42 protein-coding genes, 2 tRNA genes and 1 pseudogene (2 of these 45 running past the window's edge) are annotated in these 57671 nt (G+C 65.2%); 18 read left to right on the top strand and 27 right to left on the bottom strand.

Features of this window, described 5'->3' with window-relative positions; translation table 11 throughout:
- The 6 genes from QCE63_RS09555 to QCE63_RS09530 form a co-directional block, all read right to left on the bottom strand.
- On the bottom strand, positions 1-882 hold the 5' portion of the coding sequence (locus QCE63_RS09555; protein WP_309832506.1) for a DUF1571 domain-containing protein. Its footprint begins 36 nt before the window's first position; the window shows 882 of its 918 coding nt (coding positions 1-882); the start codon lies at positions 880-882; its stop codon lies off the left edge, out of view.
- Positions 883-897: 15 nt separating this feature from the next.
- Positions 898-2643 (bottom strand): AMP-binding protein, encoded by a 1746-nt coding sequence (locus tag QCE63_RS09550; protein WP_309832505.1) that lies wholly within the window; start codon positions 2641-2643, stop codon positions 898-900.
- A gap of 75 nt (positions 2644-2718) precedes the next feature.
- Entirely contained in the window at positions 2719-4014 is a 1296-nt protein-coding gene (locus QCE63_RS09545; RefSeq protein WP_309832504.1) for an acetyl-CoA C-acetyltransferase, read from the bottom strand.
- Positions 4011-4910 carry a MaoC/PaaZ C-terminal domain-containing protein gene (locus tag QCE63_RS09540; protein WP_309832502.1) on the bottom strand — a complete coding sequence of 300 codons (900 nt, stop codon included), beginning with the start codon at positions 4908-4910 and terminating at the stop codon, positions 4011-4013. The genes QCE63_RS09545 and QCE63_RS09540 overlap by 4 nt, the downstream gene beginning before the upstream one ends.
- A 14-nt stretch (positions 4911-4924) precedes the next feature.
- The gene (locus QCE63_RS09535) at positions 4925-6373 is read right to left on the bottom strand and encodes a 3-oxoacyl-ACP reductase (protein WP_309832501.1); all 1449 of its coding nucleotides are present in this window, start codon (positions 6371-6373) and stop codon (positions 4925-4927) included.
- 66 nt (positions 6374-6439) lie between these two features.
- Complete coding sequence (locus QCE63_RS09530) at positions 6440-8944, bottom strand: acyl-CoA dehydrogenase (RefSeq protein WP_309832500.1); 2505 nt, start codon at positions 8942-8944, stop codon at positions 6440-6442.
- 511 nt (positions 8945-9455) lie between these two features.
- Here QCE63_RS09530 and QCE63_RS09525 point away from each other — a divergent pair.
- Positions 9456-9794: a hypothetical protein gene (locus QCE63_RS09525; RefSeq protein WP_309832499.1), complete on the top strand. Its 339-nt coding sequence runs from the start codon at positions 9456-9458 to the stop codon at positions 9792-9794.
- A gap of 114 nt (positions 9795-9908) precedes the next feature.
- On the opposite strand, the gene QCE63_RS09520 is transcribed toward QCE63_RS09525, so the two are convergent.
- From QCE63_RS09520 to QCE63_RS09490, 7 genes are all read right to left on the bottom strand, one after another.
- Positions 9909-11129: an MFS transporter gene (locus QCE63_RS09520; protein WP_309832498.1), complete on the bottom strand. Its 1221-nt coding sequence runs from the start codon at positions 11127-11129 to the stop codon at positions 9909-9911.
- Positions 11130-11455: 326 nt separating this feature from the next.
- Entirely contained in the window at positions 11456-13906 is a 2451-nt protein-coding gene (locus tag QCE63_RS09515) for a DUF6351 family protein (protein WP_309832497.1), read from the bottom strand.
- A 17-nt stretch (positions 13907-13923) separates the two neighbouring features.
- Positions 13924-14754: an OmpW family outer membrane protein gene (locus tag QCE63_RS09510; protein WP_309832496.1), complete on the bottom strand. Its 831-nt coding sequence runs from the start codon at positions 14752-14754 to the stop codon at positions 13924-13926.
- A 19-nt stretch (positions 14755-14773) separates the two neighbouring features.
- Positions 14774-16015, bottom strand: a complete 1242-nt coding sequence (locus QCE63_RS09505; RefSeq protein WP_309832495.1) for a DUF2957 domain-containing protein — start codon at positions 16013-16015, stop codon at positions 14774-14776.
- 42 nt (positions 16016-16057) lie between these two features.
- On the bottom strand, positions 16058-17989 hold the full coding sequence (locus tag QCE63_RS09500) for a DUF2957 domain-containing protein (RefSeq protein ID WP_309832494.1): 1932 nt from the start codon (positions 17987-17989) through the stop codon (positions 16058-16060).
- Between the two features lie 548 nt (positions 17990-18537).
- Positions 18538-18624 (bottom strand) — tRNA-Leu (locus tag QCE63_RS09495).
- Positions 18625-18792: 168 nt separating this feature from the next.
- Positions 18793-18879 (bottom strand) — tRNA-Leu (locus QCE63_RS09490).
- Positions 18880-19179: 300 nt separating this feature from the next.
- Between QCE63_RS09490 and rnr the strand changes: the two genes are divergently transcribed.
- The 6 genes from rnr to rpiA all read left to right on the top strand — a co-directional run bounded on the left by rnr (position 19180) and on the right by rpiA (position 25758).
- A complete protein-coding gene (gene rnr / locus QCE63_RS09485; protein WP_309833754.1) occupies positions 19180-21651 on the top strand; it encodes a ribonuclease R in 2472 nt (823 codons plus the stop codon).
- A 131-nt stretch (positions 21652-21782) separates the two neighbouring features.
- The gene (gene rlmB, locus QCE63_RS09480; protein WP_309832492.1) at positions 21783-22526 is read left to right on the top strand and encodes a 23S rRNA (guanosine(2251)-2'-O)-methyltransferase RlmB; all 744 of its coding nucleotides are present in this window, start codon (positions 21783-21785) and stop codon (positions 22524-22526) included.
- Between the two features lie 12 nt (positions 22527-22538).
- Entirely contained in the window at positions 22539-23756 is a 1218-nt protein-coding gene (locus QCE63_RS09475) for an HNH endonuclease signature motif containing protein (protein ID WP_309832491.1), read from the top strand.
- The gene (locus QCE63_RS09470; protein ID WP_309832490.1) at positions 23753-24595 is read left to right on the top strand and encodes an N-acetylmuramoyl-L-alanine amidase; all 843 of its coding nucleotides are present in this window, start codon (positions 23753-23755) and stop codon (positions 24593-24595) included. The genes QCE63_RS09475 and QCE63_RS09470 overlap by 4 nt, the downstream gene beginning before the upstream one ends.
- Positions 24596-24608: 13 nt before the next feature.
- Positions 24609-25004 (top strand): SirB2 family protein, encoded by a 396-nt coding sequence (locus QCE63_RS09465; protein WP_309832488.1) that lies wholly within the window; start codon positions 24609-24611, stop codon positions 25002-25004.
- 64 nt (positions 25005-25068) lie between these two features.
- Positions 25069-25758, top strand: a complete 690-nt coding sequence (gene rpiA / locus QCE63_RS09460; protein WP_309832486.1) for a ribose-5-phosphate isomerase RpiA — start codon at positions 25069-25071, stop codon at positions 25756-25758.
- A gap of 74 nt (positions 25759-25832) precedes the next feature.
- On the opposite strand, the gene QCE63_RS09455 is transcribed toward rpiA, so the two are convergent.
- From QCE63_RS09455 to QCE63_RS09445, 3 genes are all read right to left on the bottom strand, one after another.
- Complete coding sequence (locus QCE63_RS09455; RefSeq protein WP_309832484.1) at positions 25833-27248, bottom strand: undecaprenyl-phosphate glucose phosphotransferase; 1416 nt, start codon at positions 27246-27248, stop codon at positions 25833-25835.
- Between the two features lie 31 nt (positions 27249-27279).
- Positions 27280-28026, bottom strand: coding sequence for a Crp/Fnr family transcriptional regulator (locus tag QCE63_RS09450; protein WP_309832483.1), 747 nt, complete (start codon positions 28024-28026; stop codon positions 27280-27282).
- A gap of 1000 nt (positions 28027-29026) precedes the next feature.
- On the bottom strand, positions 29027-30052 hold the full coding sequence (locus tag QCE63_RS09445; protein ID WP_309832481.1) for a DUF1839 family protein: 1026 nt from the start codon (positions 30050-30052) through the stop codon (positions 29027-29029).
- Positions 30053-30425: 373 nt separating this feature from the next.
- On the opposite strand from QCE63_RS09445, the gene QCE63_RS09440 reads away from it, so the two are divergent.
- The 4 genes from QCE63_RS09440 to QCE63_RS09425 all read left to right on the top strand — a co-directional run bounded on the left by QCE63_RS09440 (position 30426) and on the right by QCE63_RS09425 (position 34805).
- A complete protein-coding gene (locus QCE63_RS09440) occupies positions 30426-30962 on the top strand; it encodes a GNAT family N-acetyltransferase (RefSeq protein WP_309832479.1) in 537 nt (178 codons plus the stop codon).
- A 259-nt stretch (positions 30963-31221) separates the two neighbouring features.
- The gene (locus QCE63_RS09435) at positions 31222-32373 is read left to right on the top strand and encodes a glycosyltransferase family 4 protein (RefSeq protein ID WP_309832478.1); all 1152 of its coding nucleotides are present in this window, start codon (positions 31222-31224) and stop codon (positions 32371-32373) included.
- Between the two features lie 508 nt (positions 32374-32881).
- Positions 32882-33643 carry an FCD domain-containing protein gene (locus tag QCE63_RS09430; protein ID WP_309832476.1) on the top strand — a complete coding sequence of 254 codons (762 nt, stop codon included), beginning with the start codon at positions 32882-32884 and terminating at the stop codon, positions 33641-33643.
- Positions 33644-33806: 163 nt separating this feature from the next.
- A complete protein-coding gene (locus tag QCE63_RS09425) occupies positions 33807-34805 on the top strand; it encodes a Gfo/Idh/MocA family protein (protein WP_404990095.1) in 999 nt (332 codons plus the stop codon).
- Positions 34806-34832: 27 nt separating this feature from the next.
- Here the strand turns inward: QCE63_RS09425 and QCE63_RS09420 are convergent, their stop codons facing one another.
- The 6 genes from QCE63_RS09420 to QCE63_RS09395 form a co-directional block, all read right to left on the bottom strand.
- Positions 34833-35492, bottom strand: a complete 660-nt coding sequence (locus QCE63_RS09420) for an amino acid ABC transporter permease (protein WP_309832473.1) — start codon at positions 35490-35492, stop codon at positions 34833-34835.
- 170 nt (positions 35493-35662) lie between these two features.
- Complete coding sequence (locus QCE63_RS09415) at positions 35663-36463, bottom strand: cystine ABC transporter substrate-binding protein (protein WP_309832472.1); 801 nt, start codon at positions 36461-36463, stop codon at positions 35663-35665.
- A gap of 125 nt (positions 36464-36588) precedes the next feature.
- Positions 36589-37611 carry a quinone-dependent dihydroorotate dehydrogenase gene (locus QCE63_RS09410; protein ID WP_309832470.1) on the bottom strand — a complete coding sequence of 341 codons (1023 nt, stop codon included), beginning with the start codon at positions 37609-37611 and terminating at the stop codon, positions 36589-36591.
- 88 nt (positions 37612-37699) lie between these two features.
- Positions 37700-38527, bottom strand: coding sequence for an arginyltransferase (locus QCE63_RS09405; protein ID WP_309832468.1), 828 nt, complete (start codon positions 38525-38527; stop codon positions 37700-37702).
- 147 nt (positions 38528-38674) lie between these two features.
- A complete protein-coding gene (gene aat, locus QCE63_RS09400; protein ID WP_309832467.1) occupies positions 38675-39406 on the bottom strand; it encodes a leucyl/phenylalanyl-tRNA--protein transferase in 732 nt (243 codons plus the stop codon).
- Between the two features lie 50 nt (positions 39407-39456).
- On the bottom strand, positions 39457-40002 hold the full coding sequence (locus QCE63_RS09395; protein ID WP_309832465.1) for an NUDIX hydrolase: 546 nt from the start codon (positions 40000-40002) through the stop codon (positions 39457-39459).
- Between the two features lie 283 nt (positions 40003-40285).
- Between QCE63_RS09395 and glp the strand changes: the two genes are divergently transcribed.
- The 3 genes from glp to moaE are packed head-to-tail and all read left to right on the top strand — an operon-like array spanning position 40286 to position 42283.
- Complete coding sequence (glp, locus tag QCE63_RS09390) at positions 40286-41533, top strand: gephyrin-like molybdotransferase Glp (protein ID WP_404990119.1); 1248 nt, start codon at positions 40286-40288, stop codon at positions 41531-41533.
- Between the two features lie 14 nt (positions 41534-41547).
- Positions 41548-41805: a molybdopterin converting factor subunit 1 gene (gene moaD, locus QCE63_RS09385; RefSeq protein ID WP_309808528.1), complete on the top strand. Its 258-nt coding sequence runs from the start codon at positions 41548-41550 to the stop codon at positions 41803-41805.
- A gap of 1 nt (position 41806) precedes the next feature.
- On the top strand, positions 41807-42283 hold the full coding sequence (gene moaE, locus QCE63_RS09380; protein ID WP_404990094.1) for a molybdopterin synthase catalytic subunit MoaE: 477 nt from the start codon (positions 41807-41809) through the stop codon (positions 42281-42283).
- A gap of 15 nt (positions 42284-42298) precedes the next feature.
- Here the strand turns inward: moaE and QCE63_RS09375 are convergent, their stop codons facing one another.
- The gene (locus QCE63_RS09375) at positions 42299-42844 is read right to left on the bottom strand and encodes a group III truncated hemoglobin (RefSeq protein ID WP_309832462.1); all 546 of its coding nucleotides are present in this window, start codon (positions 42842-42844) and stop codon (positions 42299-42301) included.
- Positions 42845-43182: 338 nt separating this feature from the next.
- Between QCE63_RS09375 and QCE63_RS09370 the strand changes: the two genes are divergently transcribed.
- The 4 genes and pseudogenes from QCE63_RS09370 (at position 43183) to QCE63_RS09355 (ending at position 48296) form a co-directional block, all read left to right on the top strand.
- Entirely contained in the window at positions 43183-43689 is a 507-nt protein-coding gene (locus tag QCE63_RS09370; RefSeq protein WP_309832460.1) for an Rrf2 family transcriptional regulator, read from the top strand.
- Positions 43690-43830: 141 nt separating this feature from the next.
- Positions 43831-46428, top strand: a complete 2598-nt coding sequence (gene clpB / locus QCE63_RS09365) for an ATP-dependent chaperone ClpB (protein ID WP_309832459.1) — start codon at positions 43831-43833, stop codon at positions 46426-46428.
- A 215-nt stretch (positions 46429-46643) separates the two neighbouring features.
- Positions 46644-46948, top strand: a pseudogene (locus tag QCE63_RS09360) (helix-turn-helix domain-containing protein).
- Entirely contained in the window at positions 46938-48296 is a 1359-nt protein-coding gene (locus QCE63_RS09355) for a HipA domain-containing protein (protein ID WP_309832458.1), read from the top strand. Before QCE63_RS09360 ends, QCE63_RS09355 begins: the two are co-directional and overlap by 11 nt.
- 34 nt (positions 48297-48330) lie before the next feature.
- On the opposite strand, the gene QCE63_RS09350 is transcribed toward QCE63_RS09355, so the two are convergent.
- The 4 genes from QCE63_RS09350 to QCE63_RS09335 all read right to left on the bottom strand — a co-directional run.
- Positions 48331-48798: a YidB family protein gene (locus tag QCE63_RS09350; protein WP_309832457.1), complete on the bottom strand. Its 468-nt coding sequence runs from the start codon at positions 48796-48798 to the stop codon at positions 48331-48333.
- 169 nt (positions 48799-48967) lie between these two features.
- Entirely contained in the window at positions 48968-49534 is a 567-nt protein-coding gene (locus QCE63_RS09345) for a helix-hairpin-helix domain-containing protein (RefSeq protein ID WP_309832456.1), read from the bottom strand.
- Positions 49535-49679: 145 nt separating this feature from the next.
- A complete protein-coding gene (pbpC, locus tag QCE63_RS09340) occupies positions 49680-51926 on the bottom strand; it encodes a penicillin-binding protein 1C (RefSeq protein WP_309832455.1) in 2247 nt (748 codons plus the stop codon).
- 4 nt (positions 51927-51930) lie between these two features.
- Positions 51931-57671 carry the 3' portion of an MG2 domain-containing protein gene (locus QCE63_RS09335; protein ID WP_309832453.1) on the bottom strand. The gene runs 232 nt beyond the window's last position, so 5741 of the gene's 5973 nt are visible here — the last part of the coding sequence; its start codon lies beyond the right edge, outside the window — the gene reads right to left on this strand; its stop codon occupies positions 51931-51933.

Here is a 57671-nt window from a genome sequence, read left to right as displayed (position 1 = left end):
GAGGTCGTCGAACGGCATCGACTCGACGCGCTCGAACACCACGCTTTCAAAGATTTCGCCGTCGTTGTCGAACGATTCGAGCGAGCGGAAGAACGGGCGCTCGAGATCGAGGCCGAGCACTTCCTTCTTCGCATAGAACGCCGGCTGGCCGGTTGGCGTCTCGTAGGTGAGCGCCACGACGCGCACGCCGCGCACGGTCTTAACGTCGATGTCCGCCGGCTGCGTGATGCCTGCTTCCGCGAAGCGCTGCCCCTCGTCGATGAAACGCCGGGTGATCGCCTCGACGCCCAGTTCGCGGATCGAATGATTCGACTGTGAGCGCGCCAGCGCGCCGTTCACCGACGTCCAGATCGGCAACACGCCCAGGAAGCCGCCCAGATGGCCGTAGAGCTGGTCGGGGCGCTTCGAGTCGTCATAGATGATTTCCTGGCCCGCGTGCGCGCCATCGGGCAGCCAGCGCGCATAGATGCGCAGCGGATCGCGCGTGACGCGCACGAGCATGTGATCGGCACGCTTCGGCCACGCGCCCTTGATGCGTTCGCGCCGCACCATCGTGAACTCGTAGGATGCGAATGCACTCAAGCCTTGTTCGAGATAGCGCGGCAGGGCGCCTGGATCGAGCGCGCGGAACAGCGCGACGAGCGGGGCATCGTCGAGCTTCGTGAGCGTGCCGCTCGCCGCTGCTTGCGCGAGCCATTGCGCCTGGCCAGCGGCGTCGAGATTCGCCGGCAGCACGGCGGTGGCGGTCGCGGTGGCGGACGCAACGGGCGGCGCGTCAGGCGTCTGGGCGCATGAAAGCGCGCTGACGAAGACCGCACACGCCTGAAGCACGGCGCAGGCGTTTCGCAAGGTCGAAGCGCCACGGCGTCGCGTGTGCGGCATCACGTTCTCCGATGATCAATCCTGTGGGTTGGGTGCTTTGGCTTCGCGCAGTTCGCGCCGCAGCACCTTGCCGATGGTCGTCTGCGGCAGCGCGTCGCGGAACTCGACGAAGGCAGGCACCTTGTAGCCGGTCAGGTGTAAACGGGCGAACTTCACCAGTTCTTCCACCGTCAGCGATGCATCGCGCTTCACGACGAACACCTTGACGCGTTCGCCGGTCACCGGGTCCGGCATGCCGACCGCCGCGACCGCGCGCACCTTCGGATGCGCGGCGAGCACGTCCTCGATCTCGTTCGGATACACGTTGAAGCCCGACACGATCATCATGTCCTTCTTGCGGTCGATGAGACGGATGAAGCCGCGCGCATCCATCACGCCGATATCGCCGGTGGCGAGCCAGCCATCGGCGTCGATGACTTGCGCGGTGTCTTCCGGCCGGTTCCAGTAGCCTTTCATCACCTGCGGGCCGTGCACGCAGAGTTCACCCGCTTCATCGACCGCTGCCCACGCGCCGTCCTCGCGACGCAGACGCACCAGCGTGGAGGCAACCGGCAGCCCGATGGTGCCGTCGAATGCATGCGTGCCGTGCGCATCGAGCGGCGTGGCGCAGACGAGCGGCGCGCATTCGGTCAGGCCATAGCCTTCGATGAGCGTCTGTCCCGTCAGTTCCTTGAAACGCGTGGCCACGGTGCGCTGCGTCGCCATGCCGCCGGCCATCGCGAGCTTGAGCGAGGAAAAGTCGCGCCGCCGAAAGTCCTCGTTGTCCAGCAGCGCGCTGTAGAGCGTATTGAGCGCGGTGATGGCCGTGAAGTCCTCGTGCCGCAGCGCGCGCATCAGCGCATGCAGGTCGCGCGGATTGACGATCAGCACGTTGCGCGCGCCGATCGCGAGGAAGGTCAGCGCATTCACGGTCAGCGAGTAGATGTGATAGAGCGGCAAGGGCGTGACGACGACCTCGCGCCCGTCCACCAGCCGGCTGCGCGCCCAGCCGAGCGCCTGCAGCAGGTTGGCGATCACGTTCCGATGCGTGAGCATCGCGCCCTTCGCGGTGCCGGTGGTGCCGCCGGTGTACTGGATGAACGCGAGGTCGCCGCGACCCACGCGCACGGGCTCGAAGCGGCGCCGCGCGCCGCGCGCGAGGGCGTGGGACAGGCGCACGGCATCGGGCAGCGCGTAGGCCGGCACCTGTTTCCTGACATGCCGGAGGATGAGATCGAACAAGCGGCCCTTGAGATTGAGACTGCCGCCGAGCAGGTCGCCGATGCCGGTCACGACGACGTTGCGCAGACGCGTGCCCGGCTGCGCGTCCTGCACGGTCTTCGCGAAGTTCTCGAATACGACGACCGTCTGCGCGCCGCTGTCCTTCAATTGATGACCGAGCTCGCGCACGGTATAGAGCGGATTGACGTTGACGACGATCGCGCCCGCGAGCAGCGTGCCGAAGAGCGTGACGGGATAGGCGAGGGTATTGGGCATCATCAGCGCGACGCGATCGCCGGGCTTGACGCCGATCTCTTGCAGATACGACGCGAACGCATGCGCGTGCGCGCCGAGAGTCGTGAAGCTCATCTCGGAGCCGAGACTCACGAAGGCGATGCGATCGCGAAAGCGCGCGACGCAGTCGTCGAAGAAATGCGCGAGCGAGCGATAGCGTTCGGGATCGATCTCGCGCGCCACGTCCGGCGGATACGACGCGTACCAGATGCCGTCCGTCGCGTGCGGCTCGAACGCCGCGCGCGGTCCTGCGTGTCCCGGGCTCATGCGTGTCTCCGTTGGCGCAACTGATCCGCCGCGCCTTTTATTTTTACTGCTTCTGCTTCTGCTGCCGCTTGCCGCTCAACGTTCCAGTATCGCCACGATGCCCTGACCGCCCGCCGCGCAGATCGAAATCAGGCCGCGCAGCGGTTTGCCGTCGGCACGCGGCGGCGCGTGGGCCAGCATCTTCGCGAGCGTGCCCACGATGCGTCCGCCCGTCGCCGCGAACGGATGGCCCGTGGCGAGCGAGCTGCCATTCACGTTGAGACGCTCGCGCGCGATCGCGCCGAGCGGACCGTTCAAGCCCAGCGCGGTGCGGCAGTATTCGTCGTCTTCCCATGCGGCGAGCGTGCACAGCACCTGCGCGGCGAACGCTTCGTGAATCTCGTAGAAGTCGAAGTCCTGCAGCGTGAGGCCCGCACGCGCCAGCATCGTCGGCACCGCGTAGGCCGGCGCCATCAGCAGACCTTCGCGCTTGTCGAAGAAATCGACGGCCGCCGTCGCCGACAAGCTTAGAAACGCCTGCACCGGCAGCCCGCGTTCGGCCGCCCATTGCTCGGACGCGAGCAGCACCGCCGAGGCGCCATCGGTGAGCGGTGTGGAATTACCCGCGGTGAGCGTGCCGGCGTCGCGGTCGAAGACCGGCTTCAGTTGCGCAAGCCGGTCGGACGACAGGTCGGGACGCAGCGTGTTGTCCTGCGTGAGTCCCTTGTAGGGCGTCATCAGGTCGTTGAAGAACCCGCGCGCATAGGCGGCGGCCAGCTTCATATGGCTTTCCAGCGCGAGTGCGTCCTGAGCCTCGCGCGAGATCTTCCAGCGCTTGGCCATCAGCTCGCAGTGCTCGCCCATCGAAAGGCCGGTGCGCGGCTCCGCGTTGCGCGGCAATTGCGGCTTGAGGAACATGCCGGGCCGAAGCTTCGCGAGCGCGCTGATACGCTGTCCCGCCGAGCGCCCGCGATGCGCTTCAAGCAGGATCCGCCGCATCCGTTCGTTCAGGGCGACAGGCGCGTCGGAGGCCGTATCGACACCGCCCGCGATGCCCATCTCGATCTGCCCGAGCGCGATCTTGTTGGCGACCAGGATCGCCGTTTCGAGGCCGGTGCCGCAGGCCTGCTGCACGTCGTAGGCGGGCGTCTCGCGCGCGAGCGTGGTCGAGAGGGCGGCCTCGCGCGTCAGGTTGAAGTCGCGCGAATGCTTGACGACCGCGCCGGCAGCGACTTCGCCTGCGCGCATGCCGTGCAGGTCGAAGCGATCGACGAGCCCTTGCAGCGCGAAGCTCAGCATGTCCTGATTCGACGCCTGCGCATACGCCGTATTCGCGCGTGCAAACGGAATCCGGTTGCTGCCGATGATCGCAACACGGCGCACGGCATTCATGGCAACTCCCATTCGAAGTGGCCGCGCAGATGCGGAACGTCGCCCGCGAGATCGCGCACTTCAAAATCGCGCGCGAAGGGCGAGGGCGCCGCGCTCCACAGCGTCGCCTCGCCGGGCAGGTACAGCGGCGTCTTGAAATCGCCGTGCGCGTGGCCGGCGGCCAGCGTCTTGACCGGATGCAGCGCCGCGAGCGTGCGCGCCAGCGTCCACATGCCGTGGGCGATCGCGCGCGGAAAGCCGAACGCCTTCGCCGTGAGCATGTGCAGATGGATCGGATTGAAGTCGCCGGACGCCTTCGCGTAGTCCCGGCCGAGCTGCGGCGGCAGTTGCCAGCGCGCCTCGCGGGCAAGCAGCGGGCGGACGGCTGCCTCCACTGCATCCGGCGCGTCAGGAACGCTCGCGCTGCGCACGCCGCGCTTCAGGTAGACGCTGTCGCCATCCCAGACCGCTTCGCCGCGCCGGAAAATGCGCGTGTGCAGCGTGAAGGCCTGACCCTTCTGATGCGGCATCAGCGGCCCGCATTCGACTTCGATGCGCAGCGCCTGTCCCGCCATCAGCGGACGGCGCAGGTGCACGCGGTTCGACAGATGCACGACGCCGAGCGCGGACCACGGAAACGACGGATCGGTCAGCATCATCAGATGCAGCGGGAACGCCAGCACGTGTGGAAAGGTGAGCGGCACGCCTTGCTCGGGAATGAAGCCGCAGACGCGCGCATAACGGCCGATGGCCTCGGGATCGAGCTTGACGTCGGGCCGCACGAGCCGGATGGCGGGCAGTTGGGGCGCGTGGCTGCGCCGGAACAACGCGGGCAGCGCGCGGCCGTAGAGCCGGGCGGGCGGCGGCACGGTCTCGACGACGACGGTGCGGGTGCGCGGCAGGGTCGGTGCGTGCATGGCGGACTGGCTCCTCACGCGCCGATCAGGCTCTGACCGCACACCCGCACCACGTTGCCCGTGATGCCCGCGCTGCCCGGGCTCGCGAGCCAGGCGACGGTCTCGGCGACATCGACGGGCAGGCCGCCCTGACCCATCGAGTTGAGTCGTCGGCCCGCTTCGCGCACGCCGATCGGCATGCGCGCGGTCATGTGCGTTTCGATGAAGCCCGGCGCGACCGCGTTGATCGTGATGCCGCGCGCGCGCAGATGCGTCGCCAGCGCGTGCACGCGGCCGATCACGCCGGCTTTCGAGGTTGCGTAGTTGGTCTGCCCGCGATTGCCCGCGATGCCGCTGATCGACGATACCGCGACGATGCGTCCGCCGGGCTGCAACAGGTCCCCGGCGAGCAGCGCTTCGTCGATACGCGCCTGCGCGAGCAGGTTGATGTCGAGCACGCTGTCCCAGCGTTCCGCGCTCATGCGCGCGATGGTCTTGTCGCGCGTGATGCCCGCGTTGTGCACGACGATGTCGATGCCGCCCTGTGCCCGCAGCGCAGCGGCGATGGCCTCGGGCGCCTCGGGCGCGGCGATGTCCGCGATGAGCGCCGCATGCGCGCCGCCCGAAGGCGATGCGTCCTCGATCGACAGCATGGTCTGGTCGAGCGCGTCGCGGGTGGATTCGACATCGAGCCCGGTGACGATAGCACCGTGCCGGGCCAGCGCCGCTGCGATCGCCGAGCCGATACCGCGTGCCGCGCCCGTCACCAGCGCGCGCCGGCCCGCGAGCGGCGCGCTCCAGTCGACAGGCGCGGCAGACGGTGTGGACGCTGCATCGAGCGTGATCACCTGTCCCGACACATAGGCGGAGCGCGGCGAGAGAAAGAAGCGCAGCGCGGCGTCGACATCCGCGCCTTCGGCCACGCGCAGCAGGTTCGACGTGATGCCGTTGCGCGCTTCCTTGCCGAGCGAACGGACCAGACCTTCCAGCGCGTGCTGCGCGGTGGCGGCGGCGACGCGCGCGCGCGTGGCGGGCGGCCGCCCCAGCACGACGATGCGTCCGCTTCCTGCGAGTGAGCGCAGCGCGTCGTGAAAGAAGGCATACAGCGTGTGAAGTTCGCCGCTGTCCTCGATACCGGTTGCGTCGAAGATCAAGGCCTGCACGCGATCATCCGTGCGGGCATCGTTGTGCGCGCCGCTCGCGCGCGGCTCGAAGCGCCCGCTCATCGCGCCGTGACGCGCGGCGACCGGCAGCCAGCCGGCGGCGCTCGCATGTGCGACGCTCGTCATGCCGAGCGCGGCCAGCACGTTCATCAGGGCGTCGAAGAGAGCCGGGGACGGGCCCGCGCCGATCGCGACCAGACCGTGGAACTCGGGCTCGCCCGGACGCAGGCGGCGCAGCAGGGCGGGACGCGGAAGCCCGAGCGAGCGGGCAATGCTCATGCCGAAAGGCGAATTGACGAAGTCGAGGTAGCGGTCTTTCATCGATTGGCGTTCGGTCGTCGGGCGGCGCGGAGAAGGTTTCCGGAGGCACCAGGCACGGGCCGCAGTTCAGGCGATCGTCTCGGGCGCCTGTTGTTCGAGCGCCTCGCTACGCTTTTGCAATGCTTCGAGGATACCGAAGTCTGCGGAAAAATCATCGACTTTCACGGCTTCGCGTGCGTGGCCCGCCCATTCGGCCAGCAGCGTCCGCTCGCCTTCGTCGATGAGACCGCGCGCCTCGGCGGTCCGCGCCCAGGCCTCGACCGCGTCCGGGCTCTGCGGCAGCGGGGCAATCTCGCCGGCTTTCACGGCATCGCGCAGGCGGGTTTCGAGGGCGGCGACAGCGGGCGTCAGCGCCAGCAGCTTTTCGCCGCGCGCGATCGGATCGTTTTCGCGCGCCGAAACATGCGCGCCCGCGACCAGCCGCTCGCGCGCGTCGCCGGGCGTCTGCAACAGGCGCGCGACTTCATTGCCGAGGGCATCGGCGCAGGGCCCGTGCGGCAGGCCGAACGGAAAGGCGAGCGCGCGCAGGAACACGGCCGCCGCGCGGTTGGGCGTGTTGGCAAGCAGGCCGTCGAACGCCACGCACGCCTGATGCAGCGCGTCTTCCACGCCCCAGCGCACCAGCGGCAGGTCGCTTTCCGGGCGGCCCTCGTCCTCGAAACGCTTGAGCGTCGCGGAGACGAGATAGAGCTGCGAAAGGATGTCGCCCAGCCGCGCCGACAGACGCTCGCGCCGCTTCAGTTCGCCGCCCAGCACGAGCATGGAGACATCGGCGCACAAGGCGAAGGCCGTGGAGATCCGGGTCGCCGCGCGATAGTACGGAGCGAGACGCGCATCGGCGCGCGCCGGCCGGCGCATCAATGCGCCGCCGCCGAATGCGTACACGAGGCTGCGCAGCGCGTTGGACGCGAGGAAGCTCGCGTGGCCGAAGAAGGCGTCGTCGAAGGCGCGCAGCGCGCGGGCGTGATCGGCCTCGCGCGTCGCGGCCATTTCCTTGAGCACGTAGGGATGGCAGCGGATCGCCCCCTGGCCGAAGATGATCAGGCAGCGCGTCAGGATGTTTGCCCCTTCGACGGTGATCGAGATTGGCATCTGCTGATAGGCGCGCGCCAGGAAGTTCGACGGCCCCATGCAAATGCCCTTGCCCGCGACGACGTCCATGCCGTCGTTGATGACTTTGCGGGCGCGCTCGGTGATGTGATATTTCGCGATCGCGGAGATGACCGACGGTTTCTCGCCGAGATCCACCGCCTGCGCCGAGAGGCGGCGCGCTGCGTCCATCACGTAGAGATTGCCGCCCATGCGGCCGAGCGCTTCCTGGATGCCCTCGAAGCGTCCGACCGGCGTGCGGAACTGGCGCCGCGCCGCCGCATACGCGCCGCTGCCGCGCACCGCCAGCTTGGCCATGCCGACATTCGACGACGGCAACGAGATCGCCCGGCCCGCGGCGAGGCACTCCATCAGCATGCGCCAGCCCCGGCCCACTTGCGCGCGCCCGCCGATCACCCAGTCGAGCGGGATGAAGACATCCGTGCCCCAGTTCGGGCCGTTCTGGAAGACCGCGTTCAACGGCCAGTGACGCCGGCCGATGTGCACGCCTGGATGACGCGTCGGGATCAAGGCGCAGGTGATGCCGGGCGCGTCGTCGGGGCCGAGCAGATGCTCCGGGTCGAGCGCGCGGAACGCAAGACCGAGCACGGTGGCGATCGGGCCGAGCGTGATGTAGCGCTTGTTCCAGGTGACGCGAAAACCGAGCGTCTCGCGTCCTTCATGCAGCCCGCGGCACACGATGCCGACATCGGGAATCGCGGCCGCATCGGAGCCGGCGTAGGGACTCGTCAGCGCGAAGCAGGGAATCTCTTCGCCGCGCGCGAGCCTCGGCAGGTAGTGGTTCTTCTGCTCTTCAGTGCCGTAGTGCAGCAGGAGCTCGGCGGGGCCGAGCGAGTTGGGGACCATCACGGAAACGGCGGCCGCCGACGAGTGCGTCGACAACTTCATGATGACCTGCGAATGCGCATATGCCGAGAACGCCTTTCCGCCGTAGCGCTTCGGAATGATCATGCCGAGGAAGCCTTGCTCCTTCACGTAGCGCCATGCCTGCGGCGACAGATCCTGCCAGACCGCGGTGGTGTCCCAGTCGTTGGCGAGTTCGCACAGATGCGCGCATTCGTTATCGATGAAGCTGCGTTCCTCTGCGGTGAGCGTCGGTGCGCCGTGCGCGAGCAACGCATCCCAGTGCGGGCGTCCGGAGAACAGTTCGGCGTCCCACCAGACCGTGCCGGCCTCGATGGCGTCGCGCTCGGTCGAGGACATCTCGGGCAGGATGCGGCGGAACAGGGCGAACACGCGCCGGCTGAGCAGCACGCGGCGCAGCGGCCGGATCGTCAGTATCAGTGCGGGGAGCACGAAGACGATTGCAAGCAATGCCGCCGCCGCCATCCCCGTCACGCGGGTCAAGAAGCCCACGCCGACCCAGAGCGCGAGTGCCGCGACCCACGCAAGCGCGGGTGCCCGCCAGAACGCCAGCGCGCCGGTAAGCAGCAGGAAGATGACGACGTGCGGAGCCAGCATCACGACCTCCGGGACCCGAAGCCTCGGGGGCGAGGCTGTCCATCCTCAGGGAGGAGCACGTCACGTGCCGTACATCTTGATACGTGCCTCTAAACAGATGAACGGCGCGGAAAGCAGCCGTCAAGCAAGTGCGTTCAGGGAAGAAGACCGCCCTTGAATTCAGATAACTCCGAAAAAACCAAAATGGGGAAATTTCGCGTTTCGGGTTGGGACCGGGCAAGGAAGAATGGCCGGGTTGCGGTCCGGTGCATGACGTAGGCAGCTGTTGTGCCACCGGTCAATATCGATCCCCGCGCGGGGCGGGGATCAAAAGGGCGCTGTGGGTTCATCTTGCCGGAGTTCACCACAGCCAGTCACAACTCGGAGTGCTTCTAGTTGCGACCACCTGCACGTGCACGTGGTTGGAGGAGCATAGTTGAACTCGAAAAATCTGGATCACTTGGAGAGGCTAAACATAGGCGCAGTTCCGGTTGAAGCCACGTTTCCCGACTGGGCCTGCATGCAGGGTTATGTGCTCTATATTTTTTGCGGGACGAACGGCGTGTGCCGCTACGTGCGGGTGCCACTGGACGAGTCGCTGATCGCGACGATCCAGGCCGCCGGCTGCGGCAGCGGTTTCTCGTTATATCGGGATCCTGGCGGACGCCTGACGTCGGTCGGGCGGTTCATCGGTCTCGTCTGTCTTGAGCAGGCCATCCCGCTGGCAGCGATCTGCCAGGAACTCGGCGTGCCCGAGCGTATCCTGAACCGCCTGCGTCGCGAGCGGGAAGCGTACGCGGCTCATCCGCCCGACGCGAGCGCGTTCCATAGCCTGCGGACGCTCGCGCTCAAGGGCGAGATCAAGGCATAGCGGCGGCGGGAAGCGGGCGAGGTGCGCGGATCCGGTCCGCGCACGCGTCCTGCCTCGCATTGCGCGAGGCAGGACGGGGCGGCACCGGACTCCGGGCTTGCAATGAACGACCGTCTAGCCGCCCGCGCCCGCGTTCTCCGCCGAACGCGTCATGTCGATGCCCCTGCGTTCGCGGCTGAAGAAGATGAGCCCCGCGATCACCACCGCAACCACGCCCGCGACAATCGCCATGGCCATGCCGTAGTTGTTGCCGTGTGACGTGGCGATCTCAGCCTGCATCGTCGCATTGACGGCGGCCAGCAGGTTGCCGAGCTGGTAGACGAGTCCGGGGAAGGTTGCGCGGATCTCGTCGGGGGAAATTTCGTTCAGGTGCACGGGAATCACGCCCCACGCGCCCTGCACGGAGATCTGCATGAGGAACGCGCCGATTGCGAGCATGACCGGCGTGGTGGAGAACGCCCAGAGGTACAGCACAGGCAGCGCGATCAGTGCGGCGATGAAGATGGTCAGGCGCCGCCCGATCTTCTCGGACAGCGATCCGAAGAACAGCCCGCCAACGATCGCGCCAATGTTGAGCACGATCGTGATGACCGACACCGTGTGCGGATCAAAGTGATGCTGTTCGCGCAGGAAGGTCGGATAGAGATCCTGCGTGCCATGCGAGAAGAAGTTGAACGCGGTCATCAGCACGATCGCGTAGAGCGACAGCGTCCAGTTCTGCTTGAGCGTGGCGAGCAGGCTCGGCCGCGGGCGCTTTTCCATCGCGCGCCAGGCAGGGGATTCGGGAACATGCGCGCGTATGTAGAGCACGAGCAGGGCCGGAATCACGCCGACGAAGAACATGCCGCGCCAGCCGATGAATTGATACAGCACGCCGAAGACGATCGACGCCAGCAGATAGCCGCTGGGGTAGCCCGCCTGCAACAGACCGGACACGAAGCCGCGCGCCGAAGGCGGCACGGTTTCCATGGTCAGCGCGGAACCGACGCCCCATTCGCCGCCCATCGCGATGCCGAACAGCGCGCGCAGGATCAGCAGTGTCATCAGGTTGGGCGAGAGGCCGGAGAGCAACTCCAGCATCGAATAGATCGCGATGTTGATCATCAGCGTCGGGCGGCGGCCGAACTTGTCGGCCAGCCGTCCGAATATCAGCGCGCCGAGCGGGCGCATGGCCAGCGTCAGCGTAATGGCGAATGCCACGTCGGGGATTTTCGTATTGAATTCGGCGGCAATGTCTTTCAATACGAAAACCATCAGGAAGAAATCGAATGCGTCGAGTGTCCAGCCTAAATAAGCGGCGATCGTTACGTTTCTCTGTTCGCGCGTCCAGTTCATTGCCACGTGCTCCGTTGGAATTGTTCGATTCGAATTGGCGATTAACAGAGAGCGGCACAGCAATAAATGCGCCGCCCGCAGGCGCGACGGCCCGGCGGCCGCGCGCACCGGCGAGTGTACGGCGCTCAACGCGCCTGCGCTTGATTGAATTGGCCGTGTCGAGACAGGGCTGCCCATGAAATGGAATCAAACAATACACGCGTAATTCAATTCAATTCAATTTGGCGAATTCTGAATCAATAATGAAAGAAAACAGCTTGAGATATGCAAGATTCCGGCGAGCCTTTGAATGCGACGCTGGTTTCCATACGGACTGAATCCCTTCATCAATACAGAGACAGCGCGAATGCCGGGCTGGCCCAGCCGCCGCTCCAATTCGGGGAAGCGGGAGGCATCGCCTGGCCGCCGTAGATCACCGATCCGTCCGGGTTCTGATAGGTCATCCAGGGAACGGCCCCGGTCTGATCGACGCCGGGTTGAGAGAAATCGCAGACTCCGGAAGGGAATATCGCCTGCATCTGGGCCCACTGCTGATCGCTGAATGGCGTCGAGCCGTAATGGTCCGCCCGGTTCAGCGGCTTGCGCTCGCATTTGTTGACATCCATCGCATCGGACTGCCCCGCCACGATGCGCGGCGGCTGATAGACCGGTATGACACTGTTGCTGCACAGCCCGGGCTGAAGGTTGCCGCTTGAATCGAAACAGCTGTCCACGGCGTTCGCGGGCTTGTCCGCCGACACTTTCTGCGCGAGCGATAGCGCACCGGCGTCGGCCTCGATGGTGTTCAGCCAGGTGTCCAGCGTCTTGAACGCTTTCAGAAAGCAGGTCGTGTCGCCACGCATGAAGGTTGGCCCACCGAATATCACATGATTGGCGTGATTCCCGAACGCGTGATCCAGGCGAGCGCGAAGCGCGAACGTGCGCGAGGTGTCGTGCCCACCCGGGTTGGGGCCGAGGCAATCCACGATCGGCGTGGCGTTCAGGTGATTGGCTTCGTTGATCATGCCAGCCCGATAGGCATTCTGAAGCGCCGGCTCGTCCGCCGTCACGCGCGATGCAGTGGGAGCGGCATTGATGTCCAGGCCGCCGATGTTCTGGTTGAGATCGAGAAACTGCGCCAGCGAAATCACACCGTGCTGAAGCGCGCTCAATCCGTACTGCACCCCGACGTTGTCGTACGGACGGCCCGCGAAACCGTGACCCAGCGCGTGTTCGTCTGCCGACCAGACGCTTTGCGCACGCAGGCCGAAGACGTTGACGGCCCAATCGGTGACGCTGCATCGAACGCCGCCGGGATGGGTTGCCGCGTTGAAGATGACGGCAGGGTTGGTGATTCCCGGGCATGAACCGACGGCGGTGGGTGAAGCAGACGCGCCATTCGGATAGACGGCCGAGAAAAACGCAAAATCCGTCAAGAAGATGTTTTGATCGACGTTCGCAGGGATCAGGCTGCCGCCTACCAGATTGGCCAGCGACGAAACAAGCGCTGCCGGCGCATCAACGCTCAGTGCGGACACTGCCGCTGCGACGTCCTGCGCCCCCCACGTGCTGCCGTAGTCGCCGTAGACGGCCTGCTGGGCCTGCTGGCTCCAGGCGATCCCGCCGGCGCTGACCCCGTTCTGGCCGAAATAGCTCAGCAACAGGTGGTTATCCGCGATTTGCGCGGCGGATCCCCAGGCGTCGGGGAATGCGGCGGACGCCAGCAACGCCTGATACACGCCGGGATAGGCATTTTGAACCCATTGCTCGGCCAACGAGCCGCCGGACGAGCCTATCCCGATGGTGTAGCGCAGGCGGCCATAGTTCTTGATGAAATATTCCTTGGACATGACGAGAGATTCAGCCTGAATGGCGACGTCGCAATCGACAGCACTATTGGCCAGTGCGGTGCCCAGCACGGCGAATCCTTTCCCCAGCGCATACAGCACGCTGTCGTTGGCGGCGGAAGAACCATCTGTGACGACCGATGGATTGGCGGACTCGCCGAAGGAGACCCCGCACAGACTGCCGTGCGTGATATAGAGCTTGCGATTGAATTGCGGCTGGGGGCTGATCGCGGTCCACGCCAGCGCCGGTTGGTAAAGCGTCGCGATCTGATACTGGCTGCGGTCCTGGTATCCCGTTTCCAGCCGGACGATGAACGGCACCGTCACGCCCTGCTCGGTCGTGACGGTGGCGACATCCTGGGGCGGCCGGGCCGGGTCGTAGGGTTGCAGCCCTTGCAGTGACGGATTGGTCGACAGATACAGCCAGCTGTACATGGGCGCCTGGTTGCATTGGGCGTCGATCGCTCCCGGCTGGCAGAGCCAGGGTTGGATCTGGGGCCCGGAGAACACCGGCCCGCCCTGGGGATGGTCGATGAGGGTCTGCTGCGCCGTCGTCAGCCCCGGTCCCGATACCGATAACGTATTGGATCCCGGCGACAAGCCGGTCACGACCCCGAGGTAGGCGCCGGAGGCGTCGTAAGCGAACGCCTTGCGCTCGTCGATGCCGTTCAGCGATACATAGATGTTCCGCGCGTCCGCGCCTTGCGGCAGGTCCAGCTGGATCAGGGCGTCGCCGCCGCTCACCAGATCCGCGCGACCGGACAGCACCTTGATGACCGGCTGAGGCGCGATGGAAGCGGTGGTGGCGGCGTTGCTTCCCGCCGCTCCGGTATCGGTCGACGGGCTCGACGACGAGCCGTTCGACCCGGACCCGCCGCCACACCCGACCAGCAGCGATAACGCCAATGCCAGCAGCCCGCACTGGCGAAGGAAGTGAAGTCGGCTTGCCATCGCGATTTCCCGATTGTTCAGAATGTGTAGGACACGGCGAGAAACGTGATCAGGGGATCCGCCTTCAAGTCGGACTTGGACACGGCGAGCGCTGTGCCGTCGGCAGCCTTGATCGTCACCGAGGTGGTGGTTTTCAACGGCATATAGGTCAGCGATGCAAGCAGTCCCCAGTGCTCCGTGATGTTGAACAGGAAGCCCGCGTTGAAGACCGGCTGCCATGACGACGACGCATCGGCCGACACCTGCGTCGGACCGGGCTTTCCTGCGCCCGCCGCCAGAACCTGACCCAGCGTGTTACGCGTCTGCGCGATGAAGTTGTTGCCCAGCTGGACGTCGCTGAACCAGTTGTACGAGGCGCCGACGCCGAGGAAGGGCCGGAATCGGGAAGCAGGCTGTCCGAAGTAGTACTGCAGGATGACAGCCGGGCTCCACAGGCGCGCGGACTTCACGACGGGATTGACCGCCCCGAGGCCGATGTTCTGGGTGCCCAGCGTGCCTGCCGGGCCGGGCGGAGTAATCGTGCCGCTGCCGTATACCTGGAACTTCGGCGGCACGCCGGCCAATGCGGTGACAGCAAACTGATCCGTCAGAAAGTGGGAGAAGGTGATGCCGAGCGTGTCTGCCTGCCCGACGCTCAGTCCGGTGCCCGGAGAATTGAACGACGGCGGCAGCCCCAGTGCGCCGTTCATGGGCGTGGGTGCGACGTAAGTGGTCAGCGAGCTGCTGCTGTCTTGCGGAAACGCATGCAGCCATCCAAGCGACACGACGTTGCTGCCCGCGCTCTGTGCCGACGCGATGCAGGGCATCAGAAACGCCGCACACGCCACGGCATGGAAGATTCGTTTCATCGAAGGCTCCGGGTTCCGTTCACTGCACGAACGCGCCGATCAGGAAATAGGGCGACGCGGGGGCGGACATGTCGAGGAAGCCGAACCCGCCTCCTGTGAAAAGAAACGTGCCGGTGGGCGCGGCGCTGGCCGCATCCGCGTGCGTGGCGCCGATCGCGCCCGGCAGCGTCTGCGCGTAGTCGAGCGTCAGGACGGTCGCCATCGAGGCCTGGGACGCATTGAACGGATCGAACAGCGTGGCCCGTGTGTCGGCGAGCGCGGTCGCGCGGTAGTCGAACCGGCTGTCGGCGCCGATGTACTCGCCGTTCTGGGCGCCCGGCGCAAGCCCCTTTTGCAGCGCCAGGAAGGCAATGCCGGATTCGTCGTCGGCGGTCAGGGGCGCGACGCCGTTCGCGTCAGGCTGCGTGCCCGGGTTCGCCGCACCGGTGCGGATCATGATCGGCACCCGCTGGCCTCGCAACGTGCCGACGATCAGGTAGCCCTTCGCCTGCGGCACCGGCCCCAGCGTCGGCTGGACCTGCCCCTGGTAGTGATCCGTCTCGAACGCGCCGCTGCCATTCGAGGAAGCCGTCAGGTTCGTGCCCGGCTGCCTGCATGTGCCGGCATAGAGGCCGGTCGTGTCGCAGCGCGACCAGCTGCCGTCCGGATTGATCGTCACGCTGGCGTTGATGGTCGTCGGCGCGAAGTTCTGCGTGGGCACCTGGGCGTAACCGATCTGGTTGTACGATCCGGCGATGTCGGCCAGATTCGTATCGAGCGTCGCAAACCCGATGAACGGAAAGTACGGCAAGGTCGTGTCAGGGATGGCGCCCTGGCCGCTGCTGCCCGCGTACGCGAGTTCCTTGCCCGGAATGGTGCCGCCGACCACGCCGTCGCCGATGAAGACGCGCGCCGGACGTGCAGGGTCAAGGCTCGCGCCATTCAGCCGGTACGCGCAGCGGTTGAGATTCTGCGTCGCGAGCTGCGTTTCCGGGGTGAGCGTGCCGCTATCGATCGAGCCTGCGCGCGTCGGCGCCACGGTGCCCGGCGTTTGCGGGATCGGCGATGCCACATAGGTGACCTGCCAGGTGAGCCGGGTCGTGTCGAGCTGGATCTTGACCAGTTCGCCGTCGCCGGCCCCGCCCGTGAAGACCGTCTTGTAGTCGAGCGACGACGGACACAGCGCCGCCTGGACAAGCGGCGTCGTGTTGTCGGTTGCCCCTCCGCACGCCGAGAGCAAGAGCGCGGCGCCCGCCATCGTCGATCTGATGGTGTTCTGCATGGATCTCCTCCACGACACTTCCGTCCGGAAGCGCTTGTGTTCTTATGGATTGCCCGGCTGGACGGCCGTGCCGGACAGCGCGCCTACGCCGAAGTAGGGCGTGGCCGTAGCCGATGTGATGGCGCTGCCCATGCCGATGCCGGACGAAGACGACGCGAGGCCGCCGTTCGCCGAGCCTTCGATCAAGGCCGCATACAGGCCGCCTGCCGCGATCAGGTCGCCTTGGTACGACGCATTGCCGCTCTCTGCGAGGTGAATGAGGCCGGGCGTCGACTGCCCATAGTCGAGCGTGAAGGCGGTTTCAGGCTGCTGGGTTGTCGGGTCGATGAACGATCCGGTGGCACCGTTGATGACCGTTCCTGTGTACTTGAAGTTGGAGTCGGCCCCGGCGTAGTTGCCGTCGAGCGCGCCGCTCTTCAATGCGGTTGCGTGGCTCAAGACGGCAATGCCGGATTCGTCGTCGATCTGTGCGTCGGTGAAAAAAGGCGCGTTGCCGGGAGTCATGAGGCCGGTTCGCACGATCACCGGAATGGTTGCGCCGTTCAGCTGGCCCAGCACCATATGCGCCGATGCAATCAGGCCGGCCTTCGGGAGCGTCAACGCGGAGAGCAAGGGGATCGTGCCGCTGAGGGCCTGGGCCGTCTGCTGCAGGACAGGCACGATGGCCGGGTCCACAAGTCCCGCAGTGCCAAGGAGCACTTGATTGCTCAAGGCGCCGGCCACGCCGTTGATCGTCGCAACGACGGACTGGATCTGGGACGGGCTGAAAAGCGCACTGAATTGCGTGCCGATCTGAGGCGCCGCTGCGCTGTCGAAATACCCAGCCGGGTTGGCGGCCCAGGCGCCGCCGGTGGTCAGACAGCCGGTGGCGCTCGACGTGTAATTCGGATTGGCAGCATTGGTGCTCGTGCACTGTCCGTCTTTGTCGAAGGACTCGTGGGTGATTGCGCCGCTGGTTGCATAGCCGCCGGACGGAACGACGTGGTACAGCAGACCGTTATACGTTCCCTGAAGTTGTTCCGGATTATTCGAAACACTGGAGAAACCGAGGAACGGATAAAAATCCACGTGCCGATTCGGAACCGCGCCGATCATGGAAGGGATTTTGAAGCTGCTGAATAAGGCGTTCAGGCCTTGGCCATTTGCATCCAGGGCACTTCGCAACTCGGCCAAGGTTTGCTGTACAGCCGGGGTTTGCAGCGCGATCAGGACCTGCTGCACTATTTTTAGTTGATCTGTAGTAATGCCAGCCAGACCAAAGCCTCCCCGGATTAACGACCAGGCGATTCCCGCGAAACTGAAGGGCGGCGTGATCACATTATTGAGAAACGCGTTGACGGTTTGCAGATCGTTCGCATTCGTCAAGATACCCAGAAACTGCTGGACGCCCTGATCCTGCGCGACCGTCGTGACGGCCGAATAGCCGTCGAATTCGATCGTCGCGCCGGGAATGCCGCCTCCCGCAATGCCGAAACCCAGCAAGATCGTCGGTGGATTGGCTTGATTGAAGTCAGCGGTAGTGGAATAGCCGGAGGCGCTGCTGCCTGGCATCAACACGAACGCGCAGCGGGTCTGCTGAGCGGTCGGCAGTGCGCCGGCGGGCGGATGGGTCACGTTGCCGGAAATCGTCACGCCCTTCCGGGTCGGCGCCAGCGTGCCGGCCGCCAGCGGCACCGGCGACTCGAGCCACGTCAGCGTGTAGGTCATCGCTGTTGCGTCGATATGGAGACTGACCACCTCGCCGCTTCCGGCCCCACCGATATACGTGCTGGCGGATATGGTCTGATCGGCCGGGCAGAGCGGCGTGCTGCTCGCCGGTGCGGAAACGGGCTGCCCCTGTGCTCCGCAAGCGGTCCCCGAGCATTGCGGCACGTTAATGGCGGCGGGCGCGCTGACGTTCCCGTCGCTGCACGCAGCGGTAGTGGCGAGGGCGGCGATCAGGGCGAACCGGTTCTTGACATGGCGGAGCGCCATTCCACGTCTCCTGTATTTTTATTTATTGATCAAGTGCGTCTTCAATAATCGCGACGCACCTTTTTGCTTTTTCCATATCGTTCGCCAATTACGAACGTCGGATTTATTATTTCGAACGTCATGCGTTGGAAAACGTCAGCCGGCGAAATCTTTTTCGTATTGATCTGTATCGGTATGATTCTGAAGCCGGATTCTGATAAAAGCGGTTTTGAGTGTCAATCGATGAAATCTTCTAACTCAGATGCTGTGGATAATCTGGCGAATCGATTTGAAAAATGAAACCCTTTCATGACTCTTTGCGCGATGAAAGTCATGAAGTAAATTCGAATTGAATTTGGATACGGGCGTGGCGCGCCATGGCGCGAATTTGAGTCGGCGCTGCGCATAGGGGCATGCCTCGTCGTGATCGATCGACGGGGAGGAAGTCAGGCAGATCCGCGCCGCGAAAAAACACAGCCGAAAACAAAAAAACCCACGTCAGTGCGTGGGTTTTTTGCGTGCGATGCGCTTCGTTTTGTGTACGATCAGCGCCTCGCAAAAGAGGACCTTGGTGCCCAGGAGAGGACTCGAACCTCCACGGTGTTGCCACCGCTAGGACCTGAACCTAGTGCGTCTACCAATTCCGCCACCTGGGCCAAGGGGTACAGCAAGCCCGCCATTTTAGCGGGTACCGAAACCGTGTCAACCGAAAAGTCTGATGACTTGAGATGTTCCGAAACCCATCCGAAGCCGACCATGAACGCGATCAACACGATCCCTGCATAAAAAGAAAAAGCCACCCGAAGGTGGCTTTTTCAAACATCTGGTGCCCAAGAGAGGACTCGAACCTCCACGGTGTTGCCACCGCTAGGACCTGAACCTAGTGCGTCTACCAATTCCGCCACCTGGGCAAGGGTGTGCTCTGCTAAAACTGTGCTTCAGTTCGTTGGTGCAAACCGTTTTTGGCGGGTCGCTCAACAGCAGAGAACGCAATTATATCGACCGTAACAAGTCTGTCAAGCGTTTCCACCCGCGACGTTCGCAGCCTTGCCGGGCGCCCTGGCCCGGGCGGCGAGGCCCGTGGCGTCTGAATGACGGGTGTTAGAATCAGACGACTGCTGCAGGCGAACGAGCAAGCGAACAATGCAGGCGCGAACGGCAACACACAACGGCCGACTTTCCAGCCCAACGAGAACAACACGATCAAGCCCTTGAGCAAATATCCGTATCCGATTCCCAGCCGCGAAGAGATTCTCGGCGTGCTGCGCACGAGCGAGACTCCGCATGCCGCGAACGACATCGCCGAGGCGCTGTCGATCAAACGCCAGGAGCGTGAAGGATTTTTCAAGCGCCTGGCGGCCATGGAACGAGACGGGCAAATCCGCCTCGACAAGCGCGGCCACTATCAACTCACTCATCCGTCGAACTTTGTCGCGGGGCGCGTGCAGGGCCATCGCGACGGCTTCGGCTTCCTGATTCGCGACGACGGCCAGGACGATCTCTTCCTGCCCAACGGCGAAATGCAGAAGGTCATGCACAACGACCGCGTGCTGGCGCGCATCGTCGGCTATGACCGTCGCGGGCGGCCGGAAGGGCATATCGTCGAGGTCACGGACCGGGCCAACAAACGCATCATCGGGCGGCTCATCAACGAGAACGGCGCGCTGATTCTCGTGCCCGAAGACAAGCGCATCGGCCACGACATTCTCATCACGCAGAACGCCAAGAAGGCGAAGGTCGGTCAGGTGGTGTCCGTCGACCTGACGGATTTCCCGAGCCGGCACTCGCAACCGCTGGGACGCGTGGTCGAAGTGATCGGCGATATCGATGATCCCGGCATGGAGATCGAAATCGCCGTGCGCAAGTATGGCGTGCCGCACGAGTTCAGCGACGTCGCGCTCGCGCTGGCCGCCAAGCTGCCCGACGAAGTGCGGCCGGTGGACATCCGCCATCGGGTGGATTTGCGCGACGTGCCGCTCGTCACGATCGACGGCGAGGATGCGCGCGACTTCGATGACGCCGTGTATTGCGAGCCCATCACGGTCGGCCGCGGCCAGGGTTTCCGCCTGCTGGTGGCCATCGCCGATGTCTCGCATTACGTGCGCCCGAACGAGGCGCTGGACATCGATGCGCTGGATCGCAGCACGTCGGTGTATTTCCCGCGCCGGGTGATTCCGATGCTGCCGGAGAAGCTCTCGAACGGCTTGTGTTCGCTGAATCCGCACGTTGATCGCTGTGTGCTCGTGTGCGACATGGTCATCACCGCGCGCGGCGAGATCAAGGCGTACCAGTTCTATCCGGGCGTGATGCATTCGGCGGCGCGGCTCACCTATACCGAAGTCGCGGCGGTGCTCACCAACACGAAGGGACCAGAAGCCACGAAGCGCGCGGACATCCTGCCGCAACTGCAGAACCTGCATGGCGTCTACAAATCGCTGCATGCGGCGCGGCAGAAACGCGGCGCGATCGACTTCGATACGACTGAAACGTACATCGTCGTGAATTCGCAGGGCAAGATCGAGCAGATCGTGCCGCGTCATCGCAATGACGCGCACCGGCTGATCGAGGAATGCATGCTGGCGGCGAACGTCTGCGCGGCGGATTTTCTGAAGCGCAACAAGCATCCGGGCCTGTACCGCGTGCATGCCGGGCCGACCGAAGAGAAGCTGGAGAACCTGCGCACTTTCCTGCGCGGCGTCGGACTGACGCTGACCGGCGGCGCCAAGCCGCACGCGAGCGACTACGCCGCGCTGATCGCGCAGATCCGCGACCGGCCCGACGCGCAAATGCTCCAGTCGATGGTGCTGCGCTCGATGCAGCAAGCCGTGTACAGCCCGGACAACATCGGTCACTTCGGTCTGGCATACGAAGCGTATGCGCACTTCACGAGCCCGATTCGCCGCTATCCCGACCTGCTCACGCATCGCGCCATCTACGCCATCCTGCAGGGCAAGAAGTATCTGCCGGAGATTGGCCACGAGGTGTTCCTGAGCACGGGCCTCACGAAGGCCGCGCGCGAAATGCAGAAGGCCGACGACACGGCGCGCGGACGTGCGCGCAACAGCGTCGCGATTTGGGAAGAGCTGGGGCTGCATTGCTCGTCGAACGAGCGTCGCGCCGACGAAGCCTCGCGCGACGTCGAAGCCTGGCTCAAGTGCTATTTCATGCGCGACAAGCTCGGCGAGGAATATGGCGGCATGGTGAACGGCGTGACGTCGTTCGGCATCTTCGTGCAGTTGGACTCGCTGTTCATCGAAGGGCTCGTGCATGTCACCGAGCTCGGGTCTGACTACTTCCAGTACGACGAGATCAAGAACGAGTTACGCGGCGAACGCACGGGCATTCGCTATCGCATGTCGGATCGCGTGCGCGTGCAGGTGAGCCGTGTCGATCTCGATGCGCGCAAGATCGACTTCCGTCTCGTGCGCGACGTGCCGGTCAAGCCGTCGGCGCGTGCTGTGGCAGCTGCGGGCGAAGCGGCGGGCGGCGGCGGGTCCGGCGCGCGCGTGCGGGCGCTGTCCGACCCGATGGCCGACGACGACGCCGTGCCCGGCACGCGTACCCGTGGCGGCACGAACAAGGGAGCGACGCTGCCGGCCGGTTCTCGCGGCGGTGTGGCGAAGAAGCGTGGCGCGGCGTCGAAGTCAGCGTCGCAGGGGCGGCCGGCACGAAAGAAGCGCTGATGCGCTAACGCGCTCAGCGGGCGGCGGGCGGCGGGCAGTTTCGCGCCGCAACACATTACGCGCGGTCCGATGCTTCGTGCAGCGGGCCGCGTCGTGCTTTTCAAGTTTTCCAGCGAAGGTTCGAATTAGTCATGTCACGTCTCAAGGTTCTCTACGGATTTCACGCAGTCACCGCGCGTTTGCGAGCGGATGCATCGTCGATCGAGGAGGTGCTGTATGACCCGTCGCGCAAGGATCGGCGCATGCAGGACTTTCTGCGGACCGCGAAGGAAGCCGGCGTGCGGCTGATTGCGGCGGACGAGTCGCGTCTCTGGGGGCTGGCGGGCAACATCCAGCATCAGGGCGTGGTGGCGCGCGCGAATGACCTGCCGCTCGCGCAGAATCTGGCCGAGCTGCTCGACGGCATTTCGGGCACGCCCTTGCTGCTGGTACTGGACGGCGTGACCGATCCGCACAACCTCGGCGCGTGCCTGCGCGTCGCGGATGCGGCGGGCGCCCATGCGGTGATCGCGCCGCGCGACCGGTCGGCGGGCTTGAACGCGACGGCGGCGAAGGTGGCGAGCGGCGCGGCCGAGAGCGTGCCGTACATCACCGTGACGAATCTGGCGCGGGCGCTGCGCGAGCTGAAGGACGCGGGCGTGTGGGTGATCGGCACGGCGGGCGAAGCGACCGCGTCGCTGTACGAGACGAAGCTGGACGGTCCGGTGGCGATCGTGGTGGGCGCGGAAGGCGAGGGGATGCGCCGGCTCACGCGCGAGACCTGCGACGAGATCATGAATATCCCGATGGCGGGGACGGTCGAGAGTCTGAATGTGTCGGTGGCGAGCGGGGTGTGTTTGTTTGAGGCGGTGAGGCAGAGGGGGGTGAAGAAGTAGGATCGATTGTCCATGGCACTGGAACGTCTCGACGATCGAAGCGCAGTGCTTGCTGCGGTGGATGAATTCGATCGCCTCGGGCGAGCGGCTTTTCTTCAGAAATATGGCTTCAAGGAAGCGCGCGATTACTTCCTTCAGATCGGCGGCAAGCTGTACGACTCGAAAGCAATTGCCGGGGTCGCGTACGGAAATCAATATCCGGCCCACGGCCCGCTCAAGGCGGCTGATTTCAGTGGTGGCGCGGCTACCGTTCGGCGTAGGCTGGAAACACTGGGATTCGAATTCGCGCGTTCGATCGACGCGCCGTCAGACGTTGAGGACCGCCGTGACACGCGCGTGTCCGAGTTTCTGACTATCGGTGACGTTTATACGCGCGATGCGTTGAAACGGATCCTAAATACCAACGACGCCACGATCAATACCGGTGTCTTCCGCCCAAGAGGCGCGCAGTCCGTCCTGCTCTTCGTTACCGAGTCGAAGACCGCTGACCGTGTGCAGTACGTCGATAGGTTGGACGGCGATCTTTTGCATTGGCAAGGGCAAAGCTCGGGACGTACCGATTCGCTCGTCATCGAACATCGTTCGCGCGGTTTGGAACTGCTGGTTTTCTATCGGACCAAGAAGTACGAGCATTCAGGTGCAGCGTTTAAATACGAAGGTCCGTTCGACTATGTAACGCATAAGGAATCGTCGCCGCCGACGAGCTTTTTGCTCGCACGGAACATCGAAGCTTCGGACGGTCTCGACGTGGCGGCCCAAGCAGAAGCAGAAGCAGAAGCACACGTCGAGGCAAGTGGCGTCTTCGACCCTTCCGATCTCGAGGACGCGCGGAAGAAGACGTTCTCCGCCATTGTCATGCGCCAGGGTCAACCGGCCTTTCGCAACGCTCTACTGAACGCCTATGAGGGTCGTTGCGCGTTGACACATTGCGATATCGGGGAGGTGTTAGAAGCTGCTCATATCACTCGATACTTGGGTCCCGAAACGAACGACGTGCGAAATGGCCTGCTGCTGCGCGCAGACTTGCATACGCTTTATGACCGCTCGTTGATCGCCATCGATCCGATGACTCACAAAGTCTCGATCGCATCACACTTGAAAGGCAGTGAGTACAGTGGGTTGGAAGGACGTGCGCTTCGCTTGCCGGCCAATCCTCTACATCGCCCTAGCATCCACGCGCTTTTGACACACTGGATGCTCGTGCAGTCGGTTTGGGACGGAGAGTCGTGAGACGCGCGACTTGCTGTGCTGCGTTGCTCTTGCCGTGCTTCCTCTCCGCCTGCACCCCCACCCACCTCGACCGCGGCACCTACATCGCCGACCTGACCCACCCCGCCAAAAACGCCGACTCCCGCATTCGCTTCCTCGTGATGCACTACACCGAGATCGACGAAGCCGGCTCGCTCGCGGTGCTCACCGGCGACCAGGTGAGTGTCCATTACGTCGTGCCCGATGCGCCGCGTATCGAGCATGGCGAGCCGGTGATCTATCAACTCGTTCCGGAAGACAAGCGCGCCTGGCATGCGGGCGTCAGTTCATGGCAAGGCGCGACTGAACTGAACGCGTCCTCGATCGGCATCGAGAACGTGAACCTCGGGCCGATAGGCCCGATAGGCCCCCTCAGCGACGGCAAGTGGCAACCCTATCCGCCCGCGCAAGTCGATGCCCTCATCCAACTCTCCCGCGACATCGTCGCGCGTTATCACATTCCGCCGACCCGCGTCGTCGGCCATAGCGACATCGCGCCGCAGCGCAAGATCGATCCAGGGCCGCTTTTTCCCTGGCGCACGCTGTACGATGCCGGCGTGGGCGCATGGCCCGATGCCGACGCCGTCGCCGCGCATCTCGCGGGCCGCGATCCCAAAGCGCCATCCGACGTGAAGGCGCTGCAGGACAAGCTGAAACGCTACGGCTACGACATCGCCACCGACGGCGTGTTCGACGACAAGACGCGCCGCGTCTTCCGCGCGTTCCAGATGCATTTCCGGCCGTCCGACTACGCGGGCAACGCCGACGCGGAAAGCGACGCCATCGCCCAGGCCCTGCTCGACAAGTACTTCGACCACTAACCCGCTATCCACCATGGGCGACACCTTCCTCACGCTGCGCACGCTTCACATGACCTGCGCAGGCCTGGCCATCGCCGGATTCGTGCTGCGCTGGATCTGGATGCTCAGCGGCTCGCGCCTGCTCCACACGCGCCCGGCCAAAGTCCTGCCGCACATCATCGACACGCTGCTGCTGCTGAGCGCAATCGGCCTGGTCGCGATCATCGGCTTCTCCGCCAACGCCGCATGGCTCGGCGCGAAAATCGCGGGGCTCGTCGTCTATGTCGTGCTCGGCACGCTGGCGCTGAAGCGCGGCCGCACCAAAGGCGCGCGCGCCATCTACGGCGTGCTGGCGATCGTGGTGTTCGCGTTCATCGCGTCGGTGGCACACAGCCACGATCCGCTCGGCTTCCTGCGCGCCTGGGCATGATCGGCACGCGTCCTGCGCGCACTCCGATAAAATTCGAGTTTCCCCCCTTCAGCAGCACCCTCCCATGACTCAAGACGAACTCAAGCAACGGGTCGGCCAGGCCGCCGCCGACTACGTGAACGCGAACGTGCCCGAAGGCGCGATCATCGGCGTCGGCACCGGCTCCACGGCCAACTGCTTCATCGACGCGCTCGCCCGTTCCAAGGCGCGCTATCGCGGCGCGGTATCGAGTTCCCTTGCCACCACCGCGCGGCTCGAGGGCCATGGCTTCAAGGTGTTCGACCTGAACGAGATCGAGTCGCTACCCGTGTACGTGGACGGCGCCGATGAAATCGACGCCAGCGGCGCCATGATCAAGGGCGGCGGCGGAGCGCTCACGCGCGAGAAGATTGTCGCATCGGTCGCGGACGTGTTCGTGTGCATCGCCGACGCCAGCAAGCGCGTGCCCGTCATGGGCTCGTTTCCGCTGCCCGTCGAAGTCGTGCCGATGGCGCGCACCGCGATCGGCCGCCGGCTCGCGGCGCTGGGCGGCGTGCCGGTGCTGCGCGTGGCAAAGGACGGCTTGCCGTTCATCACCGACAACGGCAACGAGATCATCGACGTGAAAGGCCTGTCGATCGACGACCCCCGCGCCCTCGAAGCCAGCATCAACGCGTGGCCGGGCGTTGTGACGGTCGGCCTGTTCGCGGCGCGCGGCGCGAATCTCTGCCTGCTCGGCGCCGAGTCGGGCGTCGAGCGCATCGACTACGCATAAATCCGCCACGCAGCACAAAGACAAAGGCCCGGCGCTTCGCAGCGCCGGGCCTTTTTTCTTCTGGAGAGACCGGATCAGAACGCGTTGCGTCCGATGAATCCCTTGAACATCGTCATCGCGACGATCTTCACGTCGAACCAGAACGACCAGTTGTGAATGTAGAACAGGTCGAACTTCACCCGGCTCTGCATCTTCTCCACCTTCTCGGTCGCGCCGCGATAGCCGTTCACCTGCGCCCAGCCCGTGATGCCCGGCTTGATGCGATAGCGGAACATGTAGCCATAGACGAGATCCTTGTACAGGTCGTCATGTTCGAGCGCATGCGGACGCGGACCCACCACCGACATATGTCCGAACAGCACGTTGAGGAACTGCGGCAGCTCGTCGAGACTCGTGCGCCGCAGGAACGCGCCGACCTTGGTCACGCGCGGATCGTTGCGCGTCGCCTGCGTGACGTGTCCGGTGGTTTCCTTGTGCACCGCCATCGAGCGGAACTTGTAGATCGGGAAGGGCCGTCCATCTGCGCCCTTGCGTTTCTGCGTGAAGAACACCGGTCCCTTCGAGGTCGACTTCACCGCAATGGCAATGCCGACCAGCAAGGGCGAAAGCGCCAGCAGGGCGGTCGCCGCGAACAGCCGGTCGAACAGGAGCTTCGGCCACATGCGCAGCGTGTTGACCGGCGAGGTCGTCAGGTTGATGGTCGCCAGGCCCGCGACATCCGTCATCGAATGGTTGAACAGCGAGATGCTGCGCGTATCGGGAATCAGCCGCAGGTTCACGAAGTCATGCCGCAACGCGTGCACGAAGCGATAGATCGTATGTTCCTGCGAAAGCGGCAACGCGAGCCACACTTCATTGATTTCCTCGGCGCGCACCTTGGCGACGAGCTCGTCGAAGTCGTTCAGCACCGGCAAGCGCGAGCCGCCCGTGCCGATTGCGCTCGTCGGCGCGTGCCTGACGCCCGTGGCGTGCAATTCCTCGTCGCCGGTGGTGTCGAGCAGGCAGACCGGCGTGAAGCCCTGTTCCGGCGTGCTGCTCAGATGCGCGAGCAGCGTGCGGGCAAAACCCTGCGCGCCGACGATGGCGACGCTGCGCTGATTGAGACCGCGTCCGCGCATCGCACGCAGGCTGCTGTACACCGCGAACTTGATCCCGATGATCAACGCGCCGGTAATGACCGTCGAATACGCGAACCACAGCCGCGATACCGAATCCATCCGGTGCAGGGTGAAGGCCAGCAACAGACCCGCTGCCACCACGGCCATCCAGGCGAGCGTGACGCGCGCCAGCATGACCGGCAGGGGCTTGCCGCGCCAGGTGTCGTACACGCCGAACGCGGGGAACAGCAACAGCGCGAGAACGCAGTTGAAAGCAGTCAGCAGCCGTTCGATGTCGCTGATATCGGGGGTGGCGAAGCGCATCGAATGCGCAATCAGGCCGCCGGCCACGATCAGCGCAACATCCAGGCAGCGTGCCGACCACGCGAACATGTTTTGATTTTTTGCTTGCATCATTGAACCATTAAACGCTGGAGGCCGATGCTGCCTCGGTTGCACGAAGACGCGGAAGCAGACGGTCGAATTCACGCTTCACAAGGCTGTAGCACTCGCAGGCGCGGGCCTCGAGGCCTTCGCGATCGACCACCTTGATGCAGCCGCGGCTGTGATGGATCAGGCCCGCGTCATGCAGTTTGCCGGCGGCTTCCGTCACGCCTTCGCGGCGCACGCCCAGCATGTCGGCGATCAGTTGCTGCGTCACCTGGAGTTCGTTCGACGCGGTACGGTCGATCTCGATCAACAGCCAGCGGCACAGCTGCTTGTTGAGCGAGTGGTGACGGTTGCAGGCAGCCGTCTGCGCGACCTGGGTCAGCAGCGCCTGCATGTAGAGCAGCATCAGGCGGCGCAGGAAGTCGGAGCGGCCGAACTGCTCGCGCAGCGCCTGCGCGCTCATCCGATACGCAAAACCCGGACATTGCACCTGCACGCGCGTCGGCATGGTTTCACCGCCGGTCAGCACCGGTACGCCCGTCATGCCCTCGCGGCCCACCGCGGCGATCTCGACCGAGCCACCGTCTTCCATCGTGTGGAGCAGCGAGATGATCGCCGTGGTCGGGAAATAGACGTGGTGGATGCGTTGGCCAGAATCGCACAGCAATTGTTCGGTGCGCAGCTGGACGAGTTCGAGGTGCGGAGTCAGTGCCTGCCATTCGTGGGCCGGAAGTGCGCCAAGCAGGTGATTGCCGTGCAGGTCGGACTGGAGGGTCAGCATGATTGGTTCTCTCGTAACTTCGCGCGTTGCGCTTCACATTTTTATTTACTGGCGTGACCGTTCTCTGAATCGATCGCTTGTGCGTCCCTGATCGAAAACGCCTCACGCCAGCCCCGTAACGATCCGTCGACAGTGTTCTGGTCTTGTTCTAGCCGCCCTTCGGATCGCGAGGGCTTATTAGCGAGGACTGTGCCAGTGTGGTCAATCGCAATGCTGGCGGGGCCTCATTGCACGCGACAATTTCTTGATGCACCGCAGCGCACCGTTTTTGTTTCAGTATTGAACATGGGTGGTCTTAGGAATACGTGTGCGCCCCGATTCGTATCATCAGTCCAATCCCTCCTGAGGCAGGGAGAGATGGGCCGAAAGACCACGGAACAAGCCTCGTCACTCGACATGGCCCCAACCTCACTCCTTCTTTCGTAGGGTTAAAGAAAATTGATTCATCCGTGTTCCATGGCTTGGGTGGGACAGCGAACACCTTGTACGAAAGGCACCTGTTGATTCCTGCAGAGGCGTTGATGGGCAAGGCCTTGCGCCGGCCTGCAGATAGCCGCTCCGGAAGAGTGCGTGGTGCGAAAACGTTGCGTGCGTTGCACGTGATGAGAAACCCGGTGAAACCTGACCTGAACAGGGGACGCTGCCGATGCCTTCGCAGTTGAATGGCGGCCCACATGCCGCTTGCATGAAGGCATGAAGCGCGCACGGAACGTCCTGGCGATCGTAAAACGTTTGCTGCGCGATTGTCGGCCCGACTGCATGCGGCGAGCATGAATGCGCAATGCGCGCATGCGCCGAAATGTTTCATCGAGGACAATGCCGGCGCCGCGAGATTCGATAAGCGCAAAAGATGCCTGATCGACATCACGGTGTCATGTTGTCGAGTCTCGTCCACACCAGGTAAGCGATTGAAAAAGCCCTTGAAACATGGGCTCGAACGTGTTTTAAAGCGAATGCTTCAAAACGCGGATCATCTGGGCGCCGATTGCCTATTGAATGATCAACAGACGATATCGGCGAGCGGAGGAATGACGCGTGCGTAGGCGTCCTCGATGATGTCGAATGAAGCCTCGCAGAGGTCTTCGCTGCCACGTGACAAGGCGCGTGCAAGACGGCACTGCAACACCATGGTCTCGCTGGCAATCTTGCGTGCGCCCGCATGCGCGGACAGCGGAATGTCGAAGCCCTGCTCGCGCATCCATTGCAGGTAGTGCGCAAGCAATTCGAAGTTCGCGCCGAGCTGCTGCGTCACGTTGAACGCATAGTGACGCGCATACGCTTCGCCGCGTTCGAGCATCGTTTGAACATGGTGGGGAAAAGCCTTGCGCCAGCGCGAGATCGGGTTATGCGGCGGGCGGCGCAACAGATGCGCGCATAGCAAGTCGGCCGAGGTTTCCGCGAGTGGCGTGCCCGTCAGTGCATCTCGCACATGCTTGACGAACTCGACGTGTGGAAACAGGGCTGCGGATGCCGTGGCGGGCCGCAGGATGCCGTCATAGTCGGCGCCGTCGAGCAGGTGATAGCCGGTGTGATGAAAGTAGCCCAGGCGGCGCGCGCCGGGATCGATCACATCAATGCCGATGGTCGTGCGGGCATGCTCGCGATGATAGGCATCGGCACGCGTATCGGGCAGGAAGTAAGCGTCCGTCTCGAGCAAGACGATGTTGGCGCGGCGGGTCTGCACGAGCGCGCGTTCTTCGAGCGAGTCGAATACCGCGAGTTCCTGCACCTGCAGGCCATAGAGCTTTTCGATATCGTCGGGAGGAAGTTTGCCGAGCGTGAACTGGTCGTCTTCGAAGTCCTGAGCGACGCTGAACGCGAGCGCCGCGCGCGGTTCGAGGCCGTTGCCGTGCAGCAGTTCGATCCACAGGTCCACCGGCGCCATGCCTTCGCGCCAGATGCGCTCGCCGCGATGCAGCGCATGCGCATGATGACGCCGTGCACGCAGGCGCAGAGGGTCGAGTGACACGACGCGGGAACGTCCCGCGTTCGAACCCGTCACACCACTCGTATGGAACGCGCTCATGCCGTTACCTCGGACCGGAAAAACCGGCGTCCGATACCGCGGGCGCGCAAAGCGGGCGGGCTTGTGGTTGTGCGTCTTTGTCGCGTTCGATGGCGGTATGCATTTTGATTTTCCCATGAAGGTGCCGGATGACGCGAGTGCTATCGACGCATGCGCGCGCACGCGGCTGACCGATGAAGGACAGTCGCGTGGCGCTGGTTTCGTCGTGCTGGCGTCTTGTTTCCCCGGGACGCCTTTTTGCGTGTGGTCGGCCCTATTTGAAGCGGCGCGGCGTTTCGGGTCGGTGCGATGGCGCACTGTGCCACGAGGGGCCGGCACGTAAGGTTGAATCGTCGCAACGCCGGTTAATCCCGGTTTCGCCTGGAGATAATCAATGAACTGGAAAACGCTGGATTTCGAACAACTCACTGCGCGTGAGCTTTATTTGATTCTGCGCGCGCGCAGTGCGGTGTTCGTCGTCGAACAGTCGCACGTGCATCTCGATCCGGATGGACGTGACGAAACCGGCACGCATGTGTTCGCGGCAGAAGACATGAGCCGCTCGATGCCGGTGCTCGCCTATGCGCGCATTCACGAAGGTGATGCGGAAGATCCCGAAGTCGTGGTCGACAAGATCCTGACGAGCCCGCTGCGCCGTGGTGACGGCACCGCGCATGCGCTGATCGAGCGCGTGCTCGCCGTGGCTGCCGAACGCTGGCCGGGCCGTGGCGTGCGCCTGACCGCGCCGGTGAGTCTGCGCGGCTTCTATGAAGCATTCGGCTTTCGCAAGACCGAAGGACCGTTCCTCGAACACGGCATGCCGTTCATCGGCCTGACGCGCAAGAGCCGGCAGTCGCGCGAAACAGCGAGTCCATCCCGCGTGCAGTTCGCCGGTCCCGCTGACTACGCGAGCACCTTCGAGTTGCTGTAGGCGCCTGCGCGTTGCATGACGGCGCCGCGCGGCGGCGCCCCCTGAACGATTCGACAGCAGATTCGACAGCAGGTTGGACAACGTCAGCCGGGCAACTGGACAGCACGGCCGACGCCAGCGGCATCACGGGCGCAAGCCTGTCGGGCATCGAGGCAAGAACAACGTCACAAAGGCGGCACGCGCTGCCCCGAAACACGCCTCGACCACAATAAGATCAACGCCGCCGGTGTGAGCCGGCGCGCGTGCAAACGGCACTTTCATGCGAATAGTCCATCTCGCCAACCATGCGCAGACGATCGGCAACGGCACCGTCAACATGATGGTCGACCTTGCCTGCGTGCAGGCGCGCATGGGCCAGGAGGTCGTGGTGGCCTCGTCGGGAGGCGGATTCGAGCCGCTGTTGCGGCGCCACGGCATCACGCACATTCCCTTGCAGCAGTCGCGCCAGCCCTGGCGGGTGCCGTCGATGATCGCGGGCTTCAATCGTCTCATCGACCGCTTCGATCCGGACATCGTGCACGCGCACATGATGACCGGCGCGCTCATCTCGCGCTTCGGCAGCATGCGGCGGCGCTTCGCGCTCGTCACGACGGTGCATCACGAGTTGCAGAAGAGCGCCGCGCTGGTCCGTGCCGGCGATCGCATGGTCGCCGTCAGCCAGGCGGTGGCGGACGATCTCGAGGCGCGCGGCATCGGCGCCGGACGCCTGTCGATCGTTCTCAACGGCGCAGTCGGCGCGCCGCGCCTCGTCTTGCGGCCCGCCGCCAGGCCGGTGCGCCTGCGCCATCCGAACATCGTATGCGTGGCCGGAATGTATCGGCGCAAGGGTATCGCGGATCTGCTGCAGGCCTTTGCGCACGTGCATGAGCAGGCCGCCGGCGAAGCGGAATTCCTGCCGGAGCCGCATCTTTACCTCGTCGGCGACGGCCCGGATCGCGGCTCCATGGAAGCGCTCGCCGCCGAGCTCGGCATCGCGGAAGCGGTGCATTTCACGGGCTTCGTCGCCGATGCACGGCCGTATCTCGCCAGCGCCGATGTGTTCGCGCTGCTGTCGCACCAGGACCCGTCGCCACTGGTGATCGCGGAGGCGCGCGAAGCCGGTTGCGCAATCGTTGCGACGCGCGTGGGCGGCATCCCGGAAATGCTGGACGGCGGTACGGCGGGGGTGCTGGTGCCGCCCGGCGAGCCCGCGCAGGCGGCGGCGAAGCTGCACTGGCTCCTGATCGACGGCCAGGCGCGCGGCCAGTACGCCGCGCGCGCGAGGAACAACCTGCAACAGCTTTCGGTGGAACGGGTGAGCGGCGAATACATGGCGATCTATCAGCACACGCTGGCCGAGCGCGAATCGCTGCGCCGCCGCCAGGGCGCGATGGACCCGCGCCGCGCCCGCGCGCCCGATGGCGCGGTATGAGCGGAAAAGCGGCGAATCGGTAAAAGCGGGTAAAACACGGCGTAAGTATCCGGTTTGCGCAAGCGACCGGATCATACAAAAGGCGCATGCCAGCGGAGGAGCGTTCGCGTTCGCACAGAAAGCCTACGAGATGCTTGCTCAAATGAGTGCATGACCGGTCCGACCGTTATCCGGACCGCCAGATGGACCCGCCTGCGCCGCGCTGCGTCGCCGTCATTCTTCAGTTTCCCTGACGAATGACGGCGCGCGCGCGGCGCAAGCGCAGCACGGACACGTGCCACGGCGACGTGAAGCGGTAAGAACGACACATCAACATCGACGTCGAAGCCAAAGGGATTACCCTGTCAGGAATTTCCTAGCTGGCATTCGAAGCAACGAAGACGCAACGTATCAAGCATGACGAATTGACTGTGCGTCGTTTGTCATGCCTTTCGCAGTCCGGGGAAAGCGAAAGTAGTGATGCGCCCACACACACGGCTACGGATCAGGCGAGAAGGGGAGAAGCGAGATGGATGAAAACAAAGAGCGATCGCTGGTGGCAAAGGTGATGGACGGACTCGTCTCCGGGATCGTCGAGCAGAAATACGGCGCAATATTGCCGCCGCAAGACATCCTCTCGAAAGAGTTCGACGTCAGCCGCACCGTCATGCGAGAGGCGCTCTCGATGCTGCTGGCGCGGCATATGCTGGACGTGCGGCCCAAGACGGGCACGCGCATCCGTCCGATGAGCGACTGGCGCTTGATCGACGAGGACGTAGTCAGCTGGCGCTTTCGCGCGAAGCCGGATCAAACCTTTCTGCGCGATGTAATCGAATTCCGCATGTTGATCGAGCCACGCGCGGCGGCCCTGGCGGCGGCGCGCGCGACGCCCGACGAGATCGCGGGCATCCGCGACGCTTTAGATGTGCTGTCACGCCTGCAGGTCGGCGAGCCGGAATATCAGGCGGCCGACGAGGTGCTGCACACGCGCATCGTGGCGGCCAGCGGCAACCAGTTCTTCCGCCAGATGACGGCCATCGTGCGCGGCGCGCTCGTGACGGTGAATCCGATTGTCGACGGCATCGAGTCCGTGCGCGAAGCGACGCTTGCCGCGCAGCGCAGCGTGGTCGAGGCGATCGAGTCGAAAGACCCGGGCGCCGCCGAGGCCGCGACGCGCGCGCTGGTGGACCTGGCGGCCGAGGAAGTGGGCCGCGCGTTCTCGCTGGAGCGCGTCAACAGCCAGCCTGCGCCTTCCACGCCGAACGTGAATGCGTCGGCTGGCGCGGCGTGAAGACGTGATACACAGCGTCTGAGCAAAGCTTTCGCGTCATGCTGGTCAAGCAGAAAGCCGGGACACGTCCCGGCTTTTTGTCGTCTGCGCTGTTCGCCAAACCGTCATGTCATGCAATCAGGCACACTGCGTCGCACGACGAACATTGCACAAGGAGGAAGTTTTGTCGGAGAACACTATCGGAAGCGGCGCGGGCGAGGTGCGCTGGGGCATCGTCGGCGCAGGGCGCATCGCGCAGCGTTTCGCCGACAGTCTCGCGCACGTGCCGGGCGCACGACTCGCGGGCGTCTGGTCGCGCCGCGAGGAGCCGGCGCGCGAGCTTGCCGGCCGCTTCGGCGCACAGGCCTGCGCCAGCTTCGACGCGCTGCTCGACAACATCGACGCGCTCTATATCGCGACGCTGCAGGACAGTCATCCGCACTACGCGTTGCGTGCTTTCGCCGCGGGCAAGCCGGTGCTGTGCGAAAAGCCCGCCGCCGTCAATGCGCGCGCGCTGCAACAGATGATCGACGCGGCTCGCGCGGCGAAGCTGCTGTTCATGGAGGCAATGAAGCCGCCGTTCTATCCGCTCTACCAGCGCCTGCGCGCGCACCTGGAGGCGGACGGCATCGGCGAGATCGGGCTGGTGCGCGCGGGCTGCTCGATCGCGAACGTGCCGTCCGATCATCCGTCGTTCTCGCTGGAGGCGGGCGGCGGCGCGTTGCTGGATATCGGCGTGTATGAGGCGTTCCTCGCGGTCGACTGGCTCGGCGAGGCGCTCGACGTGCAGACCATCGGCCGGCTGGGGGACACGGGCGTCGATGTCTTCGCAAGCCTGAACGTGCGCCACGAGCGCGGCATCGCGCAACTGTTCTGCGGGCTGGATCTGCAAGGTCGCGGCGATGCGCTGATCGCCGGCACGCGCGGCACCGTGACCATCCACGAGAACTGGTGGAATCCGGTGCGCGCAACGATCGCCTATACGGATGGCCGCAAGGTCGAGCTGGAAGAACCCTTCAGCGGCGGCGGCCTCAATTACGAAACCGCCCATTTCTGCGAGTTGCTGCGTGCGGGCGCAATCGAAAGCCCGATCATGTCGCACGCGACTTCGATGCGCATGATCGCCATCATCGACGCCGCGCGACGCGACCTGAAGCTGCGCTTTCCTTTCGAAACTGACTGAATCCCGCGAAACCGGCGGCGTGCGCGTTCAATGACGTCCGGGCAGCGCGAGCCGCCGCTCGAAGCGCCGCTGCACGAATTCCAGCACGCTGCACAGCACCCAGTAGACGAAGGCTGCCGCAAGATACAGCGGCAGCGGCTGGTAGGTCGCCGCGATCACTTCCTGGGCGCTGCGAAGGAGTTCGGTCACGGTGATGACCGACACCAGCGACGTGTCCTTGATGAGACTGATGAGACTGTTCGACAGGCTCGGCACCGCGATACGCAGCGCCTGCGGCCCGATCACGTAGCGCAGTGTCTGCGTGCGCGACAAGCCGAGGCTGTAGGCCGCCAGCCACTGACCGCTGTTGATACCGAGAATCGCGCCGCGCATGCTTTCCGACAGATACGCGGCGACGTTCGCCGACAGCGCGATCACGCCCGCGGGCGTCGGTTCGAGCGAGATGCCGAGGCTCGGCAGGCCGTAGTAGATCACGAAGATCTGCACGAGCAGCGGCGTGCCGCGCATGACGCTCACATAGCATCGCCCGAGCGCGACCAGCGTGCGGTTCGTGCTGATGCCCATCAACGCCAGCACGACGGCTGCGATGAGGCCGAAGAACATCGAATAAAGCGCGAACTTGATCGTCAGTACCGCGCCTTGCGCCAGCACGGGCGCCGATTGGACGAGCAGGGAAGTCGTGGACATGAACGGGAATGCGTTGAGGGATTCGGTGCAACTCAGAGGCAACGGGCCAGGCATTCGAGCGCAACCCGGCCCGGCGGCGCGCGCGAAGGGCTCATCTTAAACCGTCGCGGCAAAAGGCAAGGGCGGCACCGTCGCCGATGCCGCCCTCAGGAAGCTTTCGGAAACGCGGCTTACTTGGCCGGCTTCGTCACGTTGATGCCGAACCACTTGTCCGAGATCTTCGTGAAGGTGCCGTCGGCTTCGAGCTGGGTCATGGCGTCGTCGATCGCCTTGGCGAACTTCGGATTGCCCTTTTTGAACGGGATGCCCGACGGATTGCCCGGACCGACGTTCGCGCCGGTGCGCAGCGGCAATTGCGAGTTCTTCAGCAGGTAGGCCAGCATCAGGCGGTCGTTCAGCGCGGCGTCGAGGCGGCCGGCGGCGAGGTCGCGCAGATACTCGGGCGCGCCCGGATACGTCTTCACGTCGATGCCCGGCACCGACTTCGCCATGTCCATGTAGTTCGTGCCGAGACCGACGCCGACCTTCTTGCCCTTCAGTTCATCGAGCGACTTGAACTCGCGCTTGTCGTCGTTGCGCTGGATCAGCTGCGCATTCGAATACGTGTAGGCCGGCGAGAAATCGAGCGTCTGCTTGCGTGCATCGGTGATGCCGACCTGGTTCACGATCACGTCGAACTTGCCCGCCTGGAGGCCGGCGATGATGCCGCTCCATTCGGTCGTGACGAATTCCGGCTTGACGCCGAGCTTGGCCGCGACGGCCTTCGCGATGTCGACGTCGTAGCCGACCAGTTCGCCGTTGGTCGCCTTCGAGTTGAACGGCGGGAAGGTGCCTTCCAGGCCGATGCGCAGCGTGCCGCGCTGCTTGACCTGGTCGAGCAGGTCGTCCGCGTGCGCGGCGCTGGTGACGGCGGTGAACGCCGCGCCGATCAGGCTGGCGGCAACGAGTTTCTTGAGCGTGGACAGGTTCATTGTGTTGTTCTCCTCTGATGGCCAGGGCAAGGGCGTCGAGCCTCTTGCTTCATGCAACGATAAGTGCGGCGATCATAGTGAAAATGCAATCGCCGTGTCAGATCGTTTGTTCATTTCTATATTCCTCAGGCGAGGGCTTCGACGCATTCCTTCACGAGGGCCGGGCCGCGATAAATGAGCCCGGTATAGACCTGCACGAGCGACGCGCCCGCGGCGAGTTTCGCGCGCGCATCGGCGCCCGAAAAAATTCCGCCTACGCCGATGATCGGCACCTCCGTGCCGACTTCCGCGCGCAGCTTGCGGATCACTTCATTGGATGCGTCGAACACCGGCCGCCCGGACAGGCCGCCGGCCTCGTCGCCGTGCGGCATGCCAGTGACAGCGGTGCGCGACAGCGTGGTGTTGGTGGCGATCACGCCGTCGATCTTGTGAGCCAGCAACGTGCCCGCGATCGACTGGATTTGTTCGTCGTCGAGATCGGGCGCGATCTTCAGCGCAAGCGGCACGAGCTTGCCGTGCAGGTCGGACAGGCGCTGCTGCTTGTCCTTGAGCGCGCCGAGCAGGGCATCGAGTTCGCCTGCAGCTTGCAACTGGCGCAGGTTCTTCGTGTTCGGCGAGGAGATGTTGATGGTCACGTAGCTCGCGAACGGATACACGCGTTCGAGGCAATAGAGATAGTCGTCGGCGGCGCGCTCGATGGGTGTATCGGCGTTCTTGCCGATGTTGAGACCCAGCACGCCGCGATAGCGCGCGGCTTGCACGTTGGCGACGAACTGATCGACGCCGCCATTGTTGAAGCCCATCCGGTTGATGAGCGCGCCGGCTTCCGGCAGGCGGAAGATGCGCGGACGCGGATTGCCGGGCTGCGCGCGCGGCGTCACGGTGCCCACTTCGATAAAGCCGAAGCCGAGGGCGGCGAGCCCGTCGATGCAGGCGCCGTCCTTGTCGAGGCCGGCTGCGAGCCCGACCGGATTGCGGAACGTCATGCCCATGACGGTGCGGGGCGAATCGGCGCCACGGGTGGCGAGTACGCTGGCGAGGCCGGTGCGGCCGGCCGCGCCCAGCATGCGCAGCGTCAGGTGATGTGCGTCTTCCGCGTCCATCTTGAACAGATGCGAACGCGCGAGCGGATAAAGGGAACTGAACACGAAAGGAACGCCGGCGAGGGCGAAGTATTGTTTGAGGCCGCTATTTTAGCGGCATATTCCGACGCCTCTTCCCGTCACGCTGCAACGGCTAGCGGGGCTGTCCCGGAACGTGGATGCGTCCGGGCATCGGCAGGGTGCCGGCGGAGTGCGTGTTGAGCGGGTCAAGCAGGCTCCAGGCGCCGTCGATCAAGCCTTCGAGCGGGCGGAAATTGGCCTTGTAGGCCATCTTCTCGCTCTCGCGGATCCAATAGCCGAGATAGACGTGCGGCAAGTCGAGGCTGCGCGCCTGCTCGATCTGCCACAGGATGTTAAAGGTGCCGTAGCTGGTCTTCGGCTGATCCGGCTCGAAGAACGTATACACGGAAGAGAGCCCATCGCCCAGGATGTCGATCATGCTGATCATGCGCAGCTCGCCGGGTTCGTCGGGGGGGCCCGGATGCGCGGGCTCGCGGAACTCGACCAGGCGCGAGTTGATCCGGCTTTGCAACAGGAACTGCTCGTACTGGTCGCGGCTGTCGCGATCCATGCCGCCGCCGGCATGCCGCGCCGATTGATAGCGCATGTAGAGCGCGTAATGTTCCTCGTCGTAGTGCAGCGGTGCGACGCTTGCGATCAGGTTGCCGTGCAACTTCCACACGCGTTTTTGCGCGCGGTTCGGCACGAAGCGCGCGACCGGCACGCGCACCGGCACGCAGGCGCGGCAGCCATCGCAATAAGGGCGATAGGTGAACACGCCGGAGCGCCGGAAGCCGGCCTTGACGAGTTCGGTGTAGACGTCGGAATTGATGAGATGGCTGGGCGTGGCGACTTGCGAACGTGCGACGCGCCCGTCCAGGTAACTGCACGGGTAAGGCGCTGTTGCATAAAATTGCAGCGCGGAAAGCGGTGACAGCGGCAGCTCGTTCGGATGTGTCACGTTAGCGGCTCTCGCAGGCGTCGTCTCGTCTTTGGCCAGTCCTTGCGCGCAACGAGTGCGCGTGCGGTGACGGCGTTTCGGGATTGCGTTTCGGTGAATTCTCAACGAGAAACCCGGCGTATGACCGGATCATCACACTGGAGGCATTCAGCGTGCCAGCACGTCGAGCAAGACGGTTTTGTCGAAGCGCCAGCCGATGGCCGGCTCCGCCGCCGCGCGCCTCAGATGCGTGACGAACGCACGGCGGGCAATCTCACGGCCCCCCAGCGACGCCAGATGCGACGTGTTCTGCTGGCAGTCTATCATTACAATCTGGTGGCGGCGCAAGTGTCCGACGAGTGCCGCGAGCGCGATTTTCGACGCATCGGTACGGTGCGCAAACATCGATTCGCCGAAGAACATGCGCCCGAACGACACCCCGTAAAGCCCGCCCACGCGCACGCCGTCATGCCAGGTTTCGATGCTGTGCGCGTTGCCCGCGCGGTGCAGTGTCGTGTAGGCGTCCACGATATCGCTGGTGATCCAGGTGCCGCGCTGGCCGTCGCGGGGGGTGTCGGCGCATGCGCGCATCACCGCGGCGAAATCGTGGTCCACGCGCACTTCCCAGAGCGGATCGCGCAGCACGCGCTTGAGCGTCTTGCGCAGTGAATCCGACACCTTGAACTCTGCCGGATACAGCACCATGCGCGGATCGGGGCTCCACCACAGCACTGGCTGGCCATCCGAATACCACGGGAAGATGCCGCGTCCATAGGCGTCGATCAGCCGCGAAGGCAGCAGGTCCGCGCTCGCGGCCAGCAGCCCCGGCGCGCCGCTCGACGCGCCGAGCGCACGTTCGACGGGCGGAAAGGGATCGTCGTCAACGAGCCAGGGAACCATGTTCTCGAAAGGAAGCGGCGGGCGGGAGCGAGGTCGCTATGAAGTGAAAATCAGCCGTCGCGCAGCGTGCGGAAGATGTCGCCGGTATGCAGCGTGAAATTGCCGGCGGCGCGGTCGGCGAAGAAGAAACGCAGCGTCTGGCCGACGGTCGGAAAGGCGATCTCGTCCCAGGGAATCTCGCTCTCCGCGAACAGTTTCACTTCCAGGCTTTCTTCGCCGGGGTCCAGGTCCAGATCGAGCAGGCGCGCGAGATAGAACAGATGCACCTGATGCACGTGCGGCACGTTGAGCAGCGAGAACAGGCTCTGGATCTCGACGCGCGCACCCGCTTCCTCCAGCGTTTCGCGCGACGCGCCTTCGCTCGTCGTCTCTTCCATTTCCATGAAGCCGGCCGGCAGCGTCCAGTAGCCGTAGCGCGGTTCGATCGCGCGGCGGCACAGCAGCACCTTGTCGTCCCACACCGGCACCGTGCCCACGACGTTGCGCGGATTCTGATAGTGAATCGTGCCGCAGTGCTCGCAGACGTGACGCTCGCGGTTGTCGCCGGGCGGAATGGCGAGGCCGACTTCGTGGCCGCAGACGGAGCAGAATTTCATGGAAATGGCGGTGGAAAGTGTGGTGCGAGTGTATCACCGCACCGGGGCGTTCAAGGCGTCGGTCGTGGCTGCCAGCGAATGCCGTATCGGTCCGGCAGGCATGGGACAGACGCGCTCACGCCTGCCCGGTGGTCAGGCTTGTCGTTACAATAGTTGACCAGAATCAGTGCTTCCACTCATCCATTCATCCATGCGGGCGCCGGCCGCCCGATCATCACGCGGGCGTCGTGCGCCCGGAGCGATCTCCATGTCATCCCTGCCTGCCGCTTCGTCTCGTCCTCCGATGCTCGCCACCGCCGACGCGCTCGGCCGATTGCTCGACGCCGCGCGCCGCGTGGACGGCCTGGAACGCATCGATACACTCGACGCTGCCCATCGCGTGCTTGCAGCCGATGTGATTTCGCCGCTCGACGTCCCGCCGATGCACACCAGTTCGATGGACGGCTACGCAGTCCGCGCCGCCGATCTCGCCGAAGCGGCCGAGGGCGCGCCCGTGACGCTCGACGTGTCGCAGCGCATTCCGGCGGGCCAGGCGGCCGAGCCGCTCGCGGCGGGCACGGCGGCGCGCATCTTTACCGGCGCGACGGTGCCGCCCGGCGCGGACGCCGTCGTGATGCAGGAAATGGTGCAGGCGACGCAGACCGAAACCAGCAACCGCGCCACCTTCACGCAGGCGCCGACGGCGGGCGAATGGATCACGCGCCAGGGCGCCGATATCGAGCGCGGTTCGGTCATCCTGCGGACAGGCACGCGCCTGACGCCGCAGGCGCTCGGTCTGGCTGCGTCGGTGGGCTGCGCGCAACTGGACGTGGTGCGGCCGGTGCGTGTCGCGATCTTCTTCACCGGCGACGAACTGCGCATGCCCGGCGAGCGGCTCGAACCCGGCGCGATCTACAACTCGAATCGCTTCACGCTACGCGCGCTGCTCGGACGGCTGGGCTGCGAAGTGACCGACTTCGGGATCGTCGCGGATCGGCTCGATGCGACGCGCGAGACGCTGCGACGCGCGGCCGCCGGGCACGATCTCATCCTGACGTGCGGCGGCGTGTCGGTCGGCGAGGAGGATCACGTGAAACCCGCGGTCGAGGCTGAAGGGCATATCTCGATGTGGCAGATCGCCATGAAGCCCGGCAAGCCGCTCGCCTTCGGCGCGGTGCGGCGCGCAGACGCGGCGGCTGAGCGCGGCGGCGAAGCGTTCTTCATCGGCTTGCCGGGCAATCCGGTGTCGAGTTTCTGCACCTTCCTGTTGTTCGTGCGTCCGTTTCTGCTGCGGCTCGCGGGCGTGACCGAGGTCGCGCCGCGCGTCTATGCGATGCGCGCCGACTTCAGCCAGAAGAAGGGCGATCGCCGTAACGAATTTTTGCGCGCGCGCGTGAACGAAGCAGGCGGGCTCGATCTGTTTCCCAACCAGAGCTCGGCCGTGCTGACCTCGACCGTCTGGGGCGACGGTCTCATCGACAACCCGCCGGACCATGCCATTCGCGCCGGGGAAAGCGTGCGCTTCATCCCGTTTTCAGAACTCATGCGGTAAGGATCAGGCTGGACATGAAAGTCGAACTGAGATTTTTTGCAAGTGTGCGCGAGGCGCTGGGCGTCGCGAACGAAACGGTGACGGTGCCGGAGTCCGTGGTCAATGTCGGCGACGTGCGCACCTGGCTGCGTTTGCGCGGCGGCGCGTGGGCGGACACGCTGGCCGAGGGCCGCGCGTTGCGCATGGCCTGCAACCACGTGATGACCGATCCGTCGCAGCGCATTACTGAAGGCTGCGAGGTGGCGTTCTTTCCTCCGGTCACGGGCGGCTGACATGACGACATCCATGATGACAACCGCGCGCGTCCGCGTGCAGGAAGCCGATTTCGACATCAGCGCCGAAGTGGCCGCGCTGCGCGCCGACAATCCCAAGGTGGGCGCGGTCGCGTGCTTCGTCGGCACGGTGCGCGACCTGAACGAAGGCAGCGTGGTCGAAACCATGGAGCTCGAGCACTATCCCGGCATGACCGAGAAGTCGCTGGAAGCCATCGTGGCAGCGGCGCGCGAGCGCTGGCGGGGTTCGGACGTGCTGATCGTGCATCGCGTCGGGAAGCTGAAGCCGCTCGATCAGATCGTGCTGGTCGCGACCACCGCGATGCATCGGGCGGACGCGTTCGAATCGTGCGCGTTCGTGATGGACTATCTGAAGACCCAGGCGCCGTTCTGGAAGAAAGAAAAGTCCGAAGCAGGCGAGCGCTGGGTCGATGCACGCGAATCCGACGACCGCGCGCTCACACGTTGGCGGACCTGAGCGGCGCGCGCGGCCTCAGGACGGGTCCACGGGCTTGCCGACGAAGCGGGCCGGAAACCTCTCGGCGCCGGGGCGCTCGGGAAAGCGCGGTTCGGGCTGGTCGCCGCTGCGTCGACGCTTGAGTGCCGCGAGCAGATCCTGCTGCTCGGCAGGAACCTGATAGTCCCAGCCGAACTTGCTCAACTGCAGACTCTGCGCAATGCGCAGCGCCGGTTCCATGAACTGCACGGCGGCGCCGGGTTCGTAGCGCGCCTCCACCGTGTTCAGAAACAGCGACAGCCAGCGCGCGAAGTGACGCGGCTCGATGCCGTCCAGCGGCCGATGCGCCTCCTGCACATTCCCCCGATAGTCCTTCGTGCCCAGCACGAGGCTCGACCAGAAGCTCGTCATCTTGTCGAGATGCTCGTCCCAGCGGCCTTCGAGCGCGCGCGAAAAGATCGGGCCGAGCAGCGGATCGTCGTCGACGCGGCGATAAAACGCCACCACGAGGGCGCGCACATTGTCTGCGCTGGGCTCGCGTTCGCGCGGGACGGCTTGGGCGGGAGTCGGGGAATGGGTCATCGGTGGTGTGGGCCGCGGTTCCATCATGCGATGTTGCGCCCATTGGTTCAATAAACAGAATTTTGTGACGAACTATTTCAAGATGAAGCAGAATGGCGCTTTCGTTCTCAGGCGGCTTCGTGCAGCCGGAAGTGTCCGAATTGCATGCCAGATCGTCGGTTTGGCGTGCTTTTACGGTCACTCTCGTCAGGCTCACCACGTGTGTCTGAGCGCCGCGCGCCGATGTTAAGGCCGAAATCATGCTGCAAGGCATCGTCCCTTGTCCTCGTGCGGACTTCCGGCCAGGCGCGGCCCCGAATTACTGATGCGCCCCTTGGGCGCCACCACTTCGCGCGACCATGCGACTGACCGATTACACCGATTATGCATTGCGAGTCCTGCTGTATCTGTCCGTTCGTCCCGCCGGTCTTGCGACGATCCAGGAAATCTCCGACGCCTACGGCGTTTCGAAGAACCATCTGATGAAGATCGTCCAGCAACTGGGCGAACTGGGCTGGGTGGAAACGGTGCGGGGACGCAACGGCGGGCTACGGCTGGCGGAACATTCGGGCGCGTTGACGGTGGGCGAGATCGTGCGCAAGACCGAGAGTGATTTTGCGATCGTAGGCTGCTTCGGACCGGCGGATGAAGGAGAAAAGGTCTGTGTGATCCAGTCGCAATGCCGTCTGCGGGGCGTGGTCGCCGCCGCGCGCGACGCGTTCCTCGCAGAACTGGACAAACACACGATCGGCGAACTTGCCAGCCCGGCCAGCGAACTCGCGCGGCTGCTGAATATTCCGAATCTGGCGCCGTTGCCGGCGGGGCAGTTCATCCCGATCCGCGATTCTTCGCTGAACGAAACCTGAACGCCGCAGTCTTCTCTCATTGCGACCGGGCCTGCCGTCGATCGAAAAAAACAAAAAAACGCCGCCAGCGAGCGAATTCGTGCTTGAAACCGGCCCGAAGCGCCTCATTTTGGAAGTATTCAGAATCGGAGCTTCAACCCAATGAGAATCGACAAACTCACCACCAAGTTCCAGGAAGCGCTCTCGGACGCGCAAAGCCTGGCGGTTGGGCATGACAACCAGTACATCGAGCCGGTGCATCTGCTGTCGGCTCTGCTCGCGCAGCAGGACGGCTCCGCGCGCTCGCTGCTGTCGCATGCGGGCGTGCAGGTTCAGGCGCTGCAGACCGCGCTCAATGACGCCATCAGCCGTCTTCCGCAGGTGCAGGGCACCGACGGCAACGTACAGGTCAGCCGCGATCTGGCCGGCCTGCTCAACACCGCCGACAAGGAAGCGCAGAAACTCAACGACACGTATATCGCGAGCGAGATGTTCCTGATCGCCGTCGCGGACGACCGTGGCGAGGCGGGCCGCATCGCGAAACAGCACGGCCTCACGCGCCGGGCGCTGGAAGCCGCGATCAACGCGGTGCGCGGCGGCGCGCAGGTCGACAGCCAGGACGCCGAAAGCCAGCGCGAGGCGCTCAAGAAGTACACCGTCGACCTGACCGAACGCGCCCGTGCAGGCAAGCTGGATCCGGTCATCGGCCGCGACGACGAAATCCGCCGCTCCATCCAGATCCTCCAGCGCCGCACCAAGAACAATCCGGTGCTGATCGGCGAGCCGGGCGTCGGCAAGACGGCCATCGTGGAAGGGCTGGCGCAGCGCATCGTCAATGGCGAAGTGCCGGAGACGCTCAAGGGCAAGCGCGTGCTGTCGCTCGACATGGCGGCGCTGCTCGCCGGCGCGAAGTATCGCGGCGAGTTCGAGGAGCGCCTCAAGTCCGTGCTCAACGACATCGCGAAGGACGAAGGGCAGACCATCGTCTTCATCGACGAAATCCACACCATGGTCGGCGCCGGCAAGGCCGAAGGCGCGATGGATGCGGGCAACATGCTGAAGCCGGCCTTGTCGCGCGGCGAACTGCATTGCATCGGCGCCACCACGCTCGACGAATACCGCAAGTACATCGAGAAGGACGCGGCGCTGGAGCGCCGTTTCCAGAAGGTGCTCGTCGACGAACCGTCGGTCGAGGCGACCATCGCCATCCTGCGTGGCTTGCAAGAGAAGTACGAACTGCATCACGGCGTGGAAATCACCGACCCAGCCATCGTCGCGGCGGCGGAGCTGTCGCATCGCTATATCACCGACCGCTTCCTGCCGGACAAGGCCATCGACCTGATCGACGAAGCCGCGTCCCGCATCAAGATGGAAATCGATTCGAAGCCCGAAGAGATGGACAAGCTGGACCGCCGTCTCATCCAGCTGAAGATCGAGCGCGAAGCGGTGAAGAAGGAGAAGGACGAAGCGTCGCAGAAGCGTCTGCAACTGATCGAGGAAGAGATCGAGCGGCTCAACCGCGAGTATTCCGATCTCGAGGAAATCTGGACGGCGGAAAAGGCCGCGGTGCAGGGCAGTGCGCAACTGAAGGAAGAGATCGAGAAGGTGCGTGCCGACATCACGCGTCTGCAGCGCGAAGGCAAGCTGGAGAAGGTCGCCGAGTTGCAGTACGGCAAGCTGCCGGAACTCGAGGCGCGGCTCAAGCAGGTGACGCAGGCCGAGTCGCAGGAGCAGAACAATCCGACCCGGCCGCGTCTGCTGCGCACGCAGGTGGGCGCGGAGGAAATCGCGGAAGTCGTGTCGCGTTCCACCGGCATTCCGGTGGCGCGCATGATGCAGGGCGAGCGCGAGAAGCTGTTGCAGATCGAATCCAAGCTGCATGAACGCGTGATCGGCCAGGACGAGGCCATCGGCGCGGTGGCGGACGCCATTCGCCGCTCGCGCGCAGGGCTCTCGGATCCGAACCGGCCGTATGGCTCGTTCCTGTTCCTCGGGCCGACGGGCGTCGGCAAGACCGAACTGTGCAAGGCGCTCGCGTCGTTCCTGTTCGATTCGGAAGATCATCTGATCCGCATCGACATGAGCGAGTTCATGGAGAAGCACAGCGTCGCGCGGCTGATCGGCGCGCCGCCGGGATACGTGGGCTACGAGGAAGGCGGTTATCTGACCGAGGCCGTGCGTCGCAAGCCGTACAGTGTGATCCTGCTCGATGAAATCGAGAAGGCGCATCCCGACGTCTTCAACGTGCTGCTCCAGGTGCTCGACGACGGCCGCATGACCGATGGCCAGGGCCGCACCGTCGACTTCAAGAACACGGTGATCGTGATGACCTCGAACCTCGGTTCACAGGTCATCCAGGGCATGGTCGGCGAGCCGCAGGAAAGGGTGAAGGATGCTGTCTGGGAAGAAGTGAAGCTGCACTTCCGGCCGGAATTCCTGAACCGGATCGACGACGTCGTCGTGTTCCATGCGCTCGATCGCAGCAACATCGAATCGATCGCGAAGATTCAGTTGCAGCGCTTGCAGGAGCGTCTTGCGAAGCTGGACATGCAGCTGGAAGTGTCCGTTGTGGCGCTCGAGCAGATCGGCAAGGTGGGCTACGACCCGCTGTTCGGCGCGCGGCCGTTGAAGCGCGCCATCCAGCAGGAGATCGAGAATCCGGTCGCGAAGCTGATTCTTGCGGGACGCTTCGGGCCGAAGGACGTCATTCCGGTGGATGTGCGCGAAGGCAAGTTCGTGTTCGACCGCGTGGTTCATTGAAGACAGCCAGAGCCGTCTTGCGGGACGGTTTCTACCAAGCGAAAAAAGGGCAACGGAGCGATTCGTTGCCTTTTTTTATTTGTGCTGAGAATCCATACGATCGAAGGGATTTTGGCATTTGGTCAGGTAGGAGGCTCAAAATCTCGTCGATCGACGAGATTTTGAGGCCGGGCAGGCGATGGTAGGTATCGATCTCTTCGATCGAAGGGATTTTTATGAAAATCGATATCCGCAATCCACACGACATCGGCGTGGCGGTGCGCTCGCCCGCAAGGCCCAGCGGCTGCGCCAGGACGACGCTGCCGGCAGCATCGGCGTGAGCGAGAGCTTTCTTGGCAAGATCGAGAGCGGCGCCGAAAGCGTGCAATGGGGCAAGCTGTTCCAGGTGCTGGAAGGCTTGGGCGTGCGCCTGACAGTCGATATCCCCGACGAAGCCGGCGAACTGTTCGCCGGCGAGGCAATCAAGCGCTACGGACGTGAACAACGGCGGCGCGCGCGCGAGGACAACAATGAGTCCTGAAGCCGAAGCGCCGGATGACGCGCCGTCCGAAACCCGCCGCAGCCTGATCGCGAGCATCAACGAAACGGAAGTCGGCTCGCTGAATGCCGACGCCGACATCTGGTCATTCACCTATCTGCCTTCATGGCGCGACCATGCGGAAAGTTATCCGTTGAGTCCGGCGCTGCCATTGCAGGCCGAGACGCTGCGCGACGGCAGCACGCGCCGCGCGGTGCAGTGGTATTTCGACAATCTGTTGCCGGAGGAAGGTCAGCCTACGCTGCTGGCGCGCGACGCCTCGATCCGCAACGAAGCCGACGCGTTCGCCCTGCTCGCGCACTATGGCGCGGAATCGGCGGGGTCGGTCACGCTCATGCCTCCGGGCGCGCGCGAGATGAGCGAGGCAACGGCGCGCCCGCTGCCGGACGAAGCGCTTCAGGCCCGCATCGACGCCTTGCCGCGCGTGCCGCTCACGCACGGCGCCATCAAGCGCATGTCGCTGGCGGGTGCGCAGCACAAGCTGGCCGTCATGCTGCGCGATGGCGCGCTGCATGAACCCGCTGGAAGCACGCCGTCGACGCACATCCTGAAACCGAATCATCAGGATGCCGATGATTATCCCCATTCGGTCATCAACGAATGGTTCGTGATGACGCTCGCCGACACGCTTCGGCTTGACGTGCCGAAGGTCCACCGGCGCTATGTGCCGTCGCCCGTGTATCTGATCGACCGCTTCGACCGCGAGTCGCGCACGGGTGCGTGGCGCCGGCTGCATAGCATCGACGCGTGCCAGTTGCTCGATCTCGCGCGTACTTTCAAGTACGAGCAAGGCAGTGTCGAACAACTCGCGACGCTCGCCGCGCGTTGCCGCAATCAGGCAGCGGCTCGGACCCGCCTGTTTTCATGGCTGGTGTTCAACGTGCTGGTCGGTAATTCGGACGCGCATTTGAAGAACCTGAGCTTCCTTGTGTCGGCCGAGGGCATCCAGCTTGCGCCGTTCTACGACTTGCTGAGCGTCGCGGCCCATGCCACGCCGTCCTATCAGAAGACGGACTGGCCGAAGCGCGCGGTGTTTGCCTGGGACATACTCGGCGCGCGTCACTACGAGGATTTCGATCGCGCGCTGCTGTTGCGGGCGGGCGAAGTTCTGGGCATCGCGGGCAAGACCGCGCAGCGCTTGGTGGACGCGCTGACGAACGCGGTAACCGACGCCGCCGCCGGGCTTTACGCGCGCGTCGAGCGGGAGAACGCCGCGCTGCTGGCTGAACGGCCAGGGCTGGCCGCGACGCTCGGCGGCGAGTTGACCTGCCTGCGCGTGATCCGCCATACGATCATCGCGGACATGACGCGCAGGCTGTCCGCGCGCTGAAGCCATGCGCGGACGGCGCGAAAGAGACGCGCGGTCAGCCTTGCTTCGGTTCTTCGCTCTTGCCGAACAGGCCGGCCAGGCCGCCGAGCGAGCCGAGCACGCCGGTCAGATCGAGCTTGCCTTCCGGGGGCACTTCGCCGTTCGGGGTCGCGCGATCGACGACATGCGGCAGCACGGCCGCCAGCATGCCCGAGAGCTGGTCGCCGGAGACGCCGGCCTTCTGCGCCAGCGCGCCGACGTTGTCGTGGCCGAGCACGTTGGTGAGCGTGTCGGGGCTGATCGGCTGATTTTCGCCGGTGCCGATCCATGACTGGACGACATCGCCCGCGCCGTGCTGCTGAAAGCGCTGGATCAGGCCCATGATGCCGCCCGGCTGGCTGTTGACGAATTCGAGCGCCGCCGCGATCAGCGTGGCTTGTCCCGTCTGTCCCGGCTGGCCGGGCTGGCCGTTCGGTTGCGATGAATTGCCGAGGGAGGAGGCGAGGATATCGAGTAGGCTCATGACGGTCTCACTGAGGGGTTGAGGGAGGAATTCGACGCCGCAGCCCGGAGGAACGGGGGGGCCGCGGCGGCGCGGACGGCGGCCCCTGTTTGTCCGGGCCGCGTGACGACGATCATCCGGGATTCATGGACAGAGGCAGCATGCCTTCGCCAAGGTTCCCGGCACAACCTTACTGACTTGCAGCCGCGGCGCTTGCGGCCTTGTCTTTCTTGCTGCGTTTCGCTTTGGCGGGTTTCGCTTCGCTGGCCGCCATCGCCGGGCCGGATGCTGCCGCTGCCGCCGCCGCGCTGTCCTTCTTCGACTTCTTCGTTGCCTTCGTGCCCGATGCCGGCGCGGCCGCCGGCGTCTGCGCGGTGGTGGCGGGTGAGGTTGCGGCGGTGGCCGCCGTCGAGGACTTCACCGTCGAGTTCGGGGCCGCGCTGCCGCCCTGGGTGGTCATCGGCTTGGCGGGCTTGCCGGACGGCGGAAGCGAAGATCCGCCGATCGTCAGGCCATTCTGCTCAAGATTGGCAACCGACTTGGTGCCGAGCCCCTTGACGCGCGTCGCGAGATCGTCGGCGTCCTTGAAGGGGCCGTTCTTCGTGCGTTCGTCGACGATCGCCTTCGACTTCACCGGCCCGAGTCCCTTCACCGATTCCAGCGCGGCCTGATCGGCGGTATTGACGTCGACTGCGGCGAAGGCCGCCCCGATCGACAGCATGAACGCAAAGCACAACATCAGCAGCTTTTTCAGCATGACGGCACTCCAGGCTTGAGAGAAACAAATGACGAATCGATAGGTCCGGGCCGTAGAAGACGATGCCGTTAAGAATAGGGCAAATCCGTCCCGAACGATGACGGCTCGCGCGGCGCACGTCCTGCCGCACGTTCCCGCATGTGCCTTAACGCGGCGCAACGCCCGATGGATGACGCGGCGGGTCCTGCGTCCGCGCGAACGCGCCGCGCACTTCGAAGGCGACCGTGTCGACTGCCTGTCCATGCGCATCCACGAGTTCCAGCACGTGCCGCCCCGGCCACGGCAGCCATGGCGCGCGAGCAGACTGGCCGTAGCCCTTGCCGTCAAGACGCCACGCGAGCCGCGCGCTGCTCGCGCTCCGCTCGAACCAGACACGCTGGCGCGCAGGCGGGATGTCCGGATCGAGCGCGAAAATGGTGCCGTTGGTCGGTGCGCCGATGCGCGCGGCCTGCGCATCCACGCCGCTACCCGTGCCTTGCCCGCTTTGCAGCGCGCCGGCCGACAGCCCGATGCTGCTCATCTGCGTGCCGCGCACGAACCATTCGCCACGGGTCGGCTCGACGTCGTCCTGATAGCTGACCATGGTGCGCACCACGCCGGCCGGAGCCTGCGGCGCACGGCTCGCGGAACGCCGGTTCAGATAGTTGACGATTCCGTTCCAGATCGGCGCCGCGCCAGTGACGCCCGACACGTCCCACATCGGCTGGCCGTCGGCATTGCCGACCCACACGCCCACCGTGTAGCGCGATGTGAAGCCCACGGTCCAGTTGTCGCGCATGTCCTTGCTCGTGCCGGTCTTTACCGCGCTGAAGGTGCGGGTCGCGAGCACGCTGTCGAAGCCGAAGGTGCGGGTGCGCGCGTTGTTGTCGGCGAGGATGTCGGTGACGATGTAGCTCGCGTCCGCGCTGAACACGCGCGTGCCGGCAGGCGCGGGCGCGTGGTCGGCGAGATCGAAGGAGGGCCGCGCGACGCCGCCGTTCGCCAGCGTGCGATACGCATTGGCGAGCGACGCCAGCGTCACGTCCGCGCTGCCGAGCGCGAGACTGAAGCCGTAGTAATCGCCGGCTTGCGTGAGCGGCAGGCCGAGCGCGACCAGCGTCTTCGCGAAGCGGTGCGGCGTCACCATCACGAGCGTGCGCACCGCCGGCACATTCAGCGACGAACCGAGCGCCGTGCGCACGCTCACCCAGCCCTTGAAGTCGTGATCGTAGTTCTGCGGGATATACAGGCCGCCGCCGGTGGCGAGATCGAGCGGGGCATCGTCGAGCAGCGTGGCGGCGGTGACCCGCTTCTCGTCGATCGCCTGCGCGTACAGAAACGGCTTCAGCGTCGAGCCGGCCTGACGCGCGGCCAGCGCGGCATCGACCTCGGGTGCATTCGAGAGCGCGCCTGCCGAACCGACCCACGCCAGCACGTCGCCCGACTGGTTGTCGATCACGAGCGCCGCCGCGTCATGCACATTGCGCGGATGGGCGCGCGCATTCAGTTCGGCGAGCGTGCGCTGAAGCGTGTCGCGGGTAAAACGCTGCAGGCGCGCATCGAGCGTGGAGCGCACGCGCGCCCCCGCCGCCGGATGCGTTTCACCCGCGATGCGCCGCGCAAGATGCGGCGCGAGGGCATCGTCGCCCTGGGCGAACGCGGGCGCGGCGGCCGTGCGGCTCAGCGCCAGCTGCACATAGGCCGGCAGATTGATGCACGGATCGGCGGAAGCGGTCTTGCCCGCGCCGTGCAGCGCCTGCATGTCGCGCAGGATCACGCAGGCGCGTGCCGCGACCTTTACGTAGGATGCATTGGGCGCGCGGATCAGCGCGGCGGCGAGGGCGGCCTCGCGCTCGTCGAGACCCGACGGCGCCTTGCCGAACAGCGTCTGCGACAGCGCCGACAAGCCGACGAGTTCGCCACGAAACGGCACGAGGTTGAGATAGGCCTCGAGAATCTGGTCCTTGCGCCAGCTGCGTTCGAGCCACAGCGCGCCGATGGTCTGCTCGGCCTTTTCGCCGATGGAGCGCCGTCCGGCCGGCTTGCCGTCGTCGTCGATGAGACCGGTGAGCTGCATCGTCACCGTCGATGCGCCGCGCGTGCGGGTGTTCCAGAGATTGCCCCAGGCGGCGGCCGCCGCGCCGTGCCAGTCGACGCCCGCGTGTTCGTAAAAGCGCTTGTCCTCCGATACGACGATCGCCTCGCGCAAAGCCGGCGACACGTCCGCGAGCGCGACCCAGTCGCCGCGCCGCGCGCGCGTGTCGACACGCGTGCGTTGCAGCGGCGTGCCGTCGCGGGCAAGCAGGACCCAGTCGGAACTGCGCCATGCCGCGCGCACTTCGTCGAAGCGCGGCGCCGCATGGGCCGCCGCGCTCAGCAGCGTGAAGAGGGCAAGGAGCGCGGCGCGTTTCATGCCGTCACTTCGCGGCGAGCGGCTCGACCACCATCGGCGCATTCGGCAGCGCGCCGAACGCCGACGGCGCGTAGAGCGCTTCGACGCGCGTCGGCGGCAGGCCGAAGGTGCCCGGATTGTTCAGCCGCATCGTGTAGTCGACCTGGATCTTCCCCTTCGGCAGATAGTCGTAATACGCGTGATAGCCCTCGAAGCCGCGCTCGACGAACGTCGGCCACGCACCGCCCGCCGCTTTCTCGCCCGAGGTCGCCGCCGCCGAATCGCGGCCGAGGCCGGAGCCGAGGATCGTCGCGCCCGCGGGTATCGGATCGTTGACGACGACCCAGGTCATGTCGCCTTGCGCGTCGATGTCGAGATGCACGCGCACGATGTCCCCGCGCGAGAGCTTGCCTTTCACGGCCGGGTCCACGGGCGTCAGCGTCTTCGAGATGCGGTAGCCCGCTGCGAACGGCGCTTTCAGCGCGACCGCCGCGAGGCTTTCGATGGTCGCCCAAGGTTTGCCGGTGCCGTCCTGCGTCAACGCGAGCGATCCGGTGGCCCACGGCAGCAGGACGCTGCGCGGCTTCTCGAGCTTGGCCGGGCCGTTCCACACGATGTCCTGCGTCGCCGCGCCCAGCTTGATCGACGTGTGTCCGGTGACGGGCGTGCTCTCGAACACCTGCGAGAACCGGCTCACGGCCAGCGTGCCCCACAGGTTCGACGTGGTGGTTTGCCAAGCGCCGTTCTTCTGCAACGCGAGCAGCCCCGCGACGATGCGCGGCATCTCCTCCTTCCAGCCCGGCGCGTCGGCGAAGAGCAGCGCGGTGCGCGCGGCATTGGATTCGGTGCCGGTCATGAGCCACCAGAGATCGTCGTCGCGCTCGGTCGAGAAGCCAACGCGCGTGCCCTGGTACGTCAGACGGGCGCGGATGATCTGCTCGGCTTGCGCGCGTTTCGCCTCCCGCTCGGGGATGCCGTCGACGCGCGACAGGATTGCGTAGTAATCGAGCACGGCGGAGGTCGGCCATTGATCCGGCGCGACCGTGATGGAACCGAGCATGCGCGGCTGCGCCAGTCCGTAGCGCGAAAGCGCTTCGATGGCCGCGAGTTTCTCGAAGTCGAGATCGTTGCGCGGTGCCCAGAACGTGCGCGTGATCTTGCCTTCGACGAAATTCGCCAGGCCCGCGGCCATCTGTCCGCGCAGGTCGGCGGGCAGCGCGAAGCGGCTGTCCACCCGCGCCGCTTCGTCCGACACGGCAAGCAGGTACGCGGTGAGCGCGGGACTGCCGGTCGGACGTTCATCGTCGGCGGGCGGGAAGTAGTTCGCGAGGCCGTCGCGGTCCAGATAGGTCGGCATCTTCGCGAGCACCGCCTGCCATTGCGCCGCGTCCATCAGACCGAGCGCGCGCGAGGTCTGCTGCTCCAGGCAGTTGTACGGATAGCGCTCGAACCAGCGGCGCACGCCCGGCAGGCCGTCGGCGAGTTTCGGCTGCAAGGACACAGCGATGCCGCCGCGCGCCGCGCCGTTGCCCGAGAGAACGGCATCGGCGGGCGGCGCGACCGGCAGCGTGAGCGAGCCATCCACTTGCGCGAGGGTCGCCTGCTGCACGGTGACGGGAACCGCCGGGACGACGCGCTGCGTGATCTTCACGGCGTCGCTCGCCCTGGGGCCGGCCTGTTCCGCCGCGCTGACCTCCCACGCGAGACTCGCGGATGGCGCGACGCCCGGTACGTCGGGCATCGTGACGTCCCACGCCACGTCCTGCGACGCATTCGCGCCGAGCTCCACGGTGCGGGCGTCGAGCGCCAGCGATCCGGCGTGCGGCGTGACGACGACCCGCATCGCGCGCGGCGTGGTGTTGCGCAGCGTGAACTGCGCGCGGAATGCATCGCCGACGCGAATCAGCGGCGGCAATCCCGAGATCAGTTGCAGGTCCTGCGTGCTCTGGATCGACGCGCTGCCAGTGCCGAAGCGTCCCGCGCCCACCGCCGCGACCGCGACGATGCGAAAGCGCGTCAGCGCATCGTTGAGCGGCACATCGACCTTGGCTTCGCCTTGCGCATCGAGCGTGACGCGCGGGTTCCACAGCAGCAGCGTGTCGAACAACTCGCGGGTGGCGGCATGACCGCCGCCGCCGCCCGCCGGCACCGCTTTGCGTCCGAAGTGACGCCGCCCGATGATCTCCATCTGCGCCGTCGCCGTTTCGACGCCGTACGCGCGTTGCTGAAGCATCGCGTCGAGCACGTCCCAGCTTTGATTGGGCATCAGTTCCAGCAGCGCTTCGTCCACCGCCGCAACGGCGATCTGCGTGCCGGCGGGCGCGGGATTGCCGTCGGGCAGCGCCACCTTGACCTGCACGTGCGCCTTGCCGCGCACGGTGTAGGACTTCGCGTCCGGGGTCACGCTGACCGCGAGCCGGTGCGAAGCCGTGCCGACCTTGATCGACGCGAGCCCGTAGCGAAACGCGGGCTTCGACAGATCGACGAGCGGCGTCGGCGCCTGATACTGGCGGCCTTCGTACCAGAAGGCGCGGGCCCAGTCGAGCGGCGCTTTCCATCCCCAGGTGAAGAAGGAGTACCACGGCACGTCGCGGATGCGTCCGCGAATCGCGAGCACCGACACGTACACGTTCGGCCCCCAAGAATCCTCGACCTTCAGTTCGACGGTGGGATCGCGGCCGTTCAGTTCGACCACCCGCGTCTCGACGATGCCCTCACGTTCCACCGCGACGAGCGCCGTGGCCGAGCGGAACGGCATGCGCACCTGGAAGCGCGCGGTTTCGCCGGGCTCGTAGCCGGTTTTCTCGGGCAGGACGTCGATGCGGTCCGTGTTCTCGCCGCCGAACCACAGTTCGTCCGCGCGCGTCACCCACACGGAGGTGCTGGCGTTGGCCGCGCGGCCGTCACTGTCTTTCGCGATCGCGACCAGATCGACATTGCCGGGTTCCTTGATGGCGACATCGCAAGAGACGATGCCGTGATCGTCGCTCTTGCCGCTGCACAGCGCGCCGAGATCCTTGATTTCGGTGTGGTTGTCATAGGCATAGAAGCCGCCGACCATGCGCTTGCGCGAGCTCGACATGATGCGCGCCACCGCCTTGATTTCCACGGCGACGCCCGCGCGCGGCTTGCCTTGCAGATCGAGCGCCAGCGCCTGCACCGGCAGCTTGCCGCCGACCGATACCCAATGGCCCGCCTTCACGCCGACCGTCACGGCGGCGGGCCACAGCGTCGTACCGCCGCTGATGGTCTGGATCTCGCCGTTCGGATCAGCAAAGCTCGCTTCGAGCGCCAGGCGCTTCGGCGCTTCCACCGCGGGCAGCGGCTTGATCGTGAGCTTGCCGGCGCCGTCGCGATCGAGCGTCACGCGCAGCTTGTCGGCGATGAGCTTCGTCGTGGCGTCGGCTTGCTGCTCGCTGTCTTCGTCCTCGGCGGGGGCGCTGGCGCCGTCGCCGGACGGCTTGCGCCACGGCGCGAAGCTGTACGCGTCATATTGCGCGGCAAATGGCGGCGCGACGTCGCGCACCAGCGCCGACACCTGCACCGGCAGATTCGATGCCGGTCCGCCCTGCACGTATTCGAGCCGCACCGCGACCGGCGCGTCCTGCGCGGCGACGAGACCGGGCAATGCGCCGTCGCCGGCGGTGATCGAGCCTTTGAAGACCGGCAGGCGGAATTCCTCCACCCGGAAGCTGCCCGATTCATACGACTGGGTGACGCCGCTGTCGTCGGCGTCGTCGTCTTCATCCTTTTGTCCGGGCGCAGCGGTGGCACCGTTGTCCAGCGTCACCGTGTATTCGCCGAGCTTGGCCGCGACCGGCACCGTGAAGGTGGAGTCGGCGCTGTGGTCGGCCGCCCATTTGAGTGGCATGTGCCAGGTCTGGCCGCTGCCGGTGTGCCGGATCGTCACGCGGCCGGGATGGGCGGGCGCGAACGCGAAGCCGTTCAGCGTCTCGACGCGCAACAGATGCTTCATCGACACCGTCTCGCCGGCGCGCAGCAGCGTGCGGTCGAACACGGTATGCGCGCGCACGCTGCGCGTGGTGCTCATGTCGGTCGGCACATTGAAGCGCCACGACTCGATGCCGCGATTCCAGTCGGACAGCACGAACGCCATGTCCGGTCCGGTGACCGGGTCGTTCACCCGCGCCGAGACGAAAAAGCCGCTCCACGCGAGACTGTTCTCGTTGCATTCGCGCGCGGCGGCCAGCGTCTTGCCGATCCTCGCGATGCCTTGCGCGTCCGTCTTCGCGGTGGCAATTTCATCGCCGTTGCAGTCGGTCACGCGCACGTCGGCGTTGGCGACGGGTTTGCCGTGATCCAGCGACGTGACCCACACGACACTGTTCTCGCGGCCCTGCTTGAAATGCACGCCGAGATTGGTGACGAGCACCGAGGTACGCACGTACATCGGCTGCGGCTTGCCGAGCAGCGACGCGCCCAGCGCCGGCGAATGCAGTTCGACGACATAGAAGCCCGGCTTGGCGAGCGGAATGCCGACCACTTCGAAGGGCCGCAGCGCCTTGGGATCGGCGGCGGGCAGCGTCAGCGTTTCAACGCCCGCGCGTCCGGCGAGCATCGACAGCGAACGGACATCGATCTGCGGATCCTTCGACACCGTGCCGTCGCTGTTCGGAATCACGACCGGACGGATGCCGTTGCGAAGCATCTCCGGCATGCGTTCCTCGATCATCGAACGCGACATGGAAATCCCGTCGAACTGATCGACGGCGCGCATCCATTGGCGGATGTCGCGGTCGGCATCGAGCTTGAGCTTCGTGATCTGCGCGGTGCCGGAATTCAAGCCCTGCACGTGCAGGTCCGCTTCGACGTGCCGCAGCGTGACGGGCAGCATCGCGGGCATGCCGGGTTCGGCAAAGCGCTCGATGATGCCGAACGCGCCCGATGAGAACTTGGCGAGGGGCGGCATCGGCGCGGTGGCGGTCTTGAGCGGGAACAGGTCGGCGTTGGCGAGCGTGCGGCCGCTGACGTCCTTGAGATTCGCGGGGGCGTCGATGGTGAGGTCGGCGTGTTCGGGTAGCGGCGCCGCGAACTCGACGGCGCTCACTTCCGCGTCCTTGTCGGTGTCGTCGAAATGAGGGGCAGCCGTCTCCTTCGGCCCGCGCAGCACGAACTTCTGCGCGTCGGCGCGCGCTATCGGCGCGCTGAAGTTCAGGCGCAGCGGACGCAGCGGCGTGCAGGGCGCCTGCGCGTTTTCGCGCTCGCACGAAAAGCTCGCGGTGAAGGGCTCGCGCACGGTGAAGTCAAAGCGCTTCTCGACTTCGTTGGCCATGCCGCTTGGACCGGTGACGCCCGCGCCATAGACCAGCTGCATCTTGGCCGCCGAGGGCAAAGTTTGCTGGCAGGCGAGCGTCAGCACGTTGGCGGCTTCCTTCTCCAGCCGGAAATGCTTGAGGAGGGCGGCGCGGGTGGGGTCGTCGAGCAGGCGCACCGGAATGCGGTTGCCGAGCGCACTGGATTCGCACCACACGTGTTCGCGCACCGAAGCCGGCGTGGCCGGGCCATTCAGGCGCAGCACGAACGCCTGGTTCTCTTCGATGTCGCCATAGCCCGGCAGAACCCGGGTGACGAACGGACCGCCGGTCTGGAAGGCGAAGTGGCGCGGGCCAGACAGCGCGTTGCCCGCGACCGACTTGAGGTTATCCGCGAGATCGAGCGAGCAACGCACGCCCGGCGGCAGGTCGTTCTCGAAGTCGAAAGCCCAGGTCCGGGCGTCGATCCAGCGGCCCGAGCCGGCCGTGGCCG

Origin of the sequence: Caballeronia sp. LZ065 (assembly GCF_031450975.1) — a bacterium.
GTDB lineage: Bacteria > Pseudomonadota > Gammaproteobacteria > Burkholderiales > Burkholderiaceae > Caballeronia.
This window is presented reverse-complemented; position numbering and strand designations above follow the sequence as displayed.

Bases quoted from the DNA above. Each gene is read 5' to 3' on its own strand.
- QCE63_RS09550 (WP_309832505.1), bottom strand. From the start codon at position 2,643: ATGAGCCCGGGACACGCAGGACCGCGCGCGGCGTTCGAGCCGCACGCG.
- QCE63_RS09545 (WP_309832504.1), bottom strand. From the start codon at position 4,014: ATGAATGCCGTGCGCCGTGTTGCGATCATCGGCAGCAACCGGATTCCG.
- QCE63_RS09540 (WP_309832502.1), bottom strand. From the start codon at position 4,910: ATGCACGCACCGACCCTGCCGCGCACCCGCACCGTCGTCGTCGAGACC.
- QCE63_RS09535 (WP_309832501.1), bottom strand. From the start codon at position 6,373: ATGAAAGACCGCTACCTCGACTTCGTCAATTCGCCTTTCGGCATGAGC.
- QCE63_RS09530 (WP_309832500.1), bottom strand. From the start codon at position 8,944: ATGCTGGCTCCGCACGTCGTCATCTTCCTGCTGCTTACCGGCGCGCTG.
- QCE63_RS09520 (WP_309832498.1), bottom strand. From the start codon at position 11,129: ATGAACTGGACGCGCGAACAGAGAAACGTAACGATCGCCGCTTATTTA.
- QCE63_RS09515 (WP_309832497.1), bottom strand. From the start codon at position 13,906: ATGGCAAGCCGACTTCACTTCCTTCGCCAGTGCGGGCTGCTGGCATTG.
- QCE63_RS09510 (WP_309832496.1), bottom strand. From the start codon at position 14,754: ATGAAACGAATCTTCCATGCCGTGGCGTGTGCGGCGTTTCTGATGCCC.
- QCE63_RS09505 (WP_309832495.1), bottom strand. From the start codon at position 16,015: ATGCAGAACACCATCAGATCGACGATGGCGGGCGCCGCGCTCTTGCTC.
- QCE63_RS09500 (WP_309832494.1), bottom strand. From the start codon at position 17,989: ATGGCGCTCCGCCATGTCAAGAACCGGTTCGCCCTGATCGCCGCCCTC.
- rlmB (WP_309832492.1), top strand. From the start codon at position 21,783: ATGTCACGTCTCAAGGTTCTCTACGGATTTCACGCAGTCACCGCGCGT.
- QCE63_RS09475 (WP_309832491.1), top strand. From the start codon at position 22,539: ATGGCACTGGAACGTCTCGACGATCGAAGCGCAGTGCTTGCTGCGGTG.
- QCE63_RS09465 (WP_309832488.1), top strand. From the start codon at position 24,609: ATGGGCGACACCTTCCTCACGCTGCGCACGCTTCACATGACCTGCGCA.
- rpiA (WP_309832486.1), top strand. From the start codon at position 25,069: ATGACTCAAGACGAACTCAAGCAACGGGTCGGCCAGGCCGCCGCCGAC.
- QCE63_RS09455 (WP_309832484.1), bottom strand. From the start codon at position 27,248: ATGTTCGCGTGGTCGGCACGCTGCCTGGATGTTGCGCTGATCGTGGCC.
- QCE63_RS09450 (WP_309832483.1), bottom strand. From the start codon at position 28,026: ATGCTGACCCTCCAGTCCGACCTGCACGGCAATCACCTGCTTGGCGCA.
- QCE63_RS09445 (WP_309832481.1), bottom strand. From the start codon at position 30,052: ATGAGCGCGTTCCATACGAGTGGTGTGACGGGTTCGAACGCGGGACGT.
- QCE63_RS09440 (WP_309832479.1), top strand. From the start codon at position 30,426: ATGAACTGGAAAACGCTGGATTTCGAACAACTCACTGCGCGTGAGCTT.
- QCE63_RS09435 (WP_309832478.1), top strand. From the start codon at position 31,222: ATGCGAATAGTCCATCTCGCCAACCATGCGCAGACGATCGGCAACGGC.
- QCE63_RS09430 (WP_309832476.1), top strand. From the start codon at position 32,882: ATGGATGAAAACAAAGAGCGATCGCTGGTGGCAAAGGTGATGGACGGA.
- QCE63_RS09420 (WP_309832473.1), bottom strand. From the start codon at position 35,492: ATGTCCACGACTTCCCTGCTCGTCCAATCGGCGCCCGTGCTGGCGCAA.
- QCE63_RS09415 (WP_309832472.1), bottom strand. From the start codon at position 36,463: ATGAACCTGTCCACGCTCAAGAAACTCGTTGCCGCCAGCCTGATCGGC.
- aat (WP_309832467.1), bottom strand. From the start codon at position 39,406: ATGGTTCCCTGGCTCGTTGACGACGATCCCTTTCCGCCCGTCGAACGT.
- QCE63_RS09395 (WP_309832465.1), bottom strand. From the start codon at position 40,002: ATGAAATTCTGCTCCGTCTGCGGCCACGAAGTCGGCCTCGCCATTCCG.
- glp (WP_404990119.1), top strand. From the start codon at position 40,286: ATGCTCGCCACCGCCGACGCGCTCGGCCGATTGCTCGACGCCGCGCGC.
- moaD (WP_309808528.1), top strand. From the start codon at position 41,548: ATGAAAGTCGAACTGAGATTTTTTGCAAGTGTGCGCGAGGCGCTGGGC.
- moaE (WP_404990094.1), top strand. From the start codon at position 41,807: ATGACGACATCCATGATGACAACCGCGCGCGTCCGCGTGCAGGAAGCC.
- QCE63_RS09375 (WP_309832462.1), bottom strand. From the start codon at position 42,844: ATGACCCATTCCCCGACTCCCGCCCAAGCCGTCCCGCGCGAACGCGAG.
- QCE63_RS09370 (WP_309832460.1), top strand. From the start codon at position 43,183: ATGCGACTGACCGATTACACCGATTATGCATTGCGAGTCCTGCTGTAT.
- clpB (WP_309832459.1), top strand. From the start codon at position 43,831: ATGAGAATCGACAAACTCACCACCAAGTTCCAGGAAGCGCTCTCGGAC.
- QCE63_RS09355 (WP_309832458.1), top strand. From the start codon at position 46,938: ATGAGTCCTGAAGCCGAAGCGCCGGATGACGCGCCGTCCGAAACCCGC.
- QCE63_RS09350 (WP_309832457.1), bottom strand. From the start codon at position 48,798: ATGAGCCTACTCGATATCCTCGCCTCCTCCCTCGGCAATTCATCGCAA.
- QCE63_RS09345 (WP_309832456.1), bottom strand. From the start codon at position 49,534: ATGCTGAAAAAGCTGCTGATGTTGTGCTTTGCGTTCATGCTGTCGATC.
- pbpC (WP_309832455.1), bottom strand. From the start codon at position 51,926: ATGAAACGCGCCGCGCTCCTTGCCCTCTTCACGCTGCTGAGCGCGGCG.